43 protein-coding genes are annotated in these 49,552 nt (G+C 52.4%); 8 read left to right on the forward strand and 35 right to left on the reverse strand.

All coding sequences use genetic code 11. The features are described 5' to 3' along the window. Positions 1 to 225: 225 nt before the first annotated feature. From tuf to rpsO, 4 genes are all read right to left on the reverse strand, one after another. Positions 226 to 1,416, reverse strand: a complete 1,191-nt coding sequence (gene tuf / locus EGT51_RS10485; RefSeq protein WP_125577222.1) for an elongation factor Tu — start codon at positions 1,414 to 1,416, stop codon at positions 226 to 228. Positions 1,417 to 1,614: 198 nt separating this feature from the next. Continuing rightward, entirely contained in the window at positions 1,615 to 2,553 is a 939-nt protein-coding gene (locus EGT51_RS10490) for a hypothetical protein (protein ID WP_135368658.1), read from the reverse strand. Positions 2,554 to 2,623: 70 nt separating this feature from the next. After that, positions 2,624 to 4,492, reverse strand: coding sequence for a ribonuclease J (locus EGT51_RS10495; protein WP_135368659.1), 1,869 nt, complete (start codon positions 4,490 to 4,492; stop codon positions 2,624 to 2,626). Between the two features lie 205 nt (positions 4,493 to 4,697). Then, positions 4,698 to 4,967, reverse strand: a complete 270-nt coding sequence (rpsO, locus tag EGT51_RS10500) for a 30S ribosomal protein S15 (RefSeq protein WP_125577216.1) — start codon at positions 4,965 to 4,967, stop codon at positions 4,698 to 4,700. Between the two features lie 278 nt (positions 4,968 to 5,245). Here rpsO and rpsT point away from each other — a divergent pair, with 278 nt between their 5' ends. Further along, positions 5,246 to 5,500, forward strand: a complete 255-nt coding sequence (gene rpsT / locus EGT51_RS10505) for a 30S ribosomal protein S20 (protein WP_135368660.1) — start codon at positions 5,246 to 5,248, stop codon at positions 5,498 to 5,500. Between the two features lie 357 nt (positions 5,501 to 5,857). On the opposite strand, the gene holA is transcribed toward rpsT, so the two are convergent. From holA to pdhA, 17 genes are all read right to left on the reverse strand, one after another. Next, the gene (gene holA, locus EGT51_RS10510) at positions 5,858 to 6,886 is read right to left on the reverse strand and encodes a DNA polymerase III subunit delta (protein WP_135368661.1); all 1,029 of its coding nucleotides are present in this window, start codon (positions 6,884 to 6,886) and stop codon (positions 5,858 to 5,860) included. Continuing rightward, positions 6,883 to 9,141, reverse strand: a complete 2,259-nt coding sequence (locus EGT51_RS10515; RefSeq protein WP_135368662.1) for a DNA internalization-related competence protein ComEC/Rec2 — start codon at positions 9,139 to 9,141, stop codon at positions 6,883 to 6,885. The genes holA and EGT51_RS10515 overlap by 4 nt, the downstream gene beginning before the upstream one ends. Then, positions 9,141 to 9,620: a ComE operon protein 2 gene (locus EGT51_RS10520; protein WP_125577210.1), complete on the reverse strand. Its 480-nt coding sequence runs from the start codon at positions 9,618 to 9,620 to the stop codon at positions 9,141 to 9,143. The genes EGT51_RS10515 and EGT51_RS10520 overlap by 1 nt, the downstream gene beginning before the upstream one ends. Positions 9,621 to 9,667: 47 nt before the next feature. Next, entirely contained in the window at positions 9,668 to 10,375 is a 708-nt protein-coding gene (locus EGT51_RS10525; protein ID WP_135368663.1) for a ComEA family DNA-binding protein, read from the reverse strand. Positions 10,376 to 10,669: 294 nt separating this feature from the next. Then, entirely contained in the window at positions 10,670 to 11,719 is a 1,050-nt protein-coding gene (locus tag EGT51_RS10530) for a SepM family pheromone-processing serine protease (protein WP_135368664.1), read from the reverse strand. Then, a complete protein-coding gene (gene coaD / locus EGT51_RS10535; protein WP_135368665.1) occupies positions 11,720 to 12,205 on the reverse strand; it encodes a pantetheine-phosphate adenylyltransferase in 486 nt (161 codons plus the stop codon). Continuing rightward, the gene (gene rsmD / locus EGT51_RS10540) at positions 12,202 to 12,765 is read right to left on the reverse strand and encodes a 16S rRNA (guanine(966)-N(2))-methyltransferase RsmD (RefSeq protein WP_135368666.1); all 564 of its coding nucleotides are present in this window, start codon (positions 12,763 to 12,765) and stop codon (positions 12,202 to 12,204) included. Before rsmD ends, coaD begins: the two co-directional genes overlap by 4 nt. Continuing rightward, a complete protein-coding gene (locus EGT51_RS10545; RefSeq protein WP_135368667.1) occupies positions 12,762 to 13,055 on the reverse strand; it encodes a YlbG family protein in 294 nt (97 codons plus the stop codon). The genes rsmD and EGT51_RS10545 overlap by 4 nt, the downstream gene beginning before the upstream one ends. Before the next feature lie 17 nt (positions 13,056 to 13,072). Beyond that, positions 13,073 to 14,227 (reverse strand): FtsW/RodA/SpoVE family cell cycle protein, encoded by a 1,155-nt coding sequence (locus EGT51_RS10550; protein WP_135368668.1) that lies wholly within the window; start codon positions 14,225 to 14,227, stop codon positions 13,073 to 13,075. A 208-nt stretch (positions 14,228 to 14,435) separates the two neighbouring features. Continuing rightward, positions 14,436 to 16,280 carry a translational GTPase TypA gene (gene typA, locus EGT51_RS10555; RefSeq protein ID WP_135368669.1) on the reverse strand — a complete coding sequence of 615 codons (1,845 nt, stop codon included), beginning with the start codon at positions 16,278 to 16,280 and terminating at the stop codon, positions 14,436 to 14,438. Positions 16,281 to 16,416: 136 nt separating this feature from the next. Further along, positions 16,417 to 17,208: an inositol monophosphatase family protein gene (locus EGT51_RS10560; RefSeq protein WP_135368670.1), complete on the reverse strand. Its 792-nt coding sequence runs from the start codon at positions 17,206 to 17,208 to the stop codon at positions 16,417 to 16,419. Then, positions 17,205 to 17,501, reverse strand: a complete 297-nt coding sequence (locus EGT51_RS10565) for a UPF0223 family protein (protein ID WP_135368671.1) — start codon at positions 17,499 to 17,501, stop codon at positions 17,205 to 17,207. The genes EGT51_RS10560 and EGT51_RS10565 overlap by 4 nt, the downstream gene beginning before the upstream one ends. Continuing rightward, positions 17,501 to 18,400 (reverse strand): lactate dehydrogenase, encoded by a 900-nt coding sequence (locus tag EGT51_RS10570; RefSeq protein WP_225428720.1) that lies wholly within the window; start codon positions 18,398 to 18,400, stop codon positions 17,501 to 17,503. Before EGT51_RS10570 ends, EGT51_RS10565 begins: the two co-directional genes overlap by 1 nt. 877 nt (positions 18,401 to 19,277) lie before the next feature. Beyond that, entirely contained in the window at positions 19,278 to 20,705 is a 1,428-nt protein-coding gene (gene lpdA / locus EGT51_RS10575) for a dihydrolipoyl dehydrogenase (protein ID WP_135368673.1), read from the reverse strand. Positions 20,706 to 20,712: 7 nt separating this feature from the next. Beyond that, entirely contained in the window at positions 20,713 to 22,032 is a 1,320-nt protein-coding gene (locus EGT51_RS10580) for a dihydrolipoamide acetyltransferase family protein (RefSeq protein WP_135368674.1), read from the reverse strand. Positions 22,033 to 22,112: 80 nt separating this feature from the next. Next, on the reverse strand, positions 22,113 to 23,090 hold the full coding sequence (locus EGT51_RS10585; protein WP_135368675.1) for an alpha-ketoacid dehydrogenase subunit beta: 978 nt from the start codon (positions 23,088 to 23,090) through the stop codon (positions 22,113 to 22,115). 2 nt (positions 23,091 to 23,092) lie between these two features. Continuing rightward, positions 23,093 to 24,208, reverse strand: coding sequence for a pyruvate dehydrogenase (acetyl-transferring) E1 component subunit alpha (gene pdhA / locus EGT51_RS10590; RefSeq protein ID WP_135368676.1), 1,116 nt, complete (start codon positions 24,206 to 24,208; stop codon positions 23,093 to 23,095). Positions 24,209 to 24,489: 281 nt separating this feature from the next. Here pdhA and def point away from each other — a divergent pair, with 281 nt between their 5' ends. Next, positions 24,490 to 25,050 carry a peptide deformylase gene (gene def / locus EGT51_RS10595; protein WP_135368677.1) on the forward strand — a complete coding sequence of 187 codons (561 nt, stop codon included), beginning with the start codon at positions 24,490 to 24,492 and terminating at the stop codon, positions 25,048 to 25,050. A gap of 466 nt (positions 25,051 to 25,516) precedes the next feature. Here the strand turns inward: def and EGT51_RS10600 are convergent, their stop codons facing one another. Further along, positions 25,517 to 26,020, reverse strand: coding sequence for a hypothetical protein (locus EGT51_RS10600; protein ID WP_135368678.1), 504 nt, complete (start codon positions 26,018 to 26,020; stop codon positions 25,517 to 25,519). Between the two features lie 201 nt (positions 26,021 to 26,221). Between EGT51_RS10600 and EGT51_RS10605 the strand changes: the two genes are divergently transcribed. The 3 genes from EGT51_RS10605 (at position 26,222) to EGT51_RS10615 (ending at position 29,611) form a co-directional block, all read left to right on the forward strand. Beyond that, on the forward strand, positions 26,222 to 26,440 hold the full coding sequence (locus EGT51_RS10605) for a DNA-directed RNA polymerase subunit epsilon (RefSeq protein ID WP_135368679.1): 219 nt from the start codon (positions 26,222 to 26,224) through the stop codon (positions 26,438 to 26,440). Then, the gene (gene rnjA, locus EGT51_RS10610; RefSeq protein WP_135368680.1) at positions 26,437 to 28,116 is read left to right on the forward strand and encodes a ribonuclease J1; all 1,680 of its coding nucleotides are present in this window, start codon (positions 26,437 to 26,439) and stop codon (positions 28,114 to 28,116) included. Before EGT51_RS10605 ends, rnjA begins: the two co-directional genes overlap by 4 nt. A gap of 535 nt (positions 28,117 to 28,651) precedes the next feature. Then, on the forward strand, positions 28,652 to 29,611 hold the full coding sequence (locus tag EGT51_RS10615) for a diacylglycerol/lipid kinase family protein (protein WP_135368681.1): 960 nt from the start codon (positions 28,652 to 28,654) through the stop codon (positions 29,609 to 29,611). A 68-nt stretch (positions 29,612 to 29,679) separates the two neighbouring features. Here EGT51_RS10615 and EGT51_RS10620 read toward each other — a convergent pair whose 3' ends face one another. The 11 genes from EGT51_RS10620 to EGT51_RS10670 form a co-directional block, all read right to left on the reverse strand. Further along, positions 29,680 to 29,886, reverse strand: coding sequence for a hypothetical protein (locus EGT51_RS10620; RefSeq protein WP_135368682.1), 207 nt, complete (start codon positions 29,884 to 29,886; stop codon positions 29,680 to 29,682). 160 nt (positions 29,887 to 30,046) lie between these two features. Beyond that, positions 30,047 to 31,633: a LysM peptidoglycan-binding domain-containing protein gene (locus EGT51_RS10625; RefSeq protein ID WP_167850196.1), complete on the reverse strand. Its 1,587-nt coding sequence runs from the start codon at positions 31,631 to 31,633 to the stop codon at positions 30,047 to 30,049. Between the two features lie 493 nt (positions 31,634 to 32,126). After that, on the reverse strand, positions 32,127 to 33,155 hold the full coding sequence (locus EGT51_RS10630; RefSeq protein ID WP_135368683.1) for a DUF1002 domain-containing protein: 1,029 nt from the start codon (positions 33,153 to 33,155) through the stop codon (positions 32,127 to 32,129). A 114-nt stretch (positions 33,156 to 33,269) separates the two neighbouring features. After that, positions 33,270 to 34,163 carry a C40 family peptidase gene (locus EGT51_RS10635; protein WP_135368684.1) on the reverse strand — a complete coding sequence of 298 codons (894 nt, stop codon included), beginning with the start codon at positions 34,161 to 34,163 and terminating at the stop codon, positions 33,270 to 33,272. A 424-nt stretch (positions 34,164 to 34,587) separates the two neighbouring features. Next, the gene (tkt, locus tag EGT51_RS10640) at positions 34,588 to 36,606 is read right to left on the reverse strand and encodes a transketolase (RefSeq protein ID WP_135368685.1); all 2,019 of its coding nucleotides are present in this window, start codon (positions 36,604 to 36,606) and stop codon (positions 34,588 to 34,590) included. 313 nt (positions 36,607 to 36,919) lie between these two features. After that, positions 36,920 to 37,840 carry a ribokinase gene (rbsK, locus tag EGT51_RS10645; protein WP_135368686.1) on the reverse strand — a complete coding sequence of 307 codons (921 nt, stop codon included), beginning with the start codon at positions 37,838 to 37,840 and terminating at the stop codon, positions 36,920 to 36,922. 132 nt (positions 37,841 to 37,972) lie between these two features. After that, positions 37,973 to 38,980, reverse strand: a complete 1,008-nt coding sequence (rbsR, locus tag EGT51_RS10650; RefSeq protein WP_135368687.1) for a ribose utilization transcriptional repressor RbsR — start codon at positions 38,978 to 38,980, stop codon at positions 37,973 to 37,975. A 344-nt stretch (positions 38,981 to 39,324) separates the two neighbouring features. Continuing rightward, positions 39,325 to 40,314: an aldo/keto reductase gene (locus EGT51_RS10655; RefSeq protein ID WP_135368688.1), complete on the reverse strand. Its 990-nt coding sequence runs from the start codon at positions 40,312 to 40,314 to the stop codon at positions 39,325 to 39,327. An 823-nt stretch (positions 40,315 to 41,137) separates the two neighbouring features. Beyond that, complete coding sequence (gene murQ / locus EGT51_RS10660; protein WP_135368689.1) at positions 41,138 to 42,049, reverse strand: N-acetylmuramic acid 6-phosphate etherase; 912 nt, start codon at positions 42,047 to 42,049, stop codon at positions 41,138 to 41,140. A gap of 225 nt (positions 42,050 to 42,274) precedes the next feature. After that, positions 42,275 to 43,921 (reverse strand): peptide ABC transporter substrate-binding protein, encoded by a 1,647-nt coding sequence (locus EGT51_RS10665; protein WP_135368690.1) that lies wholly within the window; start codon positions 43,919 to 43,921, stop codon positions 42,275 to 42,277. 12 nt (positions 43,922 to 43,933) lie between these two features. Beyond that, on the reverse strand, positions 43,934 to 45,424 hold the full coding sequence (locus EGT51_RS10670) for an amidase (RefSeq protein ID WP_135368691.1): 1,491 nt from the start codon (positions 45,422 to 45,424) through the stop codon (positions 43,934 to 43,936). A gap of 229 nt (positions 45,425 to 45,653) precedes the next feature. Here EGT51_RS10670 and EGT51_RS10675 point away from each other — a divergent pair, with 229 nt between their 5' ends. Genes EGT51_RS10675 through EGT51_RS10685 form a run of 3 tightly spaced genes read left to right on the forward strand, consistent with a single transcriptional unit; the run spans position 45,654 to position 47,503 of the window. Next, positions 45,654 to 46,532, forward strand: coding sequence for a transporter substrate-binding domain-containing protein (locus EGT51_RS10675; RefSeq protein ID WP_135368692.1), 879 nt, complete (start codon positions 45,654 to 45,656; stop codon positions 46,530 to 46,532). A 19-nt stretch (positions 46,533 to 46,551) separates the two neighbouring features. Beyond that, positions 46,552 to 47,241, forward strand: coding sequence for an amino acid ABC transporter permease (locus EGT51_RS10680; protein WP_135368693.1), 690 nt, complete (start codon positions 46,552 to 46,554; stop codon positions 47,239 to 47,241). Between the two features lie 19 nt (positions 47,242 to 47,260). Next, positions 47,261 to 47,503, forward strand: a complete 243-nt coding sequence (locus EGT51_RS10685) for a hypothetical protein (RefSeq protein ID WP_135368694.1) — start codon at positions 47,261 to 47,263, stop codon at positions 47,501 to 47,503. A gap of 555 nt (positions 47,504 to 48,058) precedes the next feature. Here the strand turns inward: EGT51_RS10685 and EGT51_RS10690 are convergent. Beyond that, complete coding sequence (locus tag EGT51_RS10690; protein WP_167850197.1) at positions 48,059 to 49,102, reverse strand: MFS transporter; 1,044 nt, start codon at positions 49,100 to 49,102, stop codon at positions 48,059 to 48,061. Next, positions 49,045 to 49,278, reverse strand: coding sequence for an MFS transporter (locus EGT51_RS12985; protein WP_167850194.1), 234 nt, complete (start codon positions 49,276 to 49,278; stop codon positions 49,045 to 49,047). Before EGT51_RS12985 ends, EGT51_RS10690 begins: the two co-directional genes overlap by 58 nt. Between the last annotated feature and the right edge of the window lie 274 nt (positions 49,279 to 49,552).

Consider the following 49,552-nt stretch of genomic DNA (forward strand, 5'->3'; position numbering starts at 1 on the left):
AACTTCCACTACAGAATACAGATTGAATTCAATATTCGGGTCCAAAAAAGAGGCCCAATTCGTAAGTGAATTGAACCTCTCAAATTCTCCCCATCAACACCGGTTGACAAAGAGCCATTGAAAACGTGGCCGGTCAACCGACCCCCGTACCATTTTTGGCCAAAACAAAAGGGCCCGAAAAGTTAACTTTTCGACCCCTCTTGCAGATACGCTAATTAATTAAAATTAGTCGTCAATTTCCGTAACGGTACCGGCACCAACGGTGTGGCCACCTTCACGAACAGTGAACTTCGTACCCTTTTCAATGGCAGCTGGTTGGATCAGTTCAACAGTGAACGTCACGTTATCACCAGGCATAACCATTTCTACGCCATCAGGCAATTCGATAACACCAGTGATATCAGTGGTGTGGAAGTAGAATTGTGGACGGTAGTTTGAGAAGAATGGCGTGTGACGGCCACCTTCTTCTTTGCTCAAGATGTAGACTTCACCCTTGAACTTTTCGTGCGTTTGGATCGAGCCTGGCTTAGCCAAAACTTGACCACGAACGACTTGTTCACGGTTGATCCCACGAAGCAAAGCACCGACGTTATCCCCGGCTTCACCAAGGTCCAACGTCTTCCGGAACATTTCAAGACCGGTAACAGTCGTCTTCAATACGTCGTCATGTAAACCAACGATTTCAACTTCGTCACCAATCTTAACAGTCCCACGGTCGATACGGCCAGAAGCAACAGTCCCACGACCAGTGATCGTGAAGACATCTTCAACTGGCATCAAGAATGGCTTGTCGTTTTCACGTTCTGGCGTTGGGATGTAATCGTCAACGATATCCATTAAGTGAAGGATAACCTTTTCTTGTTCTTCGTCGCCTTCAAGAGCCTTCAAAGCTGAACCACGAACAACTGGAATATCGTCACCAGGGTAATCGTATTCAGACAACAGCTCACGAACTTCCATTTCAACTAAGTCAACCAGTTCGTCATCGTCAACAAGGTCAGTCTTGTTTAAGAAGACAACGATGTATTCAACACCAACCTGGCGAGCAAGCAAAATGTGTTCACGGGTTTGTGGCATAGGACCATCAGTAGCGGCAACAACCAAGATAGCACCGTCCATTTGGGCAGCACCAGTGATCATGTTCTTGATGTAGTCAGCGTGTCCTGGGGCATCGATATGCGCATAGTGACGCTTTTCAGTTTCGTATTCAACGTGGGCAGTGTTGATCGTGATACCACGTTCACGTTCTTCTGGAGCAGCATCGATATCAGCGTAATCTTCGGCCTTTGCTAAACCTTTGTCAGCAAGTACCTTAGTGATTGCAGCAGTTAACGTCGTTTTCCCATGGTCAATATGGCCAATAGTACCAATATTTACATGGGGTTTAGTTCTTTCATAATGTTCTTTTTCAGCCATTAATGAAACCCTCCTGTATTTTATCGCAAGTGCAACCCGTCTTCCGAAGAAAACAAATCACCCTTTGCGTAAAATTATACTACTTCTTTTCAGAAAGGGAAAGCTGGAACCCTCCCAAAAAAGAATCCTTGACCAGTATATATGCTGAAGAATTATTTGTAAACTAAAATTTCACTCATTTTCGAGTTTTTCCGGATTTTAATGGTCAATTGCGCCGAAAAGTTCAGCCATATAGCGGTTCAGCGTCGTTTGCCAGCTTTGCATGGTTTTTGTGTCTTGGTCGCTGAGGGTCGTCGTCAGCGGCAACCCGGCGATGGTTTGGACCCAAGCAACCGGTGACGTGATGACCCGATCAATAAACGGATACAGCATCATCAGCTGCAGAGTCACCGTCTGTTGTAAATTCGCTGCCAACATGGGATCCATTTGTCCCAAATCATTTTGCAAATACGCTTGAATGGCCCCGGCCGCCTTGCTGGCATTGACCGGCTGAAGTTCGCCGGTGTCCACCGGATAGACCTGGTCATCAAGCCAATGGAGCTTCACGGTCTGTGTCACGTGCAAGCGCATCAGTCCCTCCAACAAATCAGCACGCAAAAGCGGATGCAAGAAGGGATCGACTAACAGATACTGGACCCCCTGCAAGTATAGCGCTAGCGGTAACTGCCGGGCCCGTTCCAGGCGCTGGCGCTGCTCGTTAAAGGGCACGTCACCTAAGTGATAAAATTGTTTGGCGATGACTCGCTGGGTGGCGGCCAGCTCCGTGGTGGCCGCGGCTTCGGCAGCTTCCACCTGGGTCAAGCCCCCCGCCCGCCAACTATCCGCTTGCGCGACCTGACAAAATTCCCGGGCAAAAATAAATTGTTGGTTCTTCAAGGCCACGTCCAGTCGCAACTGAAAATGCTGCGCAGAATCCAAATAAACCGGATCCTGTTCGGCGGCATATTGTTCGGCTAACAGGTACTTTTGGTCATGGTAGAGACTGGCGACCAAATAGCGGTTCAATTCTGGCGTTTGCTGGTCGTGATACAGCGTTTCAAACAGCGCACTGGCTGTTGACCAGCGACGGTCGTCAAAGGCCGCTACGGCCCGTTTAAAGGCATTATCCCGGGCGGCAGGACTGGAAAAATCTGACATGGTCGTTTCCTCCTAAAAATAGAGAAGCCAAAACGGACCACACCCGCGACTTGCGGTTGGCCCGTTTTAATTAAGCTTTTTTCTCGGCCGTAGCGGCGGGTTTCTTACTGTGCCGGCGCTTCCGGTTACGATGTGGTTTGTTGGCAGTGGCCGGTTGGTCGGACTTGGCCGCCTTAGCCGGTTTCTTGGCCTTATTCTTGTTTTTGGCCTTCGCTGCTGGCGCCGATGTCGCGGCCTTACCGTTTTCCTTGGCCTTGCCGGTGCTGCGGCGATGATGTTGATTGACTTCCATAATGACCGGTAAGATCACTGGCCGCCGGTGCGTTTGCTCGAACAAGTAGTGGCTCAGGTGTTCACGCACGTCTTGTTTCAAATGGCCCCAGTCAAATTCCTTGTTGTCTAGGTTATTTTGAACCGCCTTGCGAATGATCTGGGCACTTTCTTGCATCAGATCTTTGTTGGCCTTCACGTAAACGAAGCCCCGCGACGTAATCTTGGGATCAGCGACGATCTGTTTCTTCTTGCGATCGATCGTCACGACCGCGATAAAGATACCGTCATCAGCCAAGACTTTCCGGTCACGTAAGACGATATTTCCGATGTCACCAACGCCGATACCGTCGATCATGGTATCCGTGACGTCAATGCCTTCGCCCAGGCTCATTTGGCCGTCGGCATAAGTCAGCACATCCCCTTTGGCCAAAATAAAGATGTGGTCGGCCGGCATTCCCAATTCCAACGCAGCATTGGCGTGCGCATTTAATAACCGGTATTCCCCTTGAATGGGAACCAAATATTTCGGTTTCAACAAGTTCAGCATTAATTGTAAGTCGCGCTTATAGGCGTGACCCGATGAGTTCAAGTCATCCGAAATGGCTTTGACTTCGCCACCGGCCCGGTAGATCATGTCACGGGTCTGGGCCACGGTCGTATCCATGGCGTGAGATGGCGTGGTCGTGATGTAGACCAAGTCGCCTTCTTGGATGTTCAAATCCTTTTCTTGCTTGTTGGCCATGCGTTGTAAGGCCTTGATGGGTTCGCCCATCTTCCCGGTCTGTAAGATGACCGTCTCGCCCGGCTCTAGGCTATCCAATTGTTCTGGCGTGACCAGTAAGTCATCGGCAAAGACCAATTTGCCCAGCTTCATGGCCGTGTTCACGATTTTTTCCAAATCTTGGCCCATCAGGCACACCTTGCGGCCAGTTTGTTGGGCGGCGTCAAAGACCTGTTGAATCCGCAAAATATTCGACGCCACACAGGCCACGATGACCCGGCCGTTTTGGTAATGGAACGTTTCTTCAATATCTTCGGCAATCGTTTGTTCCGACGCATTCATGGCCGGATTTTCAGCGTTGGCGGAGTCACTCAAGACGGCTAAGACCCCGGCTTGACCGATGGCCCCTAACCGCGCGTAATCCGTTTGATAACCAGTCTTAGCCGTTTGGTCAAACTTAAAGTCCCCGGTGTAGATGATTTGGCCTTCATCCGTCTTCAAGTCGATCCCCAGCGATTCTGGAATCGAGTGGGTCGTGGAGAAGAAGGAAACGACCACGTCACCGAAGTCGATTTCGGTCTTTTCATCAATTACGTGGAAATCATCGTAGCCCTTCACGTTGGGTTCAGCGGCAACGCCAATTTTAGCCAAGGCAATCGTCATTTCTGACCCAAACACGGGAACGTTGAACTCACTCAAAAAGTAAGGCAGCGCACCAATGGCATCGGCATGGCCGTGCGTCAAGAAGACAGCGACGATCCGCTCCTTATTTTCGCGAAGGTAGGCCCAATCGGGAATGACCACGTCGATCCCCAAAAGTTCATTTTCCGGATACTTTAACCCACAATCTAAAATGTAAATTCCGCCGTTAACATCGACGGCGTACATGTTCTTCCCGTTTTCGCGAACACCGCCAAACGGGATAATCTTAATCTTTGCACTCATAAGTTCACCTCAAGAATCTTCGTATAGTTTTAACAATCCTGACCAATACCGTCAGCATTTTCTGCTGGGTCACAAAGCCCAGATTCGTCCATAATTAAATCTTTCTCCATTCTACCATACTTTAGCGGTGAGCAGTACTAAGATAACAATTGGGCAAAAGAAAAAGCCCCCAGCCAGGATTGGCCAGGGACTCCGGTGCGGCGAATTAACGACGCAGACCTAAGCTCTTGATTAATTCACGGTAACGTTGAACGTCAGTCTTCCGTAAGTAAGCTAATAAGTTACGACGGTGACCGATCTTCTTCATCAACCCACGTTGTGAGTGGAAGTCTTTCCGGTGTTGTTGCATGTGAACGTTGATTTCGTTGATATCAGCGGTCAAAACGGCAACTTGGACTTCAGTAGAACCCGTGTCACCTTCGTGACGAGCGTATTGCTTGATGATTTCGTTTTTCTTTGCTTGACTAATAGCCATGGTAAATATACCACCTTTCAAATAAGTGCCCGAAACTGAGTAAGTCGGCAGTGGCCGCCAGGCGAACTAAGTTAGGGGTTTGTGCCGCAGCACAGTTATCTACTATACGGGACTTTGGCTAAAAGTGCAAGTCTTTTCCCATTAACGCCTATCAAGTAAAATTACTTTACATTTATCTCGACTAGCTATTGCATTCGGTCCTAGCCTTCTGTATAATAACATACGTTGAAATTAAGATTTCCGGTACTAAGGATTTCTCATTCGGAGGTGAAATTTTCATGCCAATTATCAAATCAGCAATCGAACGTGCCAAGACTAACGTTAAGGCTAACGAACGTAACTCTGCACAGTTAAGCGCTATGCGGACTGCCGTTAAGCGTTTTGAACAAGCTAAGACCGCTGGTGCCGACAACGCGGAAGACTTATTCCGCCAAGCTAGTGCCGCAGTTGACAAGGCTGCTTCAAAGGGCTTGATCAAGCGGAACAAGGCATCTCGTGACAAGTCACGGATGGCTGCACGTTTAGCTAAGTAATCAATTAATCAAAACGATTAGATGATGCAATCAGGAGGTCGACCAATTTGTGGTCGGCCTCCTTTTTTGTAAAACCGCCCATGAGTCGTTGCCCTTCGCGAAATCTATCAATCAAAAAAGGACTAAGATCAGTGCCACCCATGATGGTTGCGGCACTGATCTTAGCCTTTTTACTGCTCTGAAAGTTGAAAGAAGGAAATTAGTTGAAACGACTGTTAGCAGGCGATTCATGGCGTCAAAAATAGTCGTTTACAGCCACCGGATAAGAACTCGTCGCCTACCGTTAATTAACACAGTGCTGCCTGGTTTCATCAATTTTAGATGTCAGAACACCATCATTACGGCGACCAACTTCCCCTAAGCCACCTGTCCGGCAAACTGCGTCATAAACAGCGAAAACAGCATTTCCGGGTCCATAGTCGAAGACTTCATCTGCTGTTCGACGCGAAAGAGCCCCAGGTAGGCACGGTTCAGGTCGGTCAGTAAAAACCGCCGTTGACTCTGCAAGGCCAGCTTGATGCGGTACGGGTGGACCTTGAGAATACTGGCCAGCTTGCCTTGGCTGTATCCCTGCTTGGCCAAGACCTTGGTCTGAATCAACAGGCGGAATTGCCCCTGCAAGATGGCATTGATCCGCAAGGGTTCTTCCTTGGCCTGTAAGAGCTCGCGGTAAAGCGTCACCGCCCCCGCCGTATTCTTGGCCAAGACTCGGTTGACCAGGTCAAACACGTTTTGCGTCAACGTCTGGGTCACCAGCCCGGTGACGGCGTCGCGGTCGATGGTCTTTTGCGGCAAGGCAAATAATTCCAGCTTGGGCAATTCACTCATCATCAGCGTCAAATCGGCATCCGTACGCTGAATCAGCTCGTTTAAAGCGGCCGGTGCCATGGTGTAGCCGTCTTGTTTCAACTGGTTCGTCACAAATTGGCGGACGTCGCGCTCGGAGAAATTGCCGATTTCAATCGTCGTCGCCACTTTTTTTAACTGCTTGCTGACCTTCTTGCGGCCGTCTAATTTTTCATACGGCGCAAAGAAGACTAGCACGGTGCTGGGCATCGGTGACCCCAGGTACGTCTGCAGGCTGTCGATGTCGTGGTCGACCTTTTGTTTCTTGGTCTCCCCCGTTAGAAATTGGGGATTGTCGATGCACACGACCCGGCGTTCCCCAAAGAACGGTGCGGCCATGGCGTCATCGAGCGCCACTGCCAGTGGGACCGTATCCATGTCATAACTGGCAAAATTCATGGCCTGTTCTTCGGTTGGGACGACCTGCTTGAAGCCCGCCTTGAGTCGGCGCTGTAAATAATCCGCTTGCCCCAAGATCAGGTACACATTGGCCAGTTGTCCGCCCGTCTTTAATGTTTTTAAGAGTTCCGTAATTGTCACGATTCGTGTGCCCCTTTAAGTTTAGTTTGCCAATAGCCCTGCGCGCCGCGATACGTGTAGCGAATCATCCCACTGGTCTGGGTACTGACCGCGGGGACGTTTTGTTCTCGCAATGTCGCCAGCGTTTCCGCATTGGGATGGCCGTAGCGATTTTGCCGGCCAGCGGAAATAATCGCCCAGCGTGGCCGCAGTTGCGCAATAAATTCGGGCGCAGAGGCCGTCTTACTGCCGTGATGTCCTAATTTTAACACGTCGGTACGCAGCTGCGCATCCGCCGCCAACATTTTTCGTTCACCCGCCTGGTCCAAGTCGCCCATGAACAGAAAATTCAGGCCGCCAAAGGTCCCCTGCAACGCCAGCGAATTCTCATTTTCCGCCGGCGCGGCGTGATCCGGGTGCCGCACCAATAGTGGCAAAGCCTGCCCCGTTTTGATGGGAACCACTGGGGGGAGTTTGCCCGCCAGTTTTTGTTGCCAGGCCGGCTCCGCCTCCATCCCCGCCGGAACCAACAGACGCTTGACGTGAAGCTCCTGCAAGAAAGCCAGCAGATCGCCGATGTGGTCCGCATCGTGGTGGGTCAAATACAGATCGTCTACGTGATCGAGACCGCGACTTTTCAGATAATTGATGTTGGTCCGTAGTGCCGCATAGCTAGGCGGTGTCTTGGGGACCCAGTCTGGCTGGCGAAAGCCCAAGCGTCCGCCGGTATCGATCAAACTGACCCGCCGATTGAAGGGCTCGCGAATCAAAATACTGTCGCCCTGACCCACGTCAAAGTAAGTCACCTCACCGCTCAACGGCAAGTGAATCGCCCCGTAGACCAGGCCGTAACTGGCCAGTAAGCCGATCAGCCACTTGCGGCGATGTTGCGGTGGCCGGGTGAACAACCACCAGGTCCCCGCCAGCCACAACCAGGCCACCCACCAGGCCGGCTTGCCAAAAGGCACGTTGCCCGGCAGTCGCGCGAACCAGGCCAAACCGGCATCGAATTGTTGCAGCGCCCAGGCACAACCGCGACTGATCACGGGCAGCCAGGGATGAAGTACCGTCCCCACCAGCGTCAACGGCAAGATGAGTACGGGAAATAACGGAACCACCGCCCAATTGGCGAGTAGTGTCAGGCTGTGCCACTGAAACACGCCCGTCAACAAGCTGGGCAAGCCTAGCAGAGTCAGACCTCCCTGCCGCCAGGCGCGCGATTCCTCACGCAATAAAATGAGCCCTAACGACAAACCGTAACTCAACTGACTGCCCAACTCAAATAAGAGTCCGGGATTCACGAACACGCCGATCAACAGTGCCATTGACCAGGCATCCAGCGTACTGATGGGCCGCTGGCACCGTTTACCTGTCAGCTGGACGCCCCGCATCAAGCAGGCCCGGAGCACCCCACTGCCGCTACCAGCCAAGATGAAGTAGGCCGGCAGCCCCAAAAGCATCCCCCATTCCCAGTGCTCGCGTTGGATGCGCAGATGCACGCACACCCACTCGACGGCCGTCAGTAACAGCGCCACGTGCATGCCGGAGATGGCAAATAAGTGCAACAGCCCCAGCCGCTGCATCCCCTGTAGTTCAGTCATGGTCTCCGCAGCTTTGGCCCCCGGCAACAGGCCTAGGGCGTATACCCGTAGTGCCCCGGGGAGCCGTTCGCAGTAATGGATCAGCCACGCACGCCACCCGTGCCACCAGTCGCTAAACCAGCCCCACCACCTTAAAGGAGCGGCCGTTCGGTGGGTGACGCTGGTCAGCTTCAAGGTGTTAACAATGCCGCGATGACGCCAATATGCCGCGCCATCGAATTGATTGAAGTTGGTCGCGGGCAAGATGCCCTGGACCTGACCGCTCACTTGCCACAGCGTGGGCCGGGTCAGGTGCTGCAACGTCTGCAGTTCGGCGGCCGACTTGGCCACGCCACGCACGGTCAACCGTTCACCGGTCTGGCTATTTTGACCAACGAAATAATACATCGCCCCGCGCACCGCAACAGCATCCGGTTGGACCCGCAAGGTCGCGGTCATGGTCCGGGCCACGTCGAAGGGCAGTTGCCGTTGCGTCAGCTGGTGGTCACGCCACAGCCAATACCCCCCAAACAGCCCCAAGAGCAACAAGGTCACCAACCAGGTCGGCCGGTGATGCAGCGTCCACACGCGCACCAACACCAACAAGAGGAGCCCGCTGCCGGCCCAGGGATGTCCGCTCAACGCCACACTGAGTGCCAGGACCGGCAATACCGCTAAGAAGCCGTGGTTCGCCACTAATCCTGTTTAGGTTGGTCCAACGGCAAGGTCGCCAGCAAGGCGGGATCCACCGTGACCTGATTCAATTCGACGTGCTTCAAGGCGATCAGCTTTTGGGCGTACGGGTCATTGTGGTAATTGCGCATGTAGGTGATCTTACGAATCCCCGCTTGCAGTAACATTTTGGTACACTGCAGGCACGGAAAATCCGTGACGTAAATTTCGGCGCCATCCGTGGCCTCGCCAAACTTGGCACACTGTAAAATGGCGTTCATTTCCGCGTGAATGGTCCGCACACAGTGACCATCGACGATGTAACAGCCCTCATCCAAGCAGTGGTCATCGCCCGAAACAGAGCCGTTATAGCCCGCCGCAATGATCCGCTTATCACGAACCACCGTCGCCCCGACGGACAGCCGGTTGCAGGTACTTCTGGTGGAAATGACTAACGCCTGTAGCATAAAGTATTGATCCCAAGGAATTCGTTCGCGTTTCACGTTGATTACCCCTTTGCAAATTTTAGTTTTAAGTATACCACCAGTCATTAAGTGGTGAGTTGATCTTGTAAATTAGCAACGGTTTTTTCGCCGAAGCCGGGCACCTGCGCGAGGTCCGCCACCGTCTGGAAACTGCCGTGTTCCGTACGATAGTCCACGATTTTTTGCGCTTTCTTCGCCCCCACACCGGTCAATTGTTGCAGGTCGGTCACCGTGGCCGTGTTCAAATTGACCACGGTCGCGCTGCCACTGCCACTGCTGGCCGCCGACCCACTACCGGTTGCGCTGCTACCAACAGTCGCGTTGCCACTCGCGGCCGCTGCGGGGCGTTTCTCCCCCTTCAACGGCAAATACAATTGTTGTTGATCCGTCAGCCGCGTTGCGAGATTGATCTGTTGGCGGTCAGCCCGGTCGACCAGGCCCCCAGCAGCTTTAATGGCATCCGCCACCCGCATCTCCGCCGTGAATTGGTAGAGTCCGGGATGACGGACCGCCCCTTGAACATCCACAAAGACCCGGGTATCGTGACTGCTGGCCTGACTGGTGGCCGTCGCCTGGGTCTGCGCACCGGTAGCATGCGATTGACCACTACTGCTGGTCGTCGCCGGTGGAATCGCAGCGGGTAAGGCCGCGGGCGCCGGTTGACGCAACAGTAGCCAACCGCCGATCACCAAAACGCCCAGTACCCCGACTAGTCCCAATACCTGTTGCTTCCGTGGCAAGGTCAGCCACCATTCCTGAATTTTTTGTCCCATCACATTGCCCCCTTTACGGTTCAACTCCGTAAAAATGGGCCAGATATTTTTTAATTTGGTTATTTTTTTCAAAAATAGTGGGTGACAACGCCATGAACCGGACCGACTGCGTCCAAACGAAAACGAGCCCGGGGACAAAACCTCCCGGGCCCGTTTTCTTCACCTTGACATAGCTGAAACGGACGTCAACAGACAGCCAGCTTCGGCTCACCAAATCATCCAAAGACTAAGATTCTTCGGTGACCAGCCTTAATGTTCACCGGCTAATCGCCTGCTAGCCCACACTTCTCAACTCTAATGGTGTGTTTCTAAATATTTCACGGCGTCACTAAAGGTCTTCACCGGCACAACCTTCATGTTCGGCGCGTATTTCTTCGCGGTCGCCTTCGCCAATTGGTAATTGGTTTGGTGATGCTCCTCATACTTCAACAGGAGCTTAGACGGTTTGACGTAGGGCGCAAAGAAGACGGTGGCGCCCGCCTTTTTGGCCGCGACGATTTTCTTGTCGATACCGCCGATTTCACCCACGTTGCCGTCACCATCGACCGTTCCGGTACCGGCGATCTTTTGGCCGTGACGCAAGTTCTTGCCGGTGACCTGCGTGTAGATCTGCAGGCTAAACATTAAGCCCCCGGATGGCCCCCCGATTTGACCGGGATCAACCGTGACCTTAGGCTTGGCAGTGACCTTGACGTTATCGGTTAGGGTGATGCCAATGCCCGCCTTCTTGGTCGGCAACCGCATCAACTTGCGGGTGGCGTGCCGCGTCTTCCCATTATGCTGATAAGTAATCGTTGCGGATTGGCCCACCTTTTGGCGTTGAATGTAGTGTTGGTAGCCGACCATAGAATTGAAATGACGGCCGTTCACCTTCGTCACGGTATCGCCCACCCGCAAGGTTCCGGCAAACGGCGATTTGTCATCCACGCTCAAGACGTAAATGCCCAAATACTGCCGTTTGACCGACTTATGCGCCGCTTTATAGGCCGTATAGATCGACTCATTGATGGCGCTTTGCATGTAGAAGTCCTGCACCTTGTCGTAGGTGGCGTTGCTCTGGCCACCGGTCACGTCGTCCACACTTTCAATGCTGTAAATGGGATTCAGCTTGGCGTACAAATAGCTGACCGGCCGGGCCTGTGACAGTGCGACTGAGGTAATCATGTATTTGCCGGCGTGCTTGTCGGGATGACCTGGCATGCTGACAAAGGTCTTTAAATTGTCGGCCTCGCCCGGTCCTTCGATGTACTTGGGCAACGGCAGGAAGAAAAAGGCCAATACCAACAGCGTGAGGCCGACCGTGATAATGATTTGACGCCATTCACGTCGCGTAAATTTGCCCATCTACTGGTCACCTGCCAGTCGCGCAACCATGGCGTGCGCCACGACTGGGGGAACCAGGTTAGTGAGGTCGCCACCGAAGCGGGCCACCTCCCGTAAGAGGCTAGAGGAGACAAATTGATACTGAGGCGCGGCCATCAGGCACACCGTGTCCACGTTGGCATCCAGCGTGCGGTTCATCCCCGCAATGCCCTGCTCGTATTCAAAGTCCACGCTATTGCGGATACCCCGGACCAACACGGTGGCGTGGCTGGCCCGCATAAAGTCTACCGTCAACCCACTCTCGACGCGTACCGAGACGTTGGCCATGTCACGGGTCGTCTCCTCGATAAAGGCCACCCGTTCGTCGGTGGTAAAGACGCCGCGCTTAGAGGTGTTCTGGCCAACCGCCACAATCAGGTGGTCAAAAATTTTGCTGGCCCGCGTGATCAGGTCTAAATGGCCGTTGGTCAACGGGTCAAAACTTCCTGGAAAGACTGCAATCGTCACTCGTCTTCACTTCCTAACCCATAAATCGTCAGTTCGGTAATCCCATAATCGCGCCGTTCGATGAAGTGAAAGCCCTCGATATTATCGGGCAATTGGGCCTTTTGGTCCGTCTCACACACGATGCGCGCCGTGGGTGTCAACAGGTGCAGCTCTCGTAGCCGGGTCATTTGGGCCACGATCTTTTGTTGGGCGTACGGCGGGTCAAAGAAGACCAGATCAAATTGGTCGCCGCGGTCGGCCAACTCCTGAACGGCCCGATTGGCGTCGCGCTTTAAAATCTCAAAGCGTTCTGGCACCTTGGTCACGGCCACGTTGTCCTGAATCGTCTTGATGGCGGCATATTGCCGGTCGATCAAGACGGCCTGGTCAATGCCCCGTGAGACGGCTTCAATGCTCAGACCGCCCGATCCGGCAAAGAGGTCCAGACTTCGCCCGCCATCAAAGTACGGGCCAATAATGTTGAACAAGGCCTCCTTGACCTTATCCGTGGTGGGCCGGGTCGCCATACCAGGCACGGCCTTTAACCGCCGGCCCCCAAAGTCACCTGCTACAATTCTCATTCATCATCATCCTCTGTCTCTGATTGCTTATCTGCGGCCATTTCTTCGGCCACGCCGTTAAATGTTTCACTGATCTCTGGTCGTTTTGAGGCCACCACGCGTTTCACGAACCGTAGCTTGCCCAATTGTTCGGCCAAACTGGCCACGTCTGCTTGATTGACGTATAACACCACGTAGCGCATCTTCTTGGACACGTACATCACGGTGCCGTAGCGCTTGAGCTGACGCGTCTGTTTCAGACTATACGTGTACACAATCAGGCTCTGACGTGCTTGTATTTCAAATGCCATGGTCTAACCTCCTCTAATTAATGTGTCATCCGGTAGCGTTTCTGCCGGGCACTGATATTCATCACCACACCGAGGACTAACGCTAACGTCCAGGTACTGGACCCCCCGTAACTGATGAAGGGAAAGGTGACCCCGGTGATGGGAAGAAAGCCCAGTACCCCACCCAGGTTAAACGCCGTCTGCACGGCCAAATAGGTCGCCGCCCCGTAGCAGACCAACGACTGGTAGGTCGAGTTGGTCCGCACACCCACCAGCACGGTCCGCAAAATGATCAAGAATAACAGGGCAATGACGCCTAGAGCCGTGATGAGCCCCAACTCCTCGGTCAAAATGGCCATGATAAAGTCGGTGTTGGGTTCTGGCAAATACCCGGTCTTTTGGATACTGTTACCCCAGCCGACGCCGAACAGGCCACCGTTACTGATGGCATAATAAGAATTGACCAATTGTTGGCCAACGCCCTGCGCGTGCTTAAAGGGATTCAAGAAAGCCACGATTCGTTGTAACTGATAGGAGTGCTGTCCCACCGACAGCCCGGATATCCAAGCCAAAAGTGGAATCACCACACCGAAGCCGCCAACGACGGCCCCTGTAAAAATCACCTTCGCCAGCCGCGAACTGAACCCACTGCTCAGAAACAGCACGAACATGATGGCAGCGTTGATGGCCATCCCACCTAAATCGGGTTGCGCAAAGATCAATCCTAAAATCAACAGGCAAACCAACAACGGCTGCCGCATGGTCGACCACCAGGTGTAGGTCTGCAGGTCATCTTGTCGCTGAGCAATCGCATTGGCCAGCCAGATAATGATGTAAAATTTCACAAATTCGGCCGGCTGAATGTTGATTGGCCCCAGATGAATCCACCCGGCGGCCCCGTTAACGGTTTGCCCGATCACCAGCAAAAACGCCAATGCGCCATAGGCCACGTACCCGGCCAACCGCAGTAAATTGCGGTTGCGCAGCTTATTAATATTCATGGCCACCATGAAGGTCAAAATCACCAGCCCCATGATGACATAAACGGTCTGTTTGAGTAAATAGCTACCCGGACTCCCGCCATTTTGTGAGCCGATATCCGCACTGGCCGAATAGACCATGACGATACCGAAGACGCTCAAGATGAGATACGGGACCAGTAACCAATAATCTAAATATTTTAACTTTCGCATACGATGAAATCGCTCCAAGCCTACCGTCAATTAACGGTAATCGAATGGTCTTATTATACTACACCAGGGATTCCATTGGGAACCGTTAATCCACCTGTGCCGTTATTAACGGAATCTTAACCCACCACCCTGCGCCACCACGCAAAAAAACGGTAAGGCCCATGAGTTTCCCCACTGGTCTTACCGTTAAAGTTTTGATTAAATTTAATTACTTCCGTGCAGCGGTCTTCCGCTTCTTGGCAGCCTTTTCCCGTTCGCTGGTGTTCAGGATTTGCTTCCGCAGACGCACGTGTTCTGGGGTGATTTCACAGTATTCATCATCATTGATGAACTCCAGTGATTCTTCCAGAGACATCTTCAATGGCGTCTTAACCTTGGCAATATCTTCTGAACCGGCGGCCCGGACGTTGGTTTGGTTCCGACCACGGGTGATATTGACGGAGATGTCGTTGTCACGGCTGTTTTGGCCAACGATCATCCCTTCGTAAACTTCAGTCCCGGCTTCGGTAAAGATCGTACCCCGGTCTTGAATGGCCATGATGGCATAAGTCGTAACCTTACCAGAGTTGATGGAAACCAAAGTCCCGTTGTGACGACCTGGGTTCCAGTTCTTGATAACTGGCAGGTACTTGGAGAACGTGTGGTTCATGATCCCGTACCCACGAGTCAAGGACAAGAATTCAGTCGAGTAACCGATCAACCCACGAGATGGGGCTAAGAAAGTCAGACGCGTTTGGCCGTTACCAACGGCTTCCATGTTCTTCATTTCACCCTTCCGTTGGGAAAGCGTGTCAATGATTGAACCGGTGTATTCGTCTGGCGTATCGATTTGAACGGATTCAAATGGTTCGCAACGTTGGTTATCAATTGTTCTGTAAATAACTTCTGGACGAGAAGCTTGCAGTTCGTAGCCTTCACGACGCATCGTTTCAATCAGGATGGACAAGTGCAGTTCACCACGACCGGAAACAATCCAAGCACCCGGGTTATCGGTGTCGTCAACCCGTAAGGAAACGTCGGTGTGCAATTCACGCTTCAAGCGTTCTTCGATTTGACGAGACGTCACAAACTTCCCTTCGCGACCAGCAAATGGTGAGTCGTTGGTCCGGAAAGTCATTTGCAGCGTTGGTTCGTCGATCCGTAAGACGGGAAGTGGTTCCAACGTGTCAGGGGCCACAACAGTTTCCCCAACGTTGATTTCATCCATCCCGGAAACGGCAATCAAGTCACCGGCCTTAGCTTCGTTGATTTCCAACCGCTTCAACCCAAAGTACCCAAATAACTTGGTTACCCGGAAGTTTTGCTTGGAACCGTCAAGCTTCATAACCGTAACGCTGTCGCCGACCTTGATCTTACCCCGGAAAATCCGGCCAATCCCAATCCGACCAACGAAATCGTTGTAATCGAGCATGGCAACTTGGAACTGTAAGGGTTCGTCACTGTTGTCAATTGGGGCTGGGATGTGCTTGATGATCGTATCAAACACTGGCTTCATGGTGTGTTCTTGAGAGGAGATTTCTGGCTCGTAGCTAGAAGTCCCGTTCATTGCTGAGGCGTAAACCACTGGGAAGTCCAATTGGTCTTCGTCGGCACCTAATTCGATGAAGAGGTCTAAGACTTCATCAACGACTTCGGAAGGACGGGCGCCTTCACGGTCAACCTTGTTGATGACCACGATGGGCGTCAAGTGTTGATCGAGGGCCTTCTTCAAAACGAAACGGGTTTGTGGCATCGTACCTTCGTAGGCATCGACAACCAGCAAAACGCCGTCAACCATGCGCATGATCCGTTCCACTTCACCACCAAAGTCGGCGTGTCCTGGGGTATCCAAGATGTTGATTTGCTTGTCGCCGTAACGAACGGCAGTGTTCTTGGACAGGATCGTAATGCCCCGTTCCTTTTCGATAGCGTTAGTATCCATGGCACGGTCTTCAATAGAAGTGTGTGCGTCTAACGTGTCGGATTGTTTCATCATTTCATTAACCAGGGTCGTCTTCCCGTGGTCAACGTGGGCAATGATGGCAATGTTGCGGATATCATCTCTGATTTTCAAGTGTATTTCTTCCTTTCGTGCTTGGTGAATTAGATGGATCACGGCATGCTTACGTCTGTAAGTACGCTTATTGTAGCGTCAATAGCTGGTAAAGTCCATCCGTATCGGCCAGCCGCATAAAAAAACTGTGACAGGGTCACAGTGAGACGTCATCTTCTTCGATTTGGAGAATATCACGTTGCGCTTTTTTCGTCGCTACTAGTACAAGGTTAGATGATAACATATCGAGTGGTTGGCCGTCAATAGTTGAGACTTGAACCCCGAGCGTATTCATCAAGACTTGACCAGCCGCAATATCCCAAGGCTTCAGATGAGAAATGTAACCGAGCGTCTCGCCCTTCATAATATTGATCATTTCAATGCCGGCACTGCCGGAAATCCGCATGCCTGCACTATCATGCACAATCTTTTGCATGTGCGCGACATCGTGAATAACCAGCGGCCCACTGGCGCCAATCAAGCCATCGGCCAAGGCAATGTCGGCCGGTGCACTGACCGGACGCTCATTGGCCCAGACGCCGCCCAGCTGCGGCCCTCCGTGGTACAGGACGTTGTTCATGACATCAAAGATGTAGCCCAACTGCCCCACGCCGTCTTGGTAAATGCCAATCATGATGGCGAAGTTGTCCTGTTGTTTCACAAAGTTCATGGTACCGTCAATCGGGTCCACGATCCACACCCGACCCTGCAAGCTGGTCAGGTGATCGCCAAACCCTTCCTCACCTAAAACTTGCGCTGTCGGGTCTAGTCGGCGAATCCCCGCGATCAAAAATTGTTCATTGGCTTTATCCACGTTGGTGACTAAATCCTTGCGATTCGTCTTTTCGGCGACCGTCAATGGATTGCGCATTTTTTGCAAAACATTTTGCCGGGCCTCCTTGAGTAACGCAATGACGTCCGTGTTTAGTTGCTGCCAGTCTTGACTCATGACTTTGCCTGTCCTTTCATCTTGATTTGCCCGCTTTCACTGCGAGCACGTTTCATCGTCCGGTAAATACTGTAGCCCGCCGCTGCTTCAAATTCCTTATCCAGTTGCTTTTCTTCAAACTTCTGGGGCACGACCGCTTGAAAATCCCGGTAGGCCGCAATCAACGCCGTGCTGGCCACACCTTGGGGCAATTCATACGCGTCTTCCACCCGCTGATAAAGCGTGGTCACGGCGACAATATCGGCCGTTGACCAGTCCGGTTGTAAGGGGTAAGCATAATTCTTCGGTTGCATTAGGCACGTCCTTCCGTTTGCTGGCCTTCAATGGCCGCAATCTGTTCTCGTAAAGTCGTCACGGTGGCGGTGTACGCCTGCTGTTCATCTTCGGATAGCACCAAATTCGTCAGGTGCTTGACCCCACTGGCATTCACCAGCACGGGTGATGCGGCAGCAAATACGGGCGTCTCCGCCTGTAAATTGGTCACTGGCGCAATCAGGGGTTGTTCAGCCAACACTGCCCGCAGCAGCTGAATCAGCGCCATTGAGCGTAACATGCGTTGGTCTTCTTGGGCCTCCCGTTGCAGCCAGCTGCCCATCTTGCCCAAATCATCCGCGCTGAACTGAGCATCTTCATTGGCCAAATACATCAAAATCGGTGCCGGGCCCACGTAGGTCCGACTCCACGCAACGATAGGATCAGCGGCCGTCCCAACCACGGCCGCCTGGACCGCCGCTGCCCCCACGCCCAAGCGCTCCGCAAGCCGGTACGTCAATAGGCGTGTCAGCGGAAAGGTCCCCAGTCCCCAGATTTGACTCTGGTTGAAGCCCGAGAATTTCCAGGCAAAATAGGTCAATAATTCGTCGTGGTCACCGGCAAAGACCAACTGGCCCTTGAACCCATTTTCCACGATGCGCTTGATAAATAACCGCAGCTCAGCGACTTCCATGGCTGGCGCCGTCGTCGCGGTGGCTCGGTCTAAAATGACCAGCCAATCTGCCTGGCCATAATCAGCGGCCGTCCCCACCCGCAAGGTCAATTGCGGGCACAAGGCGCTAGCAACCACCAACGCCTGGTAGCGCGGCGTATCATCAGTGACATTGGGCATCACGACACAGTCCAATGGCAAATCCGCCACCAACAGCTGACGAATCAGCCGGCTGGCCTGGTCAAAGTTTCCCTGCACGATCAACATCGGTTTCACGCGTGACCGCCTCCTTCACGAACAGTGATTTGACTCTTTGTCTCGTCAGTCATAATTCCATTATAAGTGAACGTCACGGGATAGCAAGTTGCAGCCTCGATTTTTTACGAACCGCCCCATTAGCAACCGCTTGCGCTCACGGGCAAAACAAACGAGCCTGGGGGCAAATTCTCCCAGGCCCGTTCGCGTCACCATGACATAACTGAAACGTGCGCTAAAAATAGTCGTTTACAGCCACACAATACGAACTGGCCGCCTACCGTTCGCTAAATATGGGTTGGAACGCTGGGGCGGACGGGCCGAGCCAAAGAACGGTCTCGACACCTCGCTTTGAGCCGAAGTTCGCGTCTCAAAGACGCCAGTTCCCTAAGCGCCATGAACCGTGTCGCTAAGGGAACTCCCACGGCTGAACCCATATTTAGCGAACTCTCGGCTACGGTAGTGCGTGTTAGTAACAGTTGCCTTAACCCCAGATAGCATCTGCATTGACGACTAGTCTTTGATTACCACAGTGTTACTGATAACCTCCACCTTGCCGGAGGCAGTCAGGGTGGAGCCAGCTGTTTCGGCGGTGTTGGCTGAGAGCTTTTCTCAGCCTACAGCGCGGGACGACTTGAGAGACTGGCGGGTTTTTCCAGGCTTTCAAGCGAGGCGGAAAACCGCCCTTCAGGCTGGAGACGTTCCTCAGAGCAGGTCCCACCCTAGCCTGACGCAGGCGCCTGGTTTCACCAATTTTAGGTGTCGGAACACCGTCGTTACAGCAATCAGCGCGTTAATTTTGGGTCAACCTTCAGTTAGCTCACTCTCAAAACAAAAAAGGGCCGCCATCGCTGGCAGTCCTTTTTGTTTTTCACAATCACAAGTGACTTTAGATATGAGTTGGGAAGCCCAGCGCGATATCGGCAGTTTCTTGGATTGGTTCGTTCAATGTTGGGTGTGGGTGAATGGTCAACGCAACGTCTTCAACGTTCAAGCCGTCGTTAACGATGATTGATAATTCACCAGCCATGGTGCTGGCTTCAGGACCAACCGCTTCGGCACCCACGATGTTCTTGTTGTCGTCATCCGTGTAGATGAACCGAACAAAGCCATCAGGAGCGTCCAATGAAACGGCCCGAGCATTCCCAGCAAATGGGAACTTCGCGGTCTTGACCTTGATCCCCTTGTCCTTAGCTGCAGCTTCGTTGTAACCAACAGTTGCAATTTCAGGATCGGAGAAGCAGACAGCAGGCACACTGAGCCAGTCGTTAGCCGTCTTCTTACCGGAGATGGCACCAGCAGCAGTCTTGGCTTCGGCAAAGGCCTTGTGAGCCAATGCAGCACCAGGAACAGCGTCACCGACAGCCCAGATGTGTTCTGAGGCAGTCCGGCCTTGGTTATCGACTTCGATTTGACCATGGTCGTTCAACTTAACCTTGGTGTATTCCAAGCCTAAGTCATCGGTGTTTGGCTTACGGCCAACGGTGACCATGCAGTAGTCAGCCTTGATCGTAGATTCCTTGCCGTCGACAGCGTAGGTCACACTGACACTGTTGTCGTCTTGCTTGGAACTCTTAGCCATCGCGTTGGTGATGACGTCAACGCCCTTCTTCTTCAACTTCTTAAGCACAACGGAAACCATGTCCTTAGTGAAGTTAGGCAGAATTGAGTTCGTGCCTTCGAGGATCGTTACGTGAGCACCTAAGCTAGCGTAAGCACCAGCCAATTCGGTACCAACGTACCCACCACCGATAACAACGAATTCCTTAGGGATTTCAGGCAAGTTCAAGCCACCAGTAGAATCGACGACCCGACCTTCAAACTTGAAGCCAGGGATTTCGATTGGGTGAGAACCGGATGCAATAATAATGTTATTGAATTCGAAGGTCTGACCCGTATCAGTGGACATGAATTGCTTTTCGCCCGTAGGCATTACCCGTAATTGGGTGTCACTCAGGAAGACAGCTTCCCCGTTAACAACGTCAACGTGGTGCTTCTTCATCAGCATCTTAACGCCGCTGGTCATCCGATCAACGACCTTCTTTTGCTTCCAGTCCTGAGTCTTAGCGAAATCAATCTTAGCTGATTCCGTAGAAATCCCGTAGGTGGAACCATCTTTAGCTTGTTCCAAACGGTGACCCGCTTGAATCAAGGCCTTAGAAGGTACACAACCAACGTTTAAGCAGACACCACCAAGGGTATCGGACTTTTCAACTAAAGTGACCTTTTGGCCTAATTCAGAAGCCCGAATAGCGGCAACATAACCGCCGGGTCCGGCACCAATGATGACGGTGTCCTTTTTTTCAACATCTGCCATATTATTCCTACCCTTCCATTAACAACATTGCAGGATCATGTAACAATGCCTTCATGTCGTTCAAAATATTTTGAGCTAAGGCACCATCAATCAGACGGTGATCGTAACTCAGAGAAAGCTTCAACATGCGGCCAACAACGATGTCGCCATCTTCGTTAACTACAGGGGCCTTTTCAATCCGACCAACACCTAAAATCGCAACTTCAGGTTGGTTGATAACTGGTGTGAACCAGCCACCACCGATTGAGCCGACGTTAGAAATCGTGATGGAACCACCGGCCATGGAAGCTGGGCTTAACTTGTTGTCGTAAGCAGCTTGCGTGTTTTCAGTGATTTCCTTGGCAATTTCGAACATACCCTTGGAATCGGCAGCCTTGATGTTTGGTACGTAAAGACCATCATCAGTGTTGGTAGCGATACCAATGTTGTAGTAGTGCTTGTAGACGATTTCCTGAGTCGTGTCATCGATTGATGCATTCAATTCAGGGTACTTCTTCATAACGGCAACCAAGGCCTTAACAATGTAAGGTAAGAAGGTCAAGTGAATGTCTCTGTCAGCAGCGGCTTGCTTGTACTTCTTGCGGTTAGCCATCAAAGCAGATACTTCAACTTCGTCAAATGACGTTACGTGAGGCGCAATGTCCTTGGAAGTCCGCATGCTCTTGGCAATGATCTTCCGCATTGGTGACATTGGTTCACGAGTTTCCAGATCTGGGTTGTCAGCGTTCCAAGGCTTGATAGCTTGACCAGCAACGGCCTTGCCACCGGCTTCGGCAGCTGGAGCAGCAGCGGCTGCAGGTGCAGCGGCGCCATTGAAGTTGTCGATGTCAGCCTTCAACACTTGTCCGTGGTTCCCGGTTGGGGCAACCTGGGTAATGTCAACGCCCTTGTCACGTGCGTATTGACGAACAGATGGCATTGCCATAACTAACTTGTTTGGATCTGAAGCAGCAGGCACACCGGTAGGAGCGGCAGCTGGAGCAGCAGGTGCTGCTGGAGCTGGGGCAGCTTCTGGTTCTGGCGCAGCTTCTTCAGCTGGAGCGTCGTCTGCAGAGTCGCTAGCTTTGCTCAAGTCAGCAGGGGTATCTGAACCATCGTCAATAACGATCAGTGGATCGCCAATTTCAACAGTGTCCCCTTCTTGTGCAACAATTTGTGATACAGTACCAGCAACGGGTGATGGTAATTCCGAAACAGACTTATCGTTTTGGATTTCGACTAACGTGTCGTCTTCCTTAACTGCGTCTCCTTCTTTAACAAGCCATGAAGAAATTTCGCCTTCGGCCATTCCTTCACCAAGCTCTGGGAGTTTGAACGTATAAGCCATGGGAAAACTTCCTTTCTTTCATCTAATGCAGGATGTCTCCCACATCGTTAATTTTATCGTTTAATGTTTAGATGTTAATTTTAGTAGTTGAAGATTTCGCGAGCCTTAGCTTCGATATCATCGGAGTTAGGGATCCAGTCATTTTCAGCTTGGGCAAATGGGTAAACGCTATCTGGAGCAGCTACCCGGCCAATTGGGGCATCCAATGACATGATCTTGTCTTCAGCAATGTCTGATGCAACCACGGCGCCGACACCGGCCATCCGTTGTGCTTCTTGAATGACAACAACCTTGTGGGTCTTGTCAATGGAAGCGTAGATCGTATCAGTGTCAATTGGTGACAAGGAACGCAGGTCAATGACTTCAGCAGAGATGTTGTCCTTAGCTAAAGCATCGGCAGCGGTCAAGGCTTCGTTGACTTCAGCACTGTAGGCCACGAGGGTAATATCAGTACCTTCGCGAACAACCTTAGCAGAGTCCAACGGAACAGTGTACTTGTCATCTGGAACTTCATCCTTCATTGAACGGTAAAGTTTCAAGTTTTCCATGAACAGAACTGGATCGTCGCTTTCGATAGCGGAGATGACTAAGCCCTTAGCATCGTATGGGTTTGATGCGGTAACAACCCGCAGACCTGGGGTGCTAACAAAGTAGTTTTCCAAGTTATCGGCGTGCATTTCAGCGGTGTGAGTCCCACCACCAAATGGCGTACGGATAGTAACAGGGAAGTTCTTTTGGCCACCGAACCGGTAGTGGTCACGAGCCAATTGGCCAACAATCCCATCCATTGCTTCGAACGTGAAGCCCATGAATTGGATTTCAGGAATTGGCCGCCAGCCAGTTAAGGATAAACCAATAGCTAAACCTAAGATACCGGATTCAGCAAGTGGGGTATCGAAGACCCGGTCTTCGCCGTACTTGTCTTGTAAGTCAACAGTAGTCCGGAACACACCACCGTTTTTACCAACATCTTCACCGAAGATCAATGTCTTAGGATCATCCGCTAAGACTTGATCCAGACCAGAAGTGATCGCTTTGATATAAGTCATTTTAGCCATGATTACTTCGACTCCTTTGCTTCGAATTCTGCAATTTGTTTCTTAACGGCTGGAGTAGGAACATTGTAAGTCCACTTCAAGAAGTCAGAAACCTTTTGTGCAGGTGCTGCTTCAGCTTCCTTCATAGCATCCTTGAATTCGTCTTTGTATTGTTCAACTAACTTGTCTTCTTGATCTTGTGACCAAACGCCCTTGTCAGTTAAGACCTTCCGCATACGAATCAATGGATCTGCATCGAACCAAGGCTTTTCTTCTTCCTTAGTCCGGTAACGAGAAGGATCATCACCAGCAGAGGAGTGAGCACCATAACGGTAAGTTAACGTTTCAATAACAACTGGACCATTACCAGCAACGGCAAAGTCACGGGCTGCCTTAGCAACTTCGTGAACGGCCACGATATCCATCCCATCAACTTGGACGGAAGGAACACCCATGGCAACGGCCTTTTGTGCTAACGTTTCGGCACCGGTTTGCTTCTTCCGTGGAACGGAAATAGCCCAACCGTTGTTTTGAACGAAGAATACGGCAGGTGCTTGGTAAGCACTGGTGAAGTTGATCCCTTCGTACCAGTCACCTTGTGAAGTACCACCATCACCGGTGTAAACAAAGGCTACGCGGTCTTTGTCGCCGTTCTTCTTGATACCCAAAGCAACACCAGCAGTTTCGGCGTATTGGGCACCAATGATAATTTGTGGGAATAACATGTTAGGGTTTTCATATTGGTTACCCTGAACATGACCCTTGGACCATAAGAAACCTTTTGCAACGGTAGTACCGTGTTGAATCATTTGTGGTAAATCACGGTATGCAGGTAACAGGAAGTCTTGTTCCTTAAATGCGGTAACACTTCCCATTTCACTGGCTTCCTCACCGGCAGTTGGAGCATAGAAACCGAGGCGACCCTGACGGGAGAAGTTCATTGTTTGTTCGTGTAAGGTACGCTCCCAAACCATTTTCTTCATGAAGTCAACAAGTTGGTCATCTGAATATTTTGCCAACGTGTCTGGATCAACAACCTTGCCATCTCCATTGATGACTTGAACCGGGTGCTTATACGGATCAGCCATCGTAGCTTTGATTTTGGCAAAGTCTACAATCTGTTTGCTTCCATTAGCCATAAGTAACACTTTCCTTTCACTTGATATGAAATTGTTAACTAAAAGTGAGTTAACGTTGCGTTTCCTGACTACGTTTAAAATGTACCATTTTTTCAGAAGTCATGCAAGCCCTTTCATTGTGACAAATAAAGGGATCCGGCCAAATCCCTACTCGCAGTTGTGATTATCTGTTTTCGGTTTTTTTTGAAAATAGAAACCGTTTTCTTTTCATTTCATTTCTTTTCGGGGGTATGTTACAATGGAAAATAACTAGATTTAAATTTAAGCGGAGGTAATTGCTCGTGTTTCTCATGAAAGATATTGTCCGTGACGGTGACCCCGTCTTACGCCAAGAGGCCGCGGACGTCACGTTCCCCCTCTCAGCGGAGGATCAACAACTCGCCAAGGACTTAATGGAATATTTAGTGGTTTCGCAAGATCCAGAACAATGTAAGAAGTATGGTTTGCGCGCCGGCGTCGGTTTGGCTGCCCCTCAAGTAGGTGTTTCCAAGAAGATGGCGTCCGTTTTGGTTCCAGCCCCAGAAGAAGGCGGCAAGTCCCCCTTCACCGATGTCATCATCAATCCGGTCATCGTTTCCGAATCCGTCCAAATGGGCGCTTTGACCGAGGGTGAAGGTTGCTTGTCCGTTGATCGCGACGTCCCCGGCTTCGTGCCCCGTCACGACCGCATCACCCTGCGTTACTACGACGTTAATGGAGAAAAGCATCAGGTTCGCCTGAAGAATTACCCCGCTATCGTCTGCCAACACGAAATCGACCACATGCACCGGACGCTGTTCTACGACCACATCAACAAGGACGAACCGTTCGCCCGCGACGATGACATGGTCATGATTGAGTAGTACCCGTTTCAGCAGTCGTTATTAACATTGGCTTTGTGAGCTTGGACAATTTGTCCAGGCTCTTTTTCTTTGGCCACTAAATTCAGCATAGTGGTTGCTGGCCGCCTTACCGTTCGCTAGAGATGAGTTGGAATGCTGAGGGCAGACAGGTCGAGCCGAAGAACCCGTCTCAAATTAGAAAAAAACGATGGTCGTATCTCCCCTTGTGCTGTCACCCCGCCTAGTCTCAACCAATTTTGTCGCCCCATTGGGTTCACCATATCGTCACTACCACGACCAACATCCCCCGCTGGCACAGCGCATGATTCAGGCCATCTCGTCTTCGCTCACTAACTGACCGTTACTAAAAAGGCGCTTTCACCCCGCTGATACGGGTCAAAAGCGCCTTACTACCGCGTTTATCGACGATTCAGGCTTCCCCAATAAACGCGTTTCTTCCATTATATTGTGATTATTTTAACAATCTTTAGAGATCACGGACGGCCGGATCGTTTAATTTCTTTAAATCTTTCAAGTACTCGACGGTCGACTCGTTCATCAGGTATGCCACGTCGACGTGGAGTTGGCCCTCGTACAGCCAAATATCACTGACCACAAAGGCCGGCCCGGCGACGACTGCCTTGATGTCGTGGTCAGCACTAAAGCTGGCCAAAGCTTCATTAAAGGCCGTTTCTAATTGCGGCAACCGTCGTTTTGCGTCCATGCCAATCGGCATCGCGTACTCAAAGGCCATGACGCCACGCCCCCAGACGTCCGCCACCGTGACGGCCGACGTAATGTGGCATTCTTCTTCCGTCAACACATCATCATTGACCAGTCGTTGCAAGGCCGCCTTGACCGCGACATCCGTTTCATCTTGGGCATTTCGCCGGACCATCCGCGTCGCTCGTTGGACGATCATGCGGTGAATCATGATATAAATAACCAAGGCAATGATGATCCCAATCACGATTTCTACTATTAGTGCCATGGCGTCTCCTCCGTTCACTTCACGTTAGCTTAATCATAGCATGTTTTCCCGTCCAGTGGTAATTCTATACAATCGGCTGAAACTATGCTAAAATTGTGCTAATTGTTGTGTAAGCAACCCGCAGTTCGGCAGGACATAAATAATCTATCGTTCGCTCACGAATCGGTAAATTAAATCGTTTAAATTGAAGGAGTTTTGTCTGTGATTTACAAAGTATATTACCAAGAAGATAAGAAGCGGAATCCTAAGCGCGAGGATACGCACTCTCTGTACCTGGAGGCCCCAACCGAGGTTGAAGCCCGGGCACAAGTGGAAGCCCACACGGACCACAATATCGAATTCATCGAAGCTATTGAAGGCAACACCTTAGCTTACGAACAACAGAATCCGAATTACAAATTAACGGAGTTCACTGAATGAACAAGTTAAACGTCAAAAATAACGAGACCGCTATCTTTGGCGTGGGTGGACTTGGTGAAATCGGAAAAAACACCTATGGGATCCAATTTCAAGATGAAATCATCTTAATTGATGCCGGGATTAAATTTCCAGAGGACGAACTGTTAGGAATTGACTATGTCATCCCCGACTACCAGTACCTCGTTGAAAACCAAGCCAAAATCAAGGCGCTAGTGATCACCCACGGCCACGAAGACCATATTGGCGGGATTCCTTATTTACTCAAAGCGCTCAACGTCCCCGTTTACGCGGGGCCATTAGCCTTAGCATTGATCAAAAACAAGCTTGAAGAACACGGATTACTTAAATCGACTGAACTACACACAATTGACGATGACACTGTGCTCAAATTTCGGAAGATGAGCGTTTCTTTCTTCCGGACGACCCACTCCATTCCTGACACGTTGGGAATCGCCGTTCACACACCAGTCGGCACCATTGTGGAAACGGGTGACTATAAGTTCGACTTAACACCCGTCACCAACCAGCCGCCTGATCTGCAAAAGATGGCCAAGCTGGGCGAAGAAGGCGTTTTGTGCTTGATGTCCGATAGTACGAACGCTGAACGCCCGATCTGGACGAAGTCAGAAAAATGGGTGGGCAAATCCATCCGCAAGATTTTTGACCAAGTCGAGGGCCGGGTCATCTTTGCGACCTTCGCTTCCAACATTTCCCGGATTGAGACCGCCTGCGAAACGGCATTGGCTCACGGCCGGAAGATCGCCGTCTTTGGCCGGTCGATGGAAGCCGCAATCGTCAACGGTCGTGAACTCGGGTACTTAAACATCCCTGACGACGCGCTCGTAGACGCCAACACCATTCGCTCCATGCCGGCCAACAAGGTCATGATCCTCTGTACCGGCTCGCAAGGCGAACCCATGGCGGCCCTTTCCCGGATCGCCAATGGGACCCACCGCCAGATTGCGATTCAACCTGGCGACACCGTGGTCTTCTCCAGTAACCCAATTCCTGGGAACACAATTTCCGTGAACCGGGTGATTAACGAACTGGAAGAAGCCGGCGCTAACGTCATTCACGGTAAGGTCAATAACATTCACACTTCCGGTCACGGTGGCCAAGAAGAACAGAAGCTGATGCTTCGGCTGATGAAGCCCAAGTTCTTCATGCCGATTCACGGGGAGTACCGGATGTTAAAGATCCACACCGAGTTGGCGGAACAATGTGGGGTCCCACTCGACCACAGCTTTATCCTGCAAAATGGTGACGTGTTAGCGTTGACTCAGGATTCAGCGCGAGTCGCGGGCCACTTCACTGCCGGTGACGTCTACATCGACGGCTCTGGTATCGGTGATATTGGCAACGTCGTGTTACGCGACCGTCAGTTACTTTCTGAAGAAGGCCTAGTGGTCGTGGTGGCCACCATCGATCTGAAGAACCAAGAAATCAAGGCTGGTCCTGACCTGCTCTCCCGTGGATTCGTCTACATGCGCGAATCCGGTGAGCTGCTCAATGAAGGCCGCCGGCGCGTCTTCCAAACGATTCGCCGGGCAATGCGCAATCCTAAGGCCACTGAGGCTTCGATTCGCAACGCCGTCATTGATGACTTGCAAAACTTCTTGTTCGAGAAGACCGAGCGTCACCCAATGATCCTGCCAATGTTCATCATGACAAAGTAATCGCTTAAAGGTCTGAGACAACTGTCTCGGGCCTTTTTTTAGGCATTAACTGAAAGTTGAACCTAAAATTAACGCGTTGATTGCCGTAACGACGGTGTTCCGACACCTAAAATTGGTGAAACCAGGCGCCTGTTGGCACATGTTTCGACCATGAGGCCATTTTGAGACGTGCTCCTCGGCTCAAAGCGAGGTGTCGAGACCGCCCCTTTGGCTTCGGCCCGTATAGTCGTGACCACGCTCTAGCTAGCACCATCCTGGGCGTGGCGTTGTATCATGTGCCAGATGACAGTCCACGGGCTGGTAAATGATAATGACGCCCGGCCGCGAAGCACGTCCTTTGGTTGGAACCATTCCCCAGAACCGGTAGAACCCTCGTCAGCCATAAACAGCTGATCTCTACCCACCCACAAAGTTTCCGGATGAAGCCGTTGACCGGCCAATTTGTTACAACTATGGAAAGACTGCGATAATCACTAGGCACCCCGGACGTTTTCGTTTATAATGAAATGGACTAAAAATTGAGAGGAGCAGTACGGTGAGTGTCCAGTTCTATATCATCCTAAATGAACATGCGGGAAGCGGTCACGCCGGTACGCTTTGGCCTCAGATCAAAGAACGCTTAGATGCGACTCAGGTCTCCTACCAATTAGCAATCTCGGCCTACCCCCACCACACAGTTCTTCTAAGCGAGCAATTCGCGAAACAGCTCCCTGATGAACCCCACCAAGATTGGGTCGTTTTGGCCATCGGTGGTGATGGGACTCTCCATGAGGCCATCAACGGTTTAACGAAACACCATCGGGATTATCCGATTCCCGTCAGCTACCTCCCGATCGGTTCTGGCAATGACTTTGCTCGCGGCGCCGGCCTGTCTTTGAAATGGGAAGACGCCTTTGACCAAATCATTCACTGCACCCACGCCACGACTTATGACGTGGGCACCTATAATGAAACCATCAAGCAGGAGCGCGGCGTCTTCACCAACAATTTGGGGATTGGCTTCGACGCCGCCATCATTGCGCAAGCCAATCAGTCGAAGGCGAAGGTTTGGCTCAACAAGCACCACTTGGGGTCACTTTCTTACCTGGCCTCAGCGTTAGATGTATATTACAACCAAACGGGATTCACCCTCACGGTCCACGTTGGCAATCGACGGGATATCTATCCACACGCCTTCTTGGTAACTACAACTAACCATCCCTACTTCGGTGGCGGGGTCGGTATCGCGCCGGGCGCCACGATCACCGATCACCAGTTGCATCTCGTGGTGATTGAAAAGCCCAACTTTTTCAAGTTACTCTGGTTAGCGCTACGGCTGGTCTTTAAAAAGCACTTAACGTCTAAAGCCGTGCACTACTATCAGACAGATAAGGTCCACCTCACCGTCCCGGCCATTGAATATGGGCAACTCGACGGCGAAGAAATGGGTGGGCGCTTCTTTGACGTCTACGTGGGTGTCACCCAATACCCGTTCTGGTTCGATTTAACGATTTAAGCCAGGCGCTAACAAAAGAGGCTTCAACCGACAAACTGGTTGAAGCCTCTTTTTTAGTTTGGTTTAGATTAATCCTCGGAGGCCGCCATGGCTTCCAAGATCATGTCCAGCTGAGCGCACTTATTGGTCAAGTCGTTCATCTCATCGCCGTACCGCGGTTCAATTCGCACCGTTTCCGAACTTGAATGAACATTTTCTGACTCCTGACGTTTTAACGTGGCTAATTGGGAATTAGCGCGACGATATTCCTCCAGAATTTCAATTCGATTACTCATCTTTCTCACGTCCTTAACCTAGTTTTATTTATGATTAGCTCATGTCTCTAAATGACAAAAAGAATCATAACACTTAGGCGCGGATTTGTTAACGAAAATCTAAACTTTTTTCAGCGATTTTTTAAAAGTGGCTAAAACAGGCGGTCGGCCTGAAAACGCTCTACTTCAACGTTCCGGCAAAGGAAGGCATGAAGTACTTGCTGATCGACTGCACCTTGACGTTTTGTCCAGGTTCTGGAGCCGCTACGAATTGGTTATTCCCTAAGTAAATCGCGTCGTGGTAGGTTGCGCCCTTCGATCCCCAGAACAAAATATCGCCTGGCTTGGCAGAACCCACGGAATGCGTGGACACGTAAGCTTCTTGAGAAACCGTGTTGTGGGGCAAGCTGACGCCCAAGGCGTGTTGGTAAACATACGCAACCAACCCGGAGCAGTCCATCCCACTCAATGAGGAGCCACCCCAAACGTAAGGGATGTTGGCCGAGGCCAATTTCAGTGCTAATCCGGTGACTGACCCCGACGTTAACCCCGCCTTGCTGGTCGTCTTCTTGGTGCTGGTACTGGTAGCGACTGAACTAGCACTAGCCGCCGCACTACTGCTGGAAGTCGTGGTACCTTGCGCACTGGAAGCCGTTGGCGCCTGCCGAGCGACGGCCGAACGCGTGGTCGTCTTCAGACGCTTGGTCTTCTTGGTGGTCGTGGTGGCCGTGGCGTTTTGACTGCCCGTTTGCGTGGTCGTCTTCGCGGCTACCGACGTCGTTGATTGACTGGTAGCTGGTTGGCTTTGGCTAGTCTGGGCTTGACTGGACTGACTGCTTGTTTGACTCTGGCTCGTTACCGTCTTCGGAGCGGCCATGCGACTCCGCCGAGTAGGCGTCACGCTGCTAGTTGTGGCCTGGCTTTGGCTGGTAGCCGTCGAACTAGTCGAGGAAGTCGTCGTAGAAGCCGCTTGTGACGTTGCTGACGACGTTTGTGCCGGTTCACTGCTGGCAGATGTCGATGACGTGACCTTGGCCGCAGACGGCTGCTGAACGGCTTGTGCGACCTTGGCGTGTTTCATGGACTTGGTTGTTGACTGACTGGTTGCGCTAGATGACGTAGCCGCCGTCTTTTGGGCCTTGGTCGTCGCCGTTTGTGACTGACTCGTTGTCGGCGTTGACGAAGAAGAGGCTTGACTAGTGGTCGATTGTGACGTTACGGTCCGACTGCTGGTTGCGGCCTGCTGCTTTTGTTTGCTAGCAGCGGCTTGTTGGGCAGCCACAATCTGGGCTTGCACCGCGTTAGCCTTCTGCGTGGTTTGCCGCGTCGCACTGGTCTTAGGCGTGGTGCTAGTCGTGGCGGTCTTGGTTGCTGAAGTTTGTGGAATCGTCAACTTCTGACCGACACTTAACATGTCGCCCGTTAAGTGATTCGCCTTTTGTAATTGGGCAACAGACACGTGATACGTCTGGGCGAGATCCCACAGCGTATCGCCTGATTTAACCGTGTAACTCTTGTGCGTAGCCTTCGCCGACTTCACCTGCAGGCGTTGCCCCACGAAGATCAAATCGGTCTTGGCATCGATTGAATTCTGTTGTTCTAAGTCCTGAACGGAAACACCGAGTTTTTGTGAAAGATCCCACACGGTATCCCCTTGCTTTACCTGGATGCTGTCCGCATTTGCGGTAATCGTGGCCCCCGCCGCGAATGCCCCAATGGCACCGACGACGCCAACAACTGCTTTTGTTTTTCGTTGTCCTGTACTCATCTTCACCAACACGTCCTTTTATGACTTTAGATTTTCGAACAAATTTGAACATGGGTCGCTGAACCAAAAATTGAGTTCGTGCCCCAGTCGTTCATAGTCAATACGAATCACAAACTAATAGTACCACACGTTTTCCCAGTTCATTGTGAAATATTAAGGAATTATTTACGGATTTTCGCCGATAAACTGACGTTCCCCTTCGCCCTTTCTGAAAGGATTCGTCCCGCTGAAAGCGCTTAAAATCAGTAATTAGCGGTCATCGCTATCAAAACATTTGTTCTTTTTCATTCATCAACCGATTACGTGTCCGTGCCACGGATTTCCAAATTTGTGATATTTCACTGCCACTTGCAGAATACAAGTTAATATTGCTATCGCTTTCTGTATCCTACAACTGTTCTGCTAGCCGCCGAGCTTGTGAAATTTAAAATTGGACGCAAAAAAACGGGCAAAACCTGCCCGTTTATTCGTTAAGTCACTATTCTTACTGCCTCTAACCGAGTAATCCCTTGAACCAATTGACGATCTTTTGCCAAATTTGCACAATGAAGTTCTCGGCTTTTTGGGCATCGGCGCTGTTGGCGAAGTCCTTCACGCCAGCCATTTTATCACCGATACTATTGGCGAGGTTATTGGCCACATTGGTGACGTTGGAGATGTAATTCTTGCTGGTGGAGACCGGCGCTTGTTGCACCTTGCTCAGGGCAATCGCGATGTTGGTAATCTGCGTGGCGCTGGTTTGCCCGTCGATTCCCTGCTTGGCCAAGGCCTTTTTCAGCATCTCTTCAATGTCTGCCTTGGTGGCCAGGTCATCGCCGTTTTGCCGTTGCTTGGCCAGGTCTGAGGAAACAGAACCGACAGCTGACATCAACTTCCCAGGATACTTCTTATTGCTGCTGTTCGAGTCAATCGCCGGCTGGGTGGCATCCAAGACACCGTTGGCCGCCTGCGTGTTTTCTGAGTTCAACGTTAATCCATCTGACGCCAAAGCCTTGTAGACCCCGGTCAAAGCTGATTCACCGGAAACGGACTTGTCGGCCGTCACCGTGATGATCACGTCCTTGACCCCGGCCATCGTGGCCACCATGGCGTACTGCTGGGAGGTCACTTCGGTAATGTTATTACTGCCATTGTATTTGGCAATGTTGACCTTGACCCCGGTCCCTGGATCAGCTGGGGCCAACGCCACGGAACTGATCATGCTGGCATCAGTGGTCCCGGCTGAATTTAAATACTGCGCGTAGTCACTACCCGTTGCCGTTAAGGCCGTGTAGTTGGATTTAACACCCAAGGCCGTCGCCACGGCGTCTTTGTCCTCGCTGGCCAATCCAGCGCCGTAGACCACGTAGGCCTTGGACAGCGCCTTGGTCTGCACCGTACTGCCGCTGGTGGCGGAACTGCTGGTACTACTGGTATCAGTCGTGGCATCCGTGGTATCGGCATGAACCGTGAACGTTTGCCCACCAATGCCCACGGCTAAGGCCACAATGGCGAGACTTAAAATAACGCGTTTTATCTTCATGAGTAATCCCTCTCTTTTCATTTCGGGAGTCACTTCCCCTTGAAACAAGTATAGCAGGTCCCCACCAATTGCGTGAGTTCCTGCCATGAACTTAGAAAATTCTTCAATTTCGGTTTATTGCCAGAAACGCCGAGCCCCGGCATATTCGGGCGCTAATTCGCTGGTGGTGAGGGGCGCAATTTCAACGGTCTTGCCCGGCTTCGGTGCGTGCAACATGTGGCCATTACCGGCGTACATGCCGACGTGATGGGCTTGGCCCGTGCCATGGTCATGGGCGAAGAAGACCAGGTCACCAGCCACCAGTTCCTCTGGGGCGACAGGATAGCCGTTGGCGAATTGGTCCTGGGTATCCCGGGGAATCGTGTAGCCCAAGGCCCGGTGTAGCGCATAGATCAACCCGGAACAGTCAAAGCCCTGAGGCGTGATGCCCCCCCACAGATAAGGCGTATCGATGAACTGTTGGCCTAACATCAAGAGGCGGCGACCATCATCTGCGCCATTGACGCCCAACTTAGCTGCATCGGCCGCGATCCAGCCTTGGCCCAGTGGCGTCACGACTTGAATCCAGTCGGCATCCTGACCCGTCGTGGTTAAAATGGTGCCCAGCGGCAAGTCCAGCAACGGCTTGCGGTCAGCATCCAACAACGCCGTGACCGGGTGGACCAGCCGCACCGTCGTCGTTGGGTATTCGAGTTCCTCATCACTGGCGGTCAGTTGTGTCAATGGCAGCCAGCCCGGATAGCCGCGCCGTTCCTGACGCCCCGTCTGCCGCGTGACAAAGACGTGGGCCCATTCACCCTCGATTCGGTCTAAAATGACTCGGTCGTTGAATAACGCCTCGGTCACCGTTCGATTACGGTCGGCCAGCTGTTCCTTTTCTGCGGGCTTCAGGCTAGCTAACCACGCCGTCAGGTCCCCATTCTTCAAGTAAGGTCGATCTGTTTTTGTTACGGCCGTTGGTGCTGACCAGACAAGCGCCGTCGGTACCTTGATCCGTCGAATTTCCATTAAAAACCGCCTCCAGTATCTTTACCCCCAATATACCAATAATTCAACCAACTTACTAGATTATCCCGCCACCTTTCGGGATTTTTTTGCCGGTTTTCGGGATTTGGGGTTACTGCTGAAAGTTGACCACACCGTCGCCACCCGTTGCGCAAATACTAGGCTGGCAGTCTGCGGGGGGAAGGCACCCATTTACCCCCCAAAAGCCAAAACGGGCCTGGGACAAAACCTCCCAGGCCCGTTCGCGTCACCTTTACGTAGCTGAAACGTGCGCTTAAAGGCAGCCGGTTCCGCTTAAATCTGTTCACCAAACAATCCAGGATTATTCGGCTAGCAGCCTTAATGCTCGCCGGCTAATCAGCTTTTAGCTCACTCTCGTTTGGCGAACACCCTATTTTCCGATAACGTTCATTCCCCGAACGCTTGCTTAAAGTGCCAGGTAGGCTTCTACCACGCGTTCTGGCGTGAAGCCGGCCATGGCTGTGACGGCCTCGCCTGGGCCACTGGCACCGAATTGTTCTTGGGTCAACATGGTGCCGTCTAGGCCGGTGTATTGGCACCAGCCCAAGCCACTAGCCATTTCGACGGCGACCCGGCGGCGTAAGTGTGACGGTAAGATTCGTTCACGGTAATCCGCCGATTGGGCATTGAAGCGTTCAAAGCTTGGAATGGACACGACCCGCACGTCGTGACCCAATTCGCTTAATTTTTCCTGGGCTGCTAACGCCAGATTTACTTCAGACCCGGAGGCCATCAAAATACCTTCGGCTTGGTCGTGGGCATCGGCGACCACGTAACCGCCCCGCTTGACCCCAGCCTTGACTGCAGCGGGCTTAGGCAGTGTTGCCAAGCCTTGCCGGGACAAGACGATAGCCGTGGGATGGTCCGTCGCTTGCACCGCGGCTAACCAAGCGGCCGCGGTCTCATTGCCATCGGCTGGTCGGTAGACCGTTAACCCGGGGATCGCCCGCAAAGCGGCTAATTGTTCCACCGGTTCGTGTGTCGGCCCATCTTCCCCTACGGCTAGGGAATCATGGGTGAAGACGTAGGTCACGGGTAAATGCTGCAGTGCGGCCAAGCGAATGGCGGGCTTCATGTAGTCCGAGAAGACGAAGAAGGTCGACCCGTAGACTTGAGTACCGCCGTGCAAGGCGATGCCGTTCATGGCCGCGGCTTCCGCGAATTCCCGGACGCCAAACCATAAGTTCTTGCCTTGCGGATTGGTTGCGCTGAAACGGTTGCTATCGGCCACTGCCGTTTTATTCGAGCTAAACAGGTCCGCGGAACCTCCCCAGAGATTAGGCAAGGCGGCGCTCAACTTCTGTAAGACCTCGCTACCGCTGGCCCGCGACGCCAATTTATCCTTCTTGTAATAGGTCGGCAGCTGGTCGGCCAAATCGTCGGGAACGGTCTTGCTGACGCCTTGGGCAAAGCGGGCTGCCAATTCCGGTTGGACGTCGGAGTAGCGAGCCACCAAGTTCGACCATTCCTGATGACTGGCCCAACCCCGTGCCTTGATGGTGGTCATGAAGCGTTCGTGGACCGTTGCTGGGACCGTGAACGGATCACAGTGCCAGTTGTAGTTGGCCCGCGTCGTTGCCAGATCCGCTTCACTGAGCGGGGCACCGTGCACCTTGTTCGTGCCGGCGTTGGGGCTCCCGGCCCCGATCTGCGTCTTGACTTCGATCAACGTTGGCCCGCTTTGGGCATTTTTCGCCAGGCGAATGGCCCGGTCGATGGCGGCAAGGTCCTCACCGTCATCCACACGCAGGTAGTTCCAGCCGTAGCTCTCAAACCGTGCCGCCACATCATCACGGCAGGCGTTGCTGAGCGGGCCGTCTAGGGAAATATCATTGGAGTCATACAAGACGATCAGTTTGTGCAATTGTAATTGACCGGCCAAACTGGCAGCTTCGGCGGCGACCCCTTCCATCAGGTCCCCGTCCCCACACAACGCATAGGTGTAGTGATCGACCACGTTTAGGTCCGGCTGGTTGTATTCGGCCCGCAAATGACTTTCGGCCATTGCCATCCCAACGGCCATGCCAATGCCTTGGCCCAGTGGACCGGTCGTGGCATCGACCCCCGGCGTCACCCCAACTTCCGGATGGCCCGGCGTCTTGCTACCCAATTGGCGGAAATTCATCAGGTCATCGCGGCCCAACGCAAAACCACTCAGGTGCAACAGGCTGTAGAGCATGGCCGAGCCGTGGCCCGCGGACAACACGAAGCGATCCCGATTGAACCATTGCGGGAAGGACGGGTCGACCCGCAAATGCCGTGAGAACAGTACGTACGCCATGGGCGCTGCCCCCAGCGGCAACCCGGGGTGACCAGAGTGGGCCCGCGAAATCATGTCCATGCTGAGCATCCGCACGGCCGTGACCGCTTGGGTGTCCGTTTCGTCAAAATTCACTTGGTTAGTAACGACTTCTTCATTCAACATTTTTAAATAACCTCACTTAAATCGGCCGGACCAATCACAGCCTAGTTTTTGGTTGATGGCACAAATCCATTGATTTTACCGGTAAAAATCGATTTCGTTCATCGACTTTCATCACTATACCAATTTAAATTAATTTATGCAACCCCTCTCACAAAAGTTATTGTACCGGGGATTGTCTTTGAATAAAATCGAATATACCAAATAGACCGATTCAGCTATGTTGCAACCGGTTGTCCCAAAACGCAAAAAAAATCGCCAACTTTTCCGAAAATTTCGGTTAAGTTGGCGATTTTACCAATTGTTTTCTGTAAACTTATTTTTGGCTAGCGGCTTCGATCTGCGCAACGGTTGGAATCGAAGGCATAGCCCCTAAACCTTGGACCGTTAAGGAGCTGGCACGTTGGGCAAAGACCAGTGCAGTGGCCACGTTGCTGAGGTCGGGCTTCAATTGCGAACTGAGGGCGCCAATGAAGGTGTCCCCGGCCGCCGTCGTATCCACGGCCTTGACCTTGAAGGCTGGCACAAAGCCAGAGGCCTGTTCGGTCGCGTAGTAAGCACCCTTACTGCCGACGGTGATGATCAGGTTCTTCACGCCCATTTCGCGGAATTTCTTGGCATTGGCATCCATGGAGGCTTCGTCCGTGACTTCGATGCCAGTTAATTCGGCACTTTCCGTTTCGTTCGGCACCACGAGATCCGTGACCTTTAAGATCTCGGGATCGATGGTCGCAGCCGGCGCGGGGTTCAGAATCGTCGTCACACCATGTTGCTTGGCAATCTTGAAGGCTGCCAGTGTGGCCGCTTGGGGTGTTTCAAATTGGGTCACTAAGAAGTCAGCCTTGGCGATCTCGTCTTCGCGCGCTTCGACTTCAGCGGCCTTGATCTGTTGGTTGGACCCCCCGTAAACCAGGATACTGTTCTGACCCGCCTCGTCCAAAAGGATAAAGGCAGATCCGGTCCCAACCGTCTTGTCCGTAATGATGGCACTGGTATCGATACCATCGTTGTTCAAGGATTCGACCATGAACCGGCCCGCATCGTCGTTGCCGACCTTACCGATGAAGCTGGTTTCGGCACCGGCCCGAGCAGCGGCAACGGCTTGGTTAGCACCCTTCCCACCAGCGGCGCTACTCTTGTTTTCAGTTGACAACGTTTCCCCTGGCTGAGGCATCCGCGCCACGCGCAGCGTCGTATCAACGTTCAGACTTCCCAGAACTGTAACTTTGTTTGACATAATTAACCTTCACTCCTTAAACAGTGTCCGATTTGTAAAACGTTTTACTCCATGCTGACACGCCGGGGGTAAACGTTTAGATTACTCCTAGCGTATCATGTTTCGAAAAGGCTTACAAGAACTATTTAAAATTTATTTCAGTGGCGCCGTACTCTCACGCTCCTGCAAGTTGACCGGTAGATCGACCAGCTGGGCGGCCTGGCGTTGGTCCTTGATCCGGTTGATCAATAAGGCCGTGGCCTGTTGACCCATGGTCACGACCGGTTGATGGATGGTGGTCAACTTGGGCACCACGTATTCATCCAGGTCGATGTCATCGTAACCCAGCACCGAAATATCTGCGGGGACCCGAACGCCCTGTTCGTGCAGGCCGCGCATCAAGCCCAGGGCCGTTTCGTCGTTGATGGCAAAGACGGCCGTGGGGTGTTGCGCCATGACGGCGGCTGTGGCCTGATAGCCCCCCAGCTTGGTCATCGGCGAGTGAATCGTGGCCGTCTCGGGCAGGTCGATGTGGTGTTCGGCCAAGCGCCGTTTGAACCCGGCCACCCGGATGCGCAGGTTTTGCGTCGGCTTTTCTGGCATTAAGACGACAATCCGTTCGTGCCCTAACGACAAGAGATGATCCGCCGCCAACTCGCCCCCTTGGGTATCGTTGATCTGCACGCGGTCCAGGCTCGGTCCCCCGTTTTGATCGATCAACAGGTAGGGAATGCCGTTTTTCTTTAAAATATTATCAATGGCTTCCCCCGTAATGGAGGCACTGGCAATGATCAACCCGTCCACCGCCCGTTTGATCAGCTCCTCAACGTAATAGCTTTCGAGCTTCTCATCGTGGTTGGCACCAAAGATCAACGGGATAAAATGCTGTTCACGACTGGTCTCTTGGACGCCGCGAATAAACATGCTGAAAAAGGGATTACCCAGGTTCGGGACCAGGACCCCAATGGTTTGCGCCGATTTCATGATCAGGTTGCGGGCATTGAAATCGGGAACGTAGCCCATCTCTTCTTGCAACTGGTGCACGCGCCGCCGCGTATCCAGACTGAAGCGTTCACCCTTGCCATTTAAAATTTGCGAAACCGTCGTGACTGAAACACCCGCCGCCTCGGCCAGGTCTCGAATCGTTACTTTCCGTGTCATAGTAACCCCCACCGTCTAGATTGAACTGCAGTTTCTGAAACGCCCGCTCGCCACTTGCCCGAGCCAAACGCACATAGCGTAACCTAAGTCTTATTATACCCCATGGCTCCAGGTTTTTTGCGACAATTTTTATGAAAATTGACACCCCAGTCATTTTCACGAGCGAACAGCTTGGCGACTCGGAGTCAACCGCCAGAATCCTCGCCATTCGGCTCCTAGCGTCAAGATGAGTTGCTGACCACCGTTAGTGACCAACCTCCCGCCAGCAATCTCGCGTTTCTAAGCGACAAAAGAGGCATCAGACATTCGCAACGAACGCCTGGTACCTCTCATTTTTGGGCCAATTAAGCCTTTAAAATCTTATCAATTGCGGCCAATTCTTCTGGATCAAATTCCAGGTTTTGCACGGCTTTGACATTTTCTGCCAAGTGACTGGCCTTGGACGCACCGGTGATGACACTGGTAATGACCGGGTTGTGCAAGAGCCAAGCCAAGGCCATGTGAGACAACTTCTGCCCCCGACTTTGAGCAATCTTGTTCAGGGCTTGCAACTTCTTGGTCATCTTGTCTCGACCATCGTCCAAGATAAACTCGTTGGACCAGTGGATGTCCACGTCGGCGGGAATCCCGTCTAAGTATTTATCTGTTAATAAGCCTTCAGACAGCGGCCCGTAAGCAATCGCCCCGGCGTTATTTTGCGCCAGCATGTCAAATAACCCATCGTCATTGGCGGTCTGGTTCAACATGTTGTAAGACACTTGGTCGACCACAAACGGCGTGTGCAGTTCCTTAAAGATCTTGATCATGGCTTCTGCTTGTGGCTTGGTGTAGTTGGAAATCCCAACGTACAACGTCTTCCCGGCCCGGACCAGGTCGTTTAAGGCCACGGCCGTTTCTTCAGGAGACGTTTCTGGGTCGAACCGGTGGCTGTAGTAAATGTCCACGTAGTCCAGTCCTAAGGCTTGCAAAGAGCGGTCCAGTGAGGCAGTCAGCGCCTTGCGGGAGCTCATTTGTCCGTAAGGTCCTGGCCACATGTGGAACCCGGCTTTACTGCTGATGACCAATTCGTCGCGGTAAGGCTTCAGTTCGCGCTTAAACACCTCACCAAAGAGACTCTCGGCCGCATATGACCCAGGGCCGTAGTTCGCCGCCAAGTCAAAACTAAAAATACCAGCGTCAAACGCCTTCAGGATAATGTCACGGGTATCGCCGTAATTGGCGTTTTCCCCAAAGCTATGCCACATCCCAAAAGAGATAGCGGGCAGTTGGAAACCCGTGTTTCCCGCCCGTCTGATGGGCATTTTTTCGTAACGGTGTTCATCTGCAAGATACATTCTGCCACATTCCTTTCCACTTATACCTAAATTAAAGTATAGAGAATTGGTGTGGACCAGTCAAGTTTCTTGTGTAGATTTCGCCAGAATCGTTCGGGATTTGTCTAACCAAATGTGCTAAAGCAGACATGGGTTCCCGGCCGTTTTGCGCCGGCTAATAACTATTGCCCATACCAAAAGTGCCATCAACACCGTCACAGCAATGTTAATGGCACTCGTTATTTTAAAATGCAGGTTGAACCTAAAATTAACGCGTTGATTACCATAATGACGGCGTTCTGGCATCTAAAATTGGTGAAAGCAGGCGCCTGCGTCAGCCAGGGTTCCGCCTGCTCTGGGGAACACCTCCAGCCTGAGAAGCGGTCTTCCGGTTCGCTTGAAAGCCTGGCAAAACCGGCCAGTCTCTCAAGTCGTCCCGCGCTGTAGGCTGAGAAAAAACCTCAGCCAACACCGCCGACACAGCTGGCTCCACCCGGGCTGCCTCCGGCAAGTTGGCGATTATCAGTAACACTGTGTTAGTCAAAGACTAGTCATTAATGAGCTACTACCTGGGGGTAAGACGACTGTTACCGACAAGCACTACCGTAGCCGAGAGTTTGCCAAATATGGGGTGGCACGCTGGGGCGGATCGAGCCAAAAGACGGTCTCGACACTTCGCTTTGAGCTAAAGTTCACGTCTCAAGATGGCCTCATGGCCGAAACGTGCGCCAACAGGCAACTGGTTCCGCTTAACACTGCTAGGCAAATAATCCAGAACCAGGATTATCCGCCTAGCACCGTTAATGCTCGCCAGTTAACCGCCTGTTGGCCCACTCTTTTTAACCTACTTCACCTTAGTATCGCTCAACTTAACGGCTTGTGAGACGTGGCCGTTGGTGGCGGCCAGCAAGGACTTGGCCTCCGCAATCGTGCCCTTGGTCTCGATCAACACGATGGCTAATGGCACGTTGTTATCGGAGCGTTCCAGTGCCCGTTCCGCGGCCAGTGTGGACGTTTGGGTGGCCTCGGCGATGATCTTCTTGGCCCGTTCGAACGTCTTGTCGTTGGTCGGGACCACGTTGATCATCAGGTTTTGATAGACCTTCCCCGTCTTGATCATGATGCCGGTCGACAGCATATTCAAGACCATCTTCTCGGCGGTCCCCGCCTTCAACAGCGTGGCTCCGGTAATGATCTCGGGTCCCACGACCGGCGTGATCGGATAATCCGCCAGTTCGGCCAAGGGACTGCCCTCGATACACGAAAAGCCGATGCCCACAGCGCCGTGGTCCTGCGCAAAGCGGAGCGCGGCCAGCGTGTAGGCGGTCTGGCCCGACGCCGCACTGGCGATGACGATGTCCTTGTCCGTCAACTCGACGCCCGCCATGTCGGCCTGGGCCATTTCGACGGAGTCTTCGGCGGCCTTCACCGTGTGGGTCAAGGCGGCCTCGCCCCCGGCGATCAGGCCAAAGGTTTGCTCGCCACTCAGCCCATAGGTCGGCTGAAGTTCCGTGGCATCAATGACGCCCAAACGACCAGACGTCCCGGCGCCAACATAGATCAGCCGCCCGCCTTGATCAAACAGCGGATAAGCCGCATCGATTGCCGCGGCAATCTGGGGTAATTGCTTCTGGACAGCGCGCGCCACCCGGTGATCTTCCCGGTTGATCGTCGCCACCATTTCCAAGGTCGATTCCCGGTCGATGTGCGTGGACCGGTGGTTACGTTGTTCTGTCAGTAATTCATCAAATTGCATAGTGTCAGCCTCCAACTCCGATTAATTCTCACGGTTATGTATTCGCTTTCATAACGCCTAATCTAGGTATAACATGTTTCATAATTAATTTCAATTACGATTTCGTTTTCCGCGTCCGTTTCCCAGCTTTTTCGGAAAAATAAAAAAGCAGCTGGCAATCGCCAACTACTTTCATAGAAAAGTCGTCGCTGTGACAACGACTTTGCGTAAATTTAACTGAAAACTTTACTTTTCGACCTTCATCCATTGATACCCGCGACTCATCCCCGCTGGGTTCCAAACGTAGCCCGACACCTTGTCGTTCCACATTTCCACCGTGGCTGGTTGGTACAGCGGGATGACGCCTTGTTGCGACATCAAGCGCTTTTCAGCATTGACCAGGTCTTGGTAGCGCGCCGTAGGGTTGTTGGCATCTTGATTTTCCGACGCCTTCACGTAGCTGTCGTACTTGGCATCCGAGAAGTCCCCGTTGTTATTGGTGTTGCCGGTGCTCATCAAGGACAAGAAGTTGATTGGATCCGCGAAGTCCGCCCCCCAGTTGGTCAAGACCAGCTCGAAGTTCCCGGTGTTGGACCGACTCAACCGCGTCTTGTAAGGCAACGTGTTGATGGAAACCTTCACATTCGGCAGCTTTTGTAATTCAGCTTGAATGTATTGGGCCACAGTCTTGGTCACGCTGGTATCATCGGCCATCAGCGTCAGGTTCAACGACTTGGTCCCTGTGGCCTTGAGGCCGGCCTTCATCAAGGACTTGGCCTGCTTCAGATCATAGGTGACCCCGGACTTAACGTAGGCGTCCTTGGCAAAGTCGGCGTTGGTCTTGGGATTACGTGACAGGTTTTGGGACACGAAGCCCAGCGGTGCCTTGGAACCATCGCGCAGGACACTCTTGGCCAACTGTTGCTTGTCGATGGCCATGGACAAGGCTTGCCGGACCTTCAAGTTCCGCAATGCCTTGACCTTCTTTTGGTTCATCTGCATGTAGTAGGTGCTCCCACCCACGAAGGTCTTCATTTCCTTATTGTTCTTCAGGTTGGCAACCTGCGTACCGTCTAACGTCGTGGCGTCCAATTCCTTCTTCTGGAAGAGGCTCAAGCCCGTCGATGGATCGGCGACCACTTGGAAATGCATCTGCTTTAAAGTGATGCCCTTCTTGTCCCAGAACTTGGTGTTCTTCTTCAATGTCCAGCTTTGACTGGTCCCTTGCCACTTGGTCATGGTAAATGGCCCATCGTAAGCGGTCTGTTGACTCGAGTGGCCGTAGTCACTGCCGTACTTTTCAACCACCTTTTGTTCCTGCGGGAAGAAGGTCGGGAAGGCCAGCAGTAGCTTAAAGTAAGCGACTGGCTTGCTCAACGTGACCTGTAGCGTGTGCTTGTTCACGGCCTTGACCCCCAGTTGACTCGGAGCCACCTTGCCATTTTGCACGGCGTTGTAATTCTTGATGCCGGCCATCAGGTAGGCGTACTCAGAAGCCGTCTTGGGATTGACCGTCCGTTGCCAGGAGTAAACGAAGTCCTGCGCCGTCACCGGCTTGCCGTCGTTCCAATGGTTGTCGGACCGCAGCTTAAAGGTGTACTGCTTCCCATCCTTGGACACCGTGGTCTTGGTTGCCAAGGCGTTGATCAGCTTTTCGTTCTTACCCAGCCGATACAACCCTTCTTGCGTGTGGTACAGCATGGTCAGGCTGCTGGAATCCGATGCCTTCGAGACATCCAGCGTGGTGACCTCCGCCTTCGCCGCGAGCTTGACCGACTGATCGGCCGCCAGCCCCGACTTAGACGTCCTGGACGACGACTTTCCGCAAGCGGCCAAGCCCCCAGCAACCAGTAACGCTGCCCCTAGTAATAATCCAATCTGTTTTCCCTTCAAAACGTTCGCTCCTCATTCATCTAAAATAGTCTGATGTAACAATTTTAACTTACCTGCACGTTCAAATAAAGCCCCCAGCTTCAAGAGGACCGCTTCTTGTCCCTTACCGGCATTAAATTGGATCCCCAATGGCAACCCATCTGTCGTCACCGCCGTCGGCAAACTCAGTGCTGGTTCCCCGGTCAAGTTGGCCTGTTGGGTAAACGGCGAGCGGGTCAAGGCCGGCAGCCATTGGTCATAGATCAACTGCTTTTGCGCGGCGGGTTTCAAGCTGGTGATGTCGGCCATCTTGGCGGCATTGTCCGCAGAGACCAGTGTGTCACCGACTTTCGGGGCGGCCCAGGCCGTCGTAGGCGTCAAAATGACCGGATACTTGGCGTGCAATTGTGCCATTTGCCAAGCGGCTTGGTCCCATTGTCCCAATGCCAAACTGTATTCGGCGGCCGTCGTGTTCCGCCCCGTTTGGTACAACGCCCAGGTCAACAGTTCCATGTCGTCGGCAGTCAGTGGTCGGCCGATTCCAGCTTGCATTTGGCCCATGAAGGCAGCCGTTTCCCCGGCATTCATGGTGTAGTAACTTTCCATTAAGGCCACACCGTCAATGGGGTTCTTAACCTCTTCCACGTCAAAGCCCTGGTCGCTTAAGAAGGTCACGGCCGCTTCAACCGCTTGCACGGCGTCCGGACTGACCGGCGTGCCCACCGGGGACTCGGTGGTGTAACCAATGACCCCGGGTTGGACCGGCTGGTCGAGTTGCGCCAAGAAGCCGGGCCGCTCCAAGGGTTGCTGGAAGACCGCGGCAGGCTGGATCGTTTGTAAGCTATCCAGTAAGGCCGCCGTGTCGGCCATGGAACGGGTCAGCCCAAAGTCGATGGCCGCCCCTTCCCAGGACCGCCAATCGCCAGGGCCCACGGGAACCCGGCCTCGAGTCGGCTTCAAGCCAATGGTCCCCGACCACGATGACGGGATTCGAATCGAACCGCCCCCGTCACTGCCGGCTGCTAGTGGCACCATCCCGGCAGCCACGGCCGCGCCGGCCCCACCGGAGGACCCCCCGGGTTGATAGTCGGTGTTCCACGGGTTGTGCGCGTCGCCGTAGATTTGGGCGTCCGTGATGTTCTTGAACCCAAATTCCGGAAAGTTGGTCTGCCCGATCACAATGAACCCCGCTCGTTGCAGGGCTTCCACGAAGAAACTGGTCTGCGTGGCCACGTTATTCTTGAGTAACCGCGACCCGCTGGTGCTCGATTCTCCCTTGAGCTGTTGATCCAAGCCCTTCAGGAGTAAGGGCACGCCCAAAAAAGGCTGCCCGTGATCCTCGAGTGCCGCCGCTTCTTTCAGCGCCTTTTCGCGCCGCGTGGTGATGACCGCGTTTAACGCCGGGTTTTGCCGGTCGATTTCCGCCAGGGCCCGTTCAACCAATTCTTGGCTGGTGACCTCGCCTGACCGCACGCGCTTCGCCCAGGTCAATGCCGGGGTCCCAATCCAATCCGTAATTGCCAATACAACCGCCTCCTATAATTCTATCACCTAGCCACGACCACCACGCCGCAGCCAACCTTTTCCTTCACTCACCAAGTTGTTGAAAAATTTTCACGGTCGACCGTGACCGGTAAACCACTAATTATTGGTAAGTTAATACTTTCATTCTACCACGTACTGGTTGTAAAAGCGTTTCCAAATAGTTATACTTAAAAAGTCTTAGGTCACAAATCGAAAGGAATGAAAATTGATGAATAAGACGAAAAAATGGTTGGTTTTAGGTTTAGGGTTAAGCTTAGTGATGGGCGTCGGTCTCGTTGGTTGCGGGAAGTCCTCATCAGAGTCAACGAATACCAAGGTCGCAAACAAGAAGACCTTGATTGTGGCGACGTCCGGGACGCTGTACCCCACGTCGTTTCACGCTTCCAAGAACAGTAAGCTGACCGGGTTTGACGTGGAAGTCGTCCGCGCGGTCGCTAAGGGCTTACACAAGAAGGTCGAATTCAAGGAACTCAGTGTCGACGGCCAATTGACCGCGGTCAACTCCGGTAAGGCTGACATGGCGGCCAACGACTTTGGGCTGTCCCCGGCGCGCAAGGATAAGTACGCGTTATCCACGGTCTACAAGCACTCATTTAACAGTATCATGGTCCGCAACAGCGACGATTCCGGTATCCACAACTGGGCCGACATCAAGGGCAAGAAGTCCGCTGGGGAAGCCGGGACCGGTTATCAACGGCTCGCCCAACAATTAGGGGCTAAATTGGTCAACTACGATAACGTCTCCAACGATGTTTACCTCAAGGATGTTAAAAATGGTAAGACCGATTTCATCATGAACGACTACTATCTGCAAAAGTTGGCACTGAAGGCCATTCCGAACAACGGCTTACATCTGGTCAAGAACATGTACTTCACCACCAGTGATGACGGCCAAGGCGTCGGCATCCTGATGAAGAAGAGCAACACCAAGCTCAAGGCCGAGATCAACAAGGAAATCAAGAAGTTATTGAAGGACGGCACCATCAAGAAATTGTCCGAAAAGTACTACGGCGCTGACGTGACGAAGAAGCCAAACGTCAAGATTGCCAAGAACTTTACGATCAAGTCCAAGTACACGGGCCAATAGAAAGTCAGGTGGCGCCACTGTGCTCAAGTATTTCTCGATTCCGGGCTTCTTTAATGCCAAACTAGCGTGGTCGTCGATTCCCCAGATCTTAGCGGGCCTGCCGATGACCATCTACCTGACCGTCATGGCCTTTATCCTGGCGACCATCTTGGGGATGTTTCTCACGCTGGCGCAACTCAGCCACATTCGGGTGCTCCACTGGCTGGCGCGGGCCTACATCTCCTTCATGCGGGGCGTGCCGATGCTGGTCGTCTTGTTCATCGTCTACTTTGGCTTTGGCCTCACGGCGGTTCCGGCGGCCATCATCTCGTTTACCATCGGGGCAGCGGCCTTTGTGTCCGAGGTCTTCCGGTCCTCATTTCTGGGGATCGACCACGGCCAATACGAGGCGGCCTACTCAATCGGCCTGCCCTATCGCAAGGTCATGCGGCTCATCATCATTCCGCAAGCCTTCCGCATCAGCATTCCGGCGCTAGGTAACATCTTGCTCGACATGTTCAAGGGCACATCGCTAGCCGCCATGATCACGGTGACCGAAATGTTCATGGACGCCAAGATCGTTGCCGGCGCCAACCAGGACTACATGACCATCTACATCACGATTGCCATTCTGTATTGGCTGTGCTGCGTGGTCCTAACGGCGGGACAAAACCAGCTGGAACGGTACTTAGACTACGACCGGAAATCCATTCACATGAAAATGATTTAACGTTTAAAGACGCGTCCGCTTGGCAGCAATTCTGCCGGGCGGACGCGTCTTTTTGGGTGAACTGCTGAAGGTTGAACCTAAATTTAACACGCTGATTGCTGTAACGACGGCGTTTCGACACCTAAGATTGGTGAAACCAGACGCCTACGTCAGCCAGGGTTCCGCCTGCTCTGGGGAACGCCTCCAGCCTGAGGAGCGGTCTTCCGGCTCGCTTGAAAGCCTGGCAAAAACAGCCAGTCTCTCAAGTCGTCCCGCGCTGTAGGCTGAGAAAGAACCTCAGCCAACACCGCCGACACAGCTGGCTCCACCCTGGCTGCCTCCGGCAAGGTAGAGACTATCAGTAACACTGTGTTAATGAAAGACTAGTCGTCAATGTAGCTACCACCTGGGGTTAAAACGACTGTTATTAACCCGCACTACCGTAGTCGAGAGTTCGCCAAATATGGGTTCAGCCGCTGAAAAGAGTGTGACGACAGGCGGTTAACTGGCGAGCATTAACGATGCTAAACGGATAATCCCAGTTCCGGATTATTTACCTAGCAGTGTTAAGCGGAACCAGTTGCCTGTTGGCGCACGTTTCGGCTATGAGGCAGGCCACTTCGACGTGTTTCTCGGCTCAAAGCGAGGCGTCGAGACCGCCCTTTGGCTCGGCCGCCCCAGCGTTCCAACCCATATTTGGCGAACGGTAGGCGGCCAGGTTGCATTGTGAGACTATAAACGACTAATTTGAACGTCACGAGGCACATGATCACAGTAGTTCCAACTGATTGCCGTCTTTCAACCTTCAGTTACTGGTTAACCGACGCTCAAAGTGGCCTTACTCCTCACGAATGGCATACTTGCGCAACTCTGAATTGGCCGCGAACGCTAGTCCCGTCACCAACATCGCGCCACTGAAAATTAGGAGAAAAATTTTCGGCGACAGGCTACCACCAATCAGGCCAAACAACAAGCCCCCTAAGCCCATCGCAAACAGCGTGAATGTGTAGTAGGCGCCCATGACTCTCCCCAACAGATCCTTGGACAACATTGATTGCATGATTGGTGCCTGGGCGGTTTGTTCCACCCCTAAGGCAACGAACACTAATCCATAGTAAGCAACGAAGATGTAGTGATTGGCAATCAGCACAATGGGCGCCATGAGGAGGGCAAACCCAATCGAACTGGCGACCAGTAAAGTGCCCAGCGCAAATTTGCGACTTAACCAGTTCGCCAAGACCGTCGACCCCACCAAGATGCCAATCGCACTAAAGTACTCCAGTAAGCCTAAATATTGGGGGCCACCCATTCGTTTCGCTAAGAGGACCTGATACACATCGAGGCCGCCAAAGAGAAAGTTCATGATGACCGTAAATACCGTGAGAATTACTAAAGATGGTCGCCGCAGAATCACTTTGAAACCGGTGCTCCAGTCAGTACGGCCCGCCTTCACTTCCGTTTTAGCCGTGGTCGTATCCGCCTGGTTGTGTTTCAATCTGCCAAAGAAGCAGGCACTCACTAAGAATGTCAAAACGTCCGTCACGACCAACGACAGGACTGAAAAGACGTGCAGAATGAATCCGGTCAGGGCGTTAAAGAAATAACTCACCCCATTGTAAGCAAATGCCATGTACGACGCAGCTTGGGGCAATTCTTTTTGGCTAACAATTTGGGGTAAGAGAGCATCTTGCGTCGGGTAAGAATTGACCCCAAACATCGCCGACAGAAACGAGAGTCCGAGGATGACCCCCGGATTTTGGCGAAAGATGACCATGGCCACGGCGACACCACTAACGCACAGCGCCTGACCAATTTCACACACGATTAAAATCGTCTTTTTGGCGTATCGATCAATGTACCGCCCGAAAACAAACAAAAACAAACTGGGCAGTACTCCAAGATGCCTAATAGAATCGTCCCCGCTTTAAACTGGATGAAGTACCAGCCCAAGGCAATTCCGTAGACGCTGTCCCCAGCATTACTGATAGAACGCCCGATGAAGATGTTTCTAAAATCACTTTGATGCAACACGACGATCACCTTCTTTTGCTTAACCAACGCATGATGCCGTCTAGCCTACCGACTCCTCACCCAAGACCACTGGTTGACTGACGACACTTTGTATCCACATCCTAGTCCTTTCTTCACGGAAACGCAGCTCCCCCCCCGCGGTTTGATAAGTTTGCGAAGCAACGCCCCGTGATGCCCATTTCTTTGGTTCTATGATATTTGGTGTTGATGGAGAACTCCATCGACGCCATTTTTGTATAAAAAAGAGGCATATCACCTCTGTGCTACAATCAAGTCGTCGAAACCAATTGAAAGCGAGGAA

It is taken from the genome of Levilactobacillus suantsaiihabitans, assembly GCF_004745505.1.
GTDB lineage: Bacteria > Bacillota > Bacilli > Lactobacillales > Lactobacillaceae > Levilactobacillus > Levilactobacillus suantsaiihabitans.

What these genes read in the sequence shown, in the direction of transcription:
- EGT51_RS10620 (WP_135368682.1), bottom strand. Translation starts at nt 29,886, where the DNA reads ATGAGTAATCGAATTGAAATTCTGGAGGAATATCGTCGCGCTAATTCC.
- rbsK (WP_135368686.1), bottom strand. Translation starts at nt 37,840, where the DNA reads ATGTCAAACAAAGTTACAGTTCTGGGAAGTCTGAACGTTGATACGACG.
- EGT51_RS10580 (WP_135368674.1), bottom strand. Translation starts at nt 22,032, where the DNA reads ATGGCTTATACGTTCAAACTCCCAGAGCTTGGTGAAGGAATGGCCGAA.
- EGT51_RS10525 (WP_135368663.1), bottom strand. Translation starts at nt 10,375, where the DNA reads ATGGGACAAAAAATTCAGGAATGGTGGCTGACCTTGCCACGGAAGCAA.
- EGT51_RS10585 (WP_135368675.1), bottom strand. Translation starts at nt 23,090, where the DNA reads ATGGCTAAAATGACTTATATCAAAGCGATCACTTCTGGTCTGGATCAA.
- EGT51_RS10550 (WP_135368668.1), bottom strand. Translation starts at nt 14,227, where the DNA reads ATGCGAAAGTTAAAATATTTAGATTATTGGTTACTGGTCCCGTATCTC.
- EGT51_RS10675 (WP_135368692.1), top strand. Translation starts at nt 45,654, where the DNA reads ATGAATAAGACGAAAAAATGGTTGGTTTTAGGTTTAGGGTTAAGCTTA.
- murQ (WP_135368689.1), bottom strand. Translation starts at nt 42,049, where the DNA reads ATGCAATTTGATGAATTACTGACAGAACAACGTAACCACCGGTCCACG.
- rbsR (WP_135368687.1), bottom strand. Translation starts at nt 38,980, where the DNA reads ATGACACGGAAAGTAACGATTCGAGACCTGGCCGAGGCGGCGGGTGTT.
- rnjA (WP_135368680.1), top strand. Translation starts at nt 26,437, where the DNA reads ATGAACAAGTTAAACGTCAAAAATAACGAGACCGCTATCTTTGGCGTG.
- pdhA (WP_135368676.1), bottom strand. Translation starts at nt 24,208, where the DNA reads ATGGCTAATGGAAGCAAACAGATTGTAGACTTTGCCAAAATCAAAGCT.
- EGT51_RS10495 (WP_135368659.1), bottom strand. Translation starts at nt 4,492, where the DNA reads ATGAGTGCAAAGATTAAGATTATCCCGTTTGGCGGTGTTCGCGAAAAC.
- EGT51_RS10530 (WP_135368664.1), bottom strand. Translation starts at nt 11,719, where the DNA reads ATGGGCAAATTTACGCGACGTGAATGGCGTCAAATCATTATCACGGTC.
- rpsT (WP_135368660.1), top strand. Translation starts at nt 5,246, where the DNA reads ATGCCAATTATCAAATCAGCAATCGAACGTGCCAAGACTAACGTTAAG.
- EGT51_RS10630 (WP_135368683.1), bottom strand. Translation starts at nt 33,155, where the DNA reads ATGAAGATAAAACGCGTTATTTTAAGTCTCGCCATTGTGGCCTTAGCC.
- EGT51_RS10560 (WP_135368670.1), bottom strand. Translation starts at nt 17,208, where the DNA reads ATGAGTCAAGACTGGCAGCAACTAAACACGGACGTCATTGCGTTACTC.
- EGT51_RS10625 (WP_167850196.1), bottom strand. Translation starts at nt 31,633, where the DNA reads ATGAGTACAGGACAACGAAAAACAAAAGCAGTTGTTGGCGTCGTCGGT.
- EGT51_RS10635 (WP_135368684.1), bottom strand. Translation starts at nt 34,163, where the DNA reads ATGGAAATTCGACGGATCAAGGTACCGACGGCGCTTGTCTGGTCAGCA.
- tuf (WP_125577222.1), bottom strand. Translation starts at nt 1,416, where the DNA reads ATGGCTGAAAAAGAACATTATGAAAGAACTAAACCCCATGTAAATATT.
- rsmD (WP_135368666.1), bottom strand. Translation starts at nt 12,765, where the DNA reads ATGAGAATTGTAGCAGGTGACTTTGGGGGCCGGCGGTTAAAGGCCGTG.
- tkt (WP_135368685.1), bottom strand. Translation starts at nt 36,606, where the DNA reads ATGTTGAATGAAGAAGTCGTTACTAACCAAGTGAATTTTGACGAAACG.
- rpsO (WP_125577216.1), bottom strand. Translation starts at nt 4,967, where the DNA reads ATGGCTATTAGTCAAGCAAAGAAAAACGAAATCATCAAGCAATACGCT.
- EGT51_RS10600 (WP_135368678.1), bottom strand. Translation starts at nt 26,020, where the DNA reads ATGGCACTAATAGTAGAAATCGTGATTGGGATCATCATTGCCTTGGTT.
- EGT51_RS10565 (WP_135368671.1), bottom strand. Translation starts at nt 17,501, where the DNA reads ATGCAACCGAAGAATTATGCTTACCCCTTACAACCGGACTGGTCAACG.
- EGT51_RS10655 (WP_135368688.1), bottom strand. Translation starts at nt 40,314, where the DNA reads ATGTATCTTGCAGATGAACACCGTTACGAAAAAATGCCCATCAGACGG.
- EGT51_RS10490 (WP_135368658.1), bottom strand. Translation starts at nt 2,553, where the DNA reads ATGTCAGATTTTTCCAGTCCTGCCGCCCGGGATAATGCCTTTAAACGG.
- lpdA (WP_135368673.1), bottom strand. Translation starts at nt 20,705, where the DNA reads ATGGCAGATGTTGAAAAAAAGGACACCGTCATCATTGGTGCCGGACCC.
- EGT51_RS10570 (WP_225428720.1), bottom strand. Translation starts at nt 18,400, where the DNA reads ATGTTGATCGTGCAGGGAAACTTTGACCAGGCCAGCCGGCTGATTCGT.
- EGT51_RS10545 (WP_135368667.1), bottom strand. Translation starts at nt 13,055, where the DNA reads ATGGCATTTGAAATACAAGCACGTCAGAGCCTGATTGTGTACACGTAT.